This is a genomic window from Pantoea sp., assembly GCF_032114055.1.
GTDB lineage: Bacteria > Pseudomonadota > Gammaproteobacteria > Enterobacterales > Enterobacteriaceae > Pantoea.
Genome location: NZ_DAMCTB010000002.1, coordinates 172,267 through 229,315, shown reverse-complemented (window position 1 = coordinate 229,315; position 57,049 = coordinate 172,267). Strand labels below are relative to the sequence as shown.

Annotated in this window: 56 protein-coding genes, 2 tRNA genes and 1 pseudogene (1 of these 59 cut by a window edge); 19 read left to right on the top strand and 40 right to left on the bottom strand. The window is 55.1% G+C overall.

Annotated elements, in window-relative coordinates:
- The first annotated feature begins 107 nt into the window (after positions 1–107).
- Positions 108–1,262, top strand: a complete 1,155-nt coding sequence (locus RT657_RS05230; RefSeq protein ID WP_313652922.1) for a hypothetical protein — start codon at positions 108–110, stop codon at positions 1,260–1,262.
- A 21-nt stretch (positions 1,263–1,283) separates the two neighbouring features.
- On the opposite strand, the gene RT657_RS05225 is transcribed toward RT657_RS05230, so the two are convergent.
- Positions 1,284–2,882 carry a DNA methyltransferase gene (locus RT657_RS05225; protein WP_313652921.1) on the bottom strand — a complete coding sequence of 533 codons (1,599 nt, stop codon included), beginning with the start codon at positions 2,880–2,882 and terminating at the stop codon, positions 1,284–1,286.
- 89 nt (positions 2,883–2,971) lie between these two features.
- Here RT657_RS05225 and RT657_RS05220 point away from each other — a divergent pair, with 89 nt between their 5' ends.
- On the top strand, positions 2,972–3,322 hold the full coding sequence (locus tag RT657_RS05220) for a helix-turn-helix transcriptional regulator (RefSeq protein ID WP_313652920.1): 351 nt from the start codon (positions 2,972–2,974) through the stop codon (positions 3,320–3,322).
- 103 nt (positions 3,323–3,425) lie between these two features.
- Here the strand turns inward: RT657_RS05220 and miaE are convergent.
- Positions 3,426–3,559 (bottom strand): annotated as a pseudogene (miaE, locus tag RT657_RS05215) (tRNA isopentenyl-2-thiomethyl-A-37 hydroxylase MiaE); the annotation flags it as partial.
- Positions 3,560–3,614: 55 nt separating this feature from the next.
- On the bottom strand, positions 3,615–4,037 hold the full coding sequence (rraB, locus tag RT657_RS05210; protein WP_313652919.1) for a ribonuclease E inhibitor RraB: 423 nt from the start codon (positions 4,035–4,037) through the stop codon (positions 3,615–3,617).
- A 161-nt stretch (positions 4,038–4,198) separates the two neighbouring features.
- On the opposite strand from rraB, the gene argF reads away from it, so the two are divergent.
- The 4 genes from argF (at position 4,199) to ridA (ending at position 7,392) form a co-directional block, all read left to right on the top strand.
- Entirely contained in the window at positions 4,199–5,206 is a 1,008-nt protein-coding gene (gene argF / locus RT657_RS05205) for an ornithine carbamoyltransferase (protein ID WP_313652918.1), read from the top strand.
- Positions 5,207–5,521: 315 nt separating this feature from the next.
- Positions 5,522–6,457 (top strand): aspartate carbamoyltransferase, encoded by a 936-nt coding sequence (gene pyrB, locus RT657_RS05200; protein ID WP_313652917.1) that lies wholly within the window; start codon positions 5,522–5,524, stop codon positions 6,455–6,457.
- An 11-nt stretch (positions 6,458–6,468) separates the two neighbouring features.
- A complete protein-coding gene (pyrI, locus tag RT657_RS05195) occupies positions 6,469–6,933 on the top strand; it encodes an aspartate carbamoyltransferase regulatory subunit (RefSeq protein WP_010251684.1) in 465 nt (154 codons plus the stop codon).
- A 72-nt stretch (positions 6,934–7,005) separates the two neighbouring features.
- Positions 7,006–7,392 carry a 2-iminobutanoate/2-iminopropanoate deaminase gene (ridA, locus tag RT657_RS05190; protein ID WP_313652916.1) on the top strand — a complete coding sequence of 129 codons (387 nt, stop codon included), beginning with the start codon at positions 7,006–7,008 and terminating at the stop codon, positions 7,390–7,392.
- Positions 7,393–7,438: 46 nt separating this feature from the next.
- On the opposite strand, the gene lplT is transcribed toward ridA, so the two are convergent.
- From lplT to RT657_RS05170, 4 genes are all read right to left on the bottom strand, one after another.
- Positions 7,439–8,629 carry a lysophospholipid transporter LplT gene (gene lplT / locus RT657_RS05185; RefSeq protein WP_313652915.1) on the bottom strand — a complete coding sequence of 397 codons (1,191 nt, stop codon included), beginning with the start codon at positions 8,627–8,629 and terminating at the stop codon, positions 7,439–7,441.
- On the bottom strand, positions 8,626–10,776 hold the full coding sequence (gene aas, locus RT657_RS05180) for a bifunctional acyl-ACP--phospholipid O-acyltransferase/long-chain-fatty-acid--ACP ligase (RefSeq protein ID WP_313652914.1): 2,151 nt from the start codon (positions 10,774–10,776) through the stop codon (positions 8,626–8,628). Before aas ends, lplT begins: the two co-directional genes overlap by 4 nt.
- Before the next feature lie 496 nt (positions 10,777–11,272).
- Positions 11,273–13,012, bottom strand: a complete 1,740-nt coding sequence (locus tag RT657_RS05175) for a penicillin-binding transpeptidase domain-containing protein (RefSeq protein WP_313652912.1) — start codon at positions 13,010–13,012, stop codon at positions 11,273–11,275.
- A gap of 278 nt (positions 13,013–13,290) precedes the next feature.
- Positions 13,291–15,564 (bottom strand): molybdopterin guanine dinucleotide-containing S/N-oxide reductase, encoded by a 2,274-nt coding sequence (locus tag RT657_RS05170; RefSeq protein ID WP_313652911.1) that lies wholly within the window; start codon positions 15,562–15,564, stop codon positions 13,291–13,293.
- Positions 15,565–15,754: 190 nt separating this feature from the next.
- Between RT657_RS05170 and galR the strand changes: the two genes are divergently transcribed.
- The 3 genes from galR to nrdG all read left to right on the top strand — a co-directional run bounded on the left by galR (position 15,755) and on the right by nrdG (position 19,613).
- The gene (galR, locus tag RT657_RS05165; RefSeq protein ID WP_111138561.1) at positions 15,755–16,756 is read left to right on the top strand and encodes an HTH-type transcriptional regulator GalR; all 1,002 of its coding nucleotides are present in this window, start codon (positions 15,755–15,757) and stop codon (positions 16,754–16,756) included.
- 254 nt (positions 16,757–17,010) lie between these two features.
- Positions 17,011–19,149 (top strand): anaerobic ribonucleoside-triphosphate reductase, encoded by a 2,139-nt coding sequence (gene nrdD / locus RT657_RS05160; protein ID WP_313652910.1) that lies wholly within the window; start codon positions 17,011–17,013, stop codon positions 19,147–19,149.
- On the top strand, positions 19,149–19,613 hold the full coding sequence (gene nrdG, locus RT657_RS05155; RefSeq protein ID WP_313653202.1) for an anaerobic ribonucleoside-triphosphate reductase-activating protein: 465 nt from the start codon (positions 19,149–19,151) through the stop codon (positions 19,611–19,613). Before nrdD ends, nrdG begins: the two co-directional genes overlap by 1 nt.
- Here the strand turns inward: nrdG and RT657_RS05150 are convergent.
- The gene (locus RT657_RS05150) at positions 19,605–20,240 is read right to left on the bottom strand and encodes an NAD-dependent epimerase/dehydratase family protein (protein ID WP_313652908.1); all 636 of its coding nucleotides are present in this window, start codon (positions 20,238–20,240) and stop codon (positions 19,605–19,607) included. The two genes, nrdG and RT657_RS05150, sit on opposite strands and share 9 nt — an antisense overlap.
- A gap of 144 nt (positions 20,241–20,384) precedes the next feature.
- Here RT657_RS05150 and RT657_RS05145 point away from each other — a divergent pair, with 144 nt between their 5' ends.
- The gene (locus tag RT657_RS05145) at positions 20,385–20,906 is read left to right on the top strand and encodes a type 1 glutamine amidotransferase domain-containing protein (protein ID WP_313652907.1); all 522 of its coding nucleotides are present in this window, start codon (positions 20,385–20,387) and stop codon (positions 20,904–20,906) included.
- Between the two features lie 34 nt (positions 20,907–20,940).
- Here the strand turns inward: RT657_RS05145 and RT657_RS05140 are convergent, their stop codons facing one another.
- The gene (locus tag RT657_RS05140; protein ID WP_313652905.1) at positions 20,941–21,369 is read right to left on the bottom strand and encodes a YhbP family protein; all 429 of its coding nucleotides are present in this window, start codon (positions 21,367–21,369) and stop codon (positions 20,941–20,943) included.
- A 74-nt stretch (positions 21,370–21,443) separates the two neighbouring features.
- Between RT657_RS05140 and RT657_RS05135 the strand changes: the two genes are divergently transcribed.
- Complete coding sequence (locus RT657_RS05135; RefSeq protein WP_313652904.1) at positions 21,444–21,737, top strand: GIY-YIG nuclease family protein; 294 nt, start codon at positions 21,444–21,446, stop codon at positions 21,735–21,737.
- Here the strand turns inward: RT657_RS05135 and RT657_RS05130 are convergent.
- Positions 21,721–22,227, bottom strand: coding sequence for an N-acetyltransferase (locus RT657_RS05130; protein WP_313652903.1), 507 nt, complete (start codon positions 22,225–22,227; stop codon positions 21,721–21,723). The two genes, RT657_RS05135 and RT657_RS05130, sit on opposite strands and share 17 nt — an antisense overlap.
- Positions 22,221–22,745 (bottom strand): SCP2 domain-containing protein, encoded by a 525-nt coding sequence (locus RT657_RS05125; RefSeq protein WP_313653201.1) that lies wholly within the window; start codon positions 22,743–22,745, stop codon positions 22,221–22,223. Before RT657_RS05125 ends, RT657_RS05130 begins: the two co-directional genes overlap by 7 nt.
- A 206-nt stretch (positions 22,746–22,951) precedes the next feature.
- Between RT657_RS05125 and RT657_RS05120 the strand changes: the two genes are divergently transcribed.
- The 3 genes from RT657_RS05120 to RT657_RS05110 all read left to right on the top strand — a co-directional run bounded on the left by RT657_RS05120 (position 22,952) and on the right by RT657_RS05110 (position 25,962).
- Entirely contained in the window at positions 22,952–23,947 is a 996-nt protein-coding gene (locus tag RT657_RS05120) for a peptidase U32 family protein (RefSeq protein ID WP_313652901.1), read from the top strand.
- A gap of 9 nt (positions 23,948–23,956) precedes the next feature.
- Positions 23,957–24,835 (top strand): U32 family peptidase, encoded by an 879-nt coding sequence (locus tag RT657_RS05115; protein ID WP_313653200.1) that lies wholly within the window; start codon positions 23,957–23,959, stop codon positions 24,833–24,835.
- A gap of 116 nt (positions 24,836–24,951) precedes the next feature.
- Entirely contained in the window at positions 24,952–25,962 is a 1,011-nt protein-coding gene (locus tag RT657_RS05110; RefSeq protein ID WP_313652900.1) for a luciferase-like monooxygenase, read from the top strand.
- Here the strand turns inward: RT657_RS05110 and RT657_RS05105 are convergent, their stop codons facing one another.
- Positions 25,963–26,883: an AraC family transcriptional regulator gene (locus RT657_RS05105; protein WP_313652899.1), complete on the bottom strand. Its 921-nt coding sequence runs from the start codon at positions 26,881–26,883 to the stop codon at positions 25,963–25,965.
- 174 nt (positions 26,884–27,057) lie between these two features.
- On the opposite strand from RT657_RS05105, the gene RT657_RS05100 reads away from it, so the two are divergent.
- The gene (locus tag RT657_RS05100; protein ID WP_313652897.1) at positions 27,058–27,804 is read left to right on the top strand and encodes a glucose 1-dehydrogenase; all 747 of its coding nucleotides are present in this window, start codon (positions 27,058–27,060) and stop codon (positions 27,802–27,804) included.
- A gap of 55 nt (positions 27,805–27,859) precedes the next feature.
- Here RT657_RS05100 and RT657_RS05095 read toward each other — a convergent pair whose 3' ends face one another.
- The 17 genes from RT657_RS05095 to rlmE form a co-directional block, all read right to left on the bottom strand.
- Positions 27,860–29,740, bottom strand: a complete 1,881-nt coding sequence (locus tag RT657_RS05095) for a DEAD/DEAH family ATP-dependent RNA helicase (RefSeq protein ID WP_313652896.1) — start codon at positions 29,738–29,740, stop codon at positions 27,860–27,862.
- Between the two features lie 16 nt (positions 29,741–29,756).
- Complete coding sequence (yrbN, locus tag RT657_RS19570; RefSeq protein ID WP_098053093.1) at positions 29,757–29,813, bottom strand: protein YrbN; 57 nt, start codon at positions 29,811–29,813, stop codon at positions 29,757–29,759.
- A gap of 105 nt (positions 29,814–29,918) precedes the next feature.
- Positions 29,919–30,803, bottom strand: coding sequence for a lipoprotein NlpI (gene nlpI, locus RT657_RS05090; protein WP_313652895.1), 885 nt, complete (start codon positions 30,801–30,803; stop codon positions 29,919–29,921).
- 129 nt (positions 30,804–30,932) lie between these two features.
- Entirely contained in the window at positions 30,933–33,068 is a 2,136-nt protein-coding gene (pnp, locus tag RT657_RS05085; protein ID WP_313652894.1) for a polyribonucleotide nucleotidyltransferase, read from the bottom strand.
- Between the two features lie 310 nt (positions 33,069–33,378).
- Complete coding sequence (rpsO, locus tag RT657_RS05080; protein WP_003851063.1) at positions 33,379–33,648, bottom strand: 30S ribosomal protein S15; 270 nt, start codon at positions 33,646–33,648, stop codon at positions 33,379–33,381.
- A gap of 131 nt (positions 33,649–33,779) precedes the next feature.
- Positions 33,780–34,724 (bottom strand): tRNA pseudouridine(55) synthase TruB, encoded by a 945-nt coding sequence (gene truB, locus RT657_RS05075; protein WP_313652892.1) that lies wholly within the window; start codon positions 34,722–34,724, stop codon positions 33,780–33,782.
- The gene (rbfA, locus tag RT657_RS05070) at positions 34,724–35,131 is read right to left on the bottom strand and encodes a 30S ribosome-binding factor RbfA (protein WP_313653199.1); all 408 of its coding nucleotides are present in this window, start codon (positions 35,129–35,131) and stop codon (positions 34,724–34,726) included. The genes truB and rbfA overlap by 1 nt, the downstream gene beginning before the upstream one ends.
- A 65-nt stretch (positions 35,132–35,196) precedes the next feature.
- Positions 35,197–37,890 (bottom strand): translation initiation factor IF-2, encoded by a 2,694-nt coding sequence (gene infB, locus RT657_RS05065; protein WP_313652891.1) that lies wholly within the window; start codon positions 37,888–37,890, stop codon positions 35,197–35,199.
- Between the two features lie 17 nt (positions 37,891–37,907).
- Positions 37,908–39,395: a transcription termination factor NusA gene (gene nusA / locus RT657_RS05060; RefSeq protein WP_313652890.1), complete on the bottom strand. Its 1,488-nt coding sequence runs from the start codon at positions 39,393–39,395 to the stop codon at positions 37,908–37,910.
- Positions 39,396–39,419: 24 nt separating this feature from the next.
- Positions 39,420–39,872 carry a ribosome maturation factor RimP gene (rimP, locus tag RT657_RS05055; RefSeq protein ID WP_146240840.1) on the bottom strand — a complete coding sequence of 151 codons (453 nt, stop codon included), beginning with the start codon at positions 39,870–39,872 and terminating at the stop codon, positions 39,420–39,422.
- A gap of 211 nt (positions 39,873–40,083) precedes the next feature.
- A tRNA-Met gene (locus tag RT657_RS05050) sits at positions 40,084–40,160 on the bottom strand.
- Between the two features lie 59 nt (positions 40,161–40,219).
- Positions 40,220–40,306, bottom strand: a tRNA-Leu gene (locus RT657_RS05045).
- 37 nt (positions 40,307–40,343) lie between these two features.
- The gene (gene secG, locus RT657_RS05040; RefSeq protein ID WP_111139583.1) at positions 40,344–40,682 is read right to left on the bottom strand and encodes a preprotein translocase subunit SecG; all 339 of its coding nucleotides are present in this window, start codon (positions 40,680–40,682) and stop codon (positions 40,344–40,346) included.
- A gap of 217 nt (positions 40,683–40,899) precedes the next feature.
- Complete coding sequence (gene glmM / locus RT657_RS05035) at positions 40,900–42,234, bottom strand: phosphoglucosamine mutase (protein WP_313652887.1); 1,335 nt, start codon at positions 42,232–42,234, stop codon at positions 40,900–40,902.
- Between the two features lie 2 nt (positions 42,235–42,236).
- Entirely contained in the window at positions 42,237–43,070 is an 834-nt protein-coding gene (gene folP, locus RT657_RS05030; RefSeq protein WP_313652886.1) for a dihydropteroate synthase, read from the bottom strand.
- 79 nt (positions 43,071–43,149) lie between these two features.
- The gene (gene ftsH / locus RT657_RS05025) at positions 43,150–45,075 is read right to left on the bottom strand and encodes an ATP-dependent zinc metalloprotease FtsH (protein WP_313652884.1); all 1,926 of its coding nucleotides are present in this window, start codon (positions 45,073–45,075) and stop codon (positions 43,150–43,152) included.
- Between the two features lie 113 nt (positions 45,076–45,188).
- Positions 45,189–45,818, bottom strand: coding sequence for a 23S rRNA (uridine(2552)-2'-O)-methyltransferase RlmE (gene rlmE, locus RT657_RS05020; protein WP_313653197.1), 630 nt, complete (start codon positions 45,816–45,818; stop codon positions 45,189–45,191).
- Between the two features lie 127 nt (positions 45,819–45,945).
- Between rlmE and yhbY the strand changes: the two genes are divergently transcribed.
- Positions 45,946–46,239, top strand: a complete 294-nt coding sequence (gene yhbY, locus RT657_RS05015) for a ribosome assembly RNA-binding protein YhbY (RefSeq protein WP_010251809.1) — start codon at positions 45,946–45,948, stop codon at positions 46,237–46,239.
- Between the two features lie 106 nt (positions 46,240–46,345).
- Here yhbY and greA read toward each other — a convergent pair whose 3' ends face one another.
- Entirely contained in the window at positions 46,346–46,822 is a 477-nt protein-coding gene (gene greA, locus RT657_RS05010) for a transcription elongation factor GreA (protein ID WP_111139587.1), read from the bottom strand.
- A 247-nt stretch (positions 46,823–47,069) separates the two neighbouring features.
- On the opposite strand from greA, the gene dacB reads away from it, so the two are divergent.
- Positions 47,070–48,503, top strand: a complete 1,434-nt coding sequence (gene dacB / locus RT657_RS05005) for a serine-type D-Ala-D-Ala carboxypeptidase (RefSeq protein ID WP_313652883.1) — start codon at positions 47,070–47,072, stop codon at positions 48,501–48,503.
- Positions 48,504–48,666: 163 nt separating this feature from the next.
- Here dacB and cgtA read toward each other — a convergent pair whose 3' ends face one another.
- The 3 genes from cgtA to rplU all read right to left on the bottom strand — a co-directional run bounded on the left by cgtA (position 48,667) and on the right by rplU (position 50,665).
- Positions 48,667–49,839: an Obg family GTPase CgtA gene (gene cgtA, locus RT657_RS05000; protein WP_313652882.1), complete on the bottom strand. Its 1,173-nt coding sequence runs from the start codon at positions 49,837–49,839 to the stop codon at positions 48,667–48,669.
- A 241-nt stretch (positions 49,840–50,080) separates the two neighbouring features.
- Positions 50,081–50,338, bottom strand: a complete 258-nt coding sequence (gene rpmA / locus RT657_RS04995; protein WP_063878150.1) for a 50S ribosomal protein L27 — start codon at positions 50,336–50,338, stop codon at positions 50,081–50,083.
- Between the two features lie 15 nt (positions 50,339–50,353).
- The gene (gene rplU / locus RT657_RS04990) at positions 50,354–50,665 is read right to left on the bottom strand and encodes a 50S ribosomal protein L21 (RefSeq protein ID WP_008925416.1); all 312 of its coding nucleotides are present in this window, start codon (positions 50,663–50,665) and stop codon (positions 50,354–50,356) included.
- Between the two features lie 258 nt (positions 50,666–50,923).
- On the opposite strand from rplU, the gene ispB reads away from it, so the two are divergent.
- Together ispB and RT657_RS04980 are read left to right on the top strand one after the other, a co-directional pair.
- On the top strand, positions 50,924–51,895 hold the full coding sequence (ispB, locus tag RT657_RS04985; protein WP_313652879.1) for an octaprenyl diphosphate synthase: 972 nt from the start codon (positions 50,924–50,926) through the stop codon (positions 51,893–51,895).
- A gap of 233 nt (positions 51,896–52,128) precedes the next feature.
- Entirely contained in the window at positions 52,129–52,413 is a 285-nt protein-coding gene (locus RT657_RS04980) for a helix-turn-helix transcriptional regulator (protein ID WP_313652878.1), read from the top strand.
- Between the two features lie 68 nt (positions 52,414–52,481).
- On the opposite strand, the gene murA is transcribed toward RT657_RS04980, so the two are convergent.
- The 7 genes from murA to mlaF all read right to left on the bottom strand — a co-directional run.
- Complete coding sequence (gene murA, locus RT657_RS04975) at positions 52,482–53,741, bottom strand: UDP-N-acetylglucosamine 1-carboxyvinyltransferase (RefSeq protein WP_313652877.1); 1,260 nt, start codon at positions 53,739–53,741, stop codon at positions 52,482–52,484.
- Between the two features lie 66 nt (positions 53,742–53,807).
- Positions 53,808–54,065 (bottom strand): BolA family iron metabolism protein IbaG, encoded by a 258-nt coding sequence (ibaG, locus tag RT657_RS04970; RefSeq protein ID WP_003851098.1) that lies wholly within the window; start codon positions 54,063–54,065, stop codon positions 53,808–53,810.
- A 113-nt stretch (positions 54,066–54,178) separates the two neighbouring features.
- Positions 54,179–54,484 carry a lipid asymmetry maintenance protein MlaB gene (mlaB, locus tag RT657_RS04965; RefSeq protein ID WP_313652876.1) on the bottom strand — a complete coding sequence of 102 codons (306 nt, stop codon included), beginning with the start codon at positions 54,482–54,484 and terminating at the stop codon, positions 54,179–54,181.
- On the bottom strand, positions 54,484–55,119 hold the full coding sequence (mlaC, locus tag RT657_RS04960) for a phospholipid-binding protein MlaC (RefSeq protein ID WP_313652875.1): 636 nt from the start codon (positions 55,117–55,119) through the stop codon (positions 54,484–54,486). The genes mlaB and mlaC overlap by 1 nt, the downstream gene beginning before the upstream one ends.
- A gap of 15 nt (positions 55,120–55,134) precedes the next feature.
- Complete coding sequence (gene mlaD / locus RT657_RS04955) at positions 55,135–55,680, bottom strand: outer membrane lipid asymmetry maintenance protein MlaD (RefSeq protein WP_313652873.1); 546 nt, start codon at positions 55,678–55,680, stop codon at positions 55,135–55,137.
- A gap of 4 nt (positions 55,681–55,684) precedes the next feature.
- Positions 55,685–56,467, bottom strand: coding sequence for a lipid asymmetry maintenance ABC transporter permease subunit MlaE (gene mlaE / locus RT657_RS04950; RefSeq protein WP_128083989.1), 783 nt, complete (start codon positions 56,465–56,467; stop codon positions 55,685–55,687).
- A gap of 4 nt (positions 56,468–56,471) precedes the next feature.
- Positions 56,472–57,049: the 3' portion of a phospholipid ABC transporter ATP-binding protein MlaF gene (gene mlaF / locus RT657_RS04945; RefSeq protein ID WP_313652871.1), read on the bottom strand. Its footprint extends 238 nt past the window's final position; the window shows 578 of its 816 coding nt (coding positions 239–816); its start codon lies beyond the right edge, outside the window; its stop codon occupies positions 56,472–56,474.

Sequence of the window (57,049 nt, the reverse complement as noted above, 5' to 3'; positions counted from 1 at the left end):
GGCCTCATCAACAGTATATGTTGATCAGCTCAACAAAAAAGCTTTTTTGTATTTTAAAGTATAATGTTAGTGTTTGTTGATTTAAAAATTCAAGGGGATAAGACACTATGCAATTCAATGAACTACATAGACTTTTTGAAAAAAACGATACGGATTTACATACACTTCAAAAGGAAGAAAATTTTAGCAGATATTTGCTGGTACGCTCTTTGGATAGCCATCATTTAATGGAGCTACTGGAAAAAAACGGCATTCAGAAATCAGAAAGTAATAAAACCGTTCTCTTATATGAGAAAATATTCAATTCCGATGTTTCGGAAGACGATTTAATAGATTATATTAAGTGTAAATATCCTGAAGTTCGCGATGAAAGGCTTGAGCAAGAGATTCATCTTCCGGAGATAATCAAGGAGTATGGTGAAGTTAAATGTGGTGTCAGAAATGACAATCTTAATGACACAGCTAAACAGCTTGTTCGCGATAAAAGCATTAGAACTAAGCAAGATCTGGAGATTAAAGTCGATAAATTACTTCAGGGAACGATCAAAGGATATATTCTTTGGCAGTACTATAATCAGGTGACAAATGATCTTGTAGAACATATATTTAATAACCATGCTAATGTAATTCCTACACTCCGGAAGATAAAATACGTAGATTTCATGGTCAAAATTGATGATAAAATCATTCCTTTTGATCTGAAAATCACCCATATATCGGATGAATTTTTTGACTTATTCACAAAAGGAATTTCAGAATCATCTGGTGGTGACGACTCATTCTCAATCGGCGAAAATGCTTCGGAAATAGAGATAATAAAAAACCACTATAAAAAATATAAAAAATCTTATAACCTTCCAAATTTTGGAGGACTTAAAAAAGATGAACTTATTAAAATATTGCTAGAAAAATCGCCTGATGTCAGCAATGATTTTGTTAACGATTTTTTTAAAAACAGACGAGATTTGGTTAATAAACTTTCTAAACATCTAAAAAAAGTTGAGTGGTGGAATTATAAATTTCAGGGTGAGCGTCTTTTCAAAAATAACAATAGATTTTTTGTGTTTTTGGCTTATAAGGATTCACTCGAAGATGCAAGGCCACTAAAAGGTAATTTAGAAGAAATTTCTAAACATGTTACGGAGAAACTCAATGACATATCCAGTGGCAATTTAAATGAAATAAAATACTACTATACTAAAGACAAAGGACTTGAAGGCGCCTATATAGTTAATTCGGTATCGGTGCTGGTAACAGATTAACGCGTAAAAATGACAGTGGCTTTACGCCGCTGTCATTTTTGGTGCCCACAATCCATTTTCAGAAATAACAAAATTATCCAAAAGCACCGACATAAAATTAACATTATGGAAAAGAATGTGATTACTGAAGATATGAACGAGAAGATGCATAAAAATCTCATTGGTTGTTGCAGATCGCTTTTCTAAAAGCTCCTGCGTCTTCCATTTTACCAGTTTTATCGTTTCATCGAGGCCTAACTCAGTAAGAGTCGGCCTTTCTTTGGTTTTTTTAAACGTAATTAAAACATCGCCTTTAATGGTCATTTTCCTGTTCAACTGACGTGGCGAAAACGTTTTTTGCGTCAACAGTTTTAGCTCATGTAAAGTGAAGCCAGCTTCAAGACAACCACGGGTTATAGCATACCATTCACCACCTGATATAGAGTGAAATGTAATGCTGAAATATTTTTCAGGGCCAAGAACCCGATATATTTCTTTTACGCACTTATTTATATCATCGGTAAACTCTTCAATTCTCTTATTTCTTATTTTAGCGTCAGTTACAACAACTTCATTACTGTAATCAATTTCCTTTTGCAACCAGGTGTTCCATATTATGCTTTGTTCAAAATAAGGGACAGAGTCTCCGTATGGTGGATCTGTGAATATGTAATCAATTGAGTTATCCTGAAATGGAAGATTTTTTGTATCACTTTGAGTAATCAAATAACCACGAGTGCTATTAGTGAACTTTTTTGTATCAATTACTTTTCCCAGATCTGTTATGCAGCTTACATTATTATCTTTTTGGTAAAAATCAAGCTTGCCAGCGATCGCCTTTGCGACTCTGTTTTTAAAGTAGTGGAATACATTGTTTTCAAGATAAGTATTGCCAATGTAGAACCCTGTCATCCAGGCTCCCGGAGCCATAGGTCCACGTGAATTTATTGGCGGTACAAGTTTAGAGCAATTAGCTAAATTAGAGGTAAAAACAAGCATCGCAAAGTCACGAACTAATTTGTTTTCGATACTCTTTATTCTATCGAATAATGAAATGTGACAAACCAGCGTTCTTTTCGTAAACAATGAATCAGTTGTCATATTGTCCAACGCGCTAATCCGGCCATTCCGTATTAGTTCTGCACATGGATGAGGTGGCATCACAATATTATCTTCTGACTCTTTTAATTTTAAGGCTTCACTCTTTTCAAAGTTGTATTCAACCCCCGCTTTTGAGCAGGAGCAATTGACTTTGTTCATTAGCGGTGAATCGTCTTTTCCTCTAAGCGTAGCTATAACGGCGGCTTTTTTCCCGCATGATGGGCAAATTGTAGTGAACCATCGCTCATTTAAGTAGTTTAAATCTTTAAGTATTTCATTAATTTCATTTTTAAATTCATCAATATCGATATTTTTTTCGAGCAACTGTTCTTGTATAAATACTGACGCAGGATTTAGATCATTACCTATAGCGTTACGTCCATTGATGTATGCTTCGCACACGAAAACGCCATAACCGGCAAAAGGATCAAGAACTAAATCACCTTTTTTTGAGTATTTTTCAATTAAATGTAGCAAATCGCCTGAAGGTTTTTTCCCCCAATATTTATGCATCTCATAACGTGCAGATTTTTGCTTCATTAAGTACCTCGTAAGGGATTTTATTATCAGGTATACTGCAGATAAACCTGTTAGCTAACATTATCGTATACGTTAAACGAATACAAGACATGACGCAAAATTCTAACCTTAGCTTGTCCCCTGCTGTTGTTTTCGGATCGATTCTTTATACCTTGAGGTTAAAGAAGGGGTTCGATCAGCGAGCAATGGCCAAAAATCTTGAAATAACTCAGGCTACCTGGTCACGAATAGAAAACGGCCATGCCGTACCTAATCTTGATCAAATAATTACAAGCTGTGTATGTCTGGATTTTGAACTCGTCTTTGTTATAAAACTATATTCTGAAGCCAGCCTTCGACTGGCGAAAAATGGCTTTATTATTGATGTAAAAGCTAATGAAGTGGATTGCAATGATACTAAAAATCTGGTCAGAAAGATAATCTCTGACCTTGTAAATTAACGATAACTGAAAGCGTCATCAGCCAGCTTTAGCCCTAGAGCGTTAATTAAAAAATAAATTATTCCAAAATATTATTATCCGCATCAGATATGCCCATCACTGTTTGCAGCTCGCAGACCAGATGGTCGGTTAACAGCAGGGTCAGATTTTCCGGCTTGCGCGCCTCATCAATCCAGGCCTGGGGCGTGCGGCAGTGCAGAAACTGATAGATCGGTCAAGTAAAGGTGCGTAGTTCATGATGTCAAAAAGGCGTGGCTGAGGTGACAGGCGGAGAGAACTCCGCCCCGGCTACTTAGTGACGAACACCATTATCGTCTTCATCTTCAATGGTGTCGTCTTCGTCATCTTCATCTTCGGCATCGGGATCTTCGAAATAGGTCCCCCAGCCGTCGTAATCAACGTTGTACTTACCGATCAGATTCACCAGCTGCTCAACCTGCGCATCGATTAGTTCCGGTTTCAGCGCGGATTCGCTGATAATGTCGACGCACATCACGGTGGTGCCATCTTCCAGTTCCAGCTCTTCCGGCTCGGTCACTTCATAACCCAGCTTGAACGCATCAACAGCCGCTTTTTCCAGTGAGTCGAAGTTATTGCAGGAGAGATGGTGCTCGATGGTATAGAGCGCATCAGGATCGCTGCCATCTTCCAGCAGCTCTTCGATGATCTGCCGTGTCTCTTCCTGCTGCTCTTCCAGTAATGCTTCATATGCCATAACGATGTCCTCTCTGAGTTCGGCAATAAACAATTATTTTCCCACACTGCCTGTCGCGCCACTACACAAAACGAAAAGTTTATTCGCTCTCACACTTGAAAATGAATATTCATACGGTTAGATTGAATTTTAATTCACTTTAATGCTTACCGGAGTGTTGTATGAGTCAGCTGTATCAGCGTCATTTCCTCAGACTTCTGGATTTTACCCCCGCCGAAATTGAACACCTGCTTTCGCTTTCTGCTGAATTAAAACAGGCGAAAAAAAGCGCCAGCGAAGTGCAGTATCTGAAAGGCAAAAACATCGCGCTCATCTTCGAAAAAGACTCGACCCGTACCCGATGCTCTTTCGAAGTTGCCGCTTATGACCAGGGTGCAAACGTCACTTATCTTGGCCCGAGCGGCAGTCAGATCGGCCATAAAGAGTCGATGCGCGACACTGCCCGCGTACTGGGCCGGATGTACGATGGCATTCAGTATCGTGGCTATGGTCAGGCGCTGGTCGAAACGCTGGCGGAACATGCCGGTGTGCCGGTGTGGAACGGCCTGACCACCGAGTTTCATCCGACCCAGCTGCTGGCCGACCTGCTGACGATGCAGGAGCATCTGCCAGGTAAAAAACTCAGCGAGATGACGCTGGTCTATGTCGGTGATGCGCGTAACAACATGGGGAATACCATGCTGGAGGCTGCCGCCCAGGTTGGTCTGGATCTGCGTCTGGTGGCCCCGAAAAGCTGCTGGCCGGAGGATGAACTGGTGGCGCAGTGCCGTGAAGTGGCGCAGCAGACTGGCGGAAAAATTACCCTCACCGACGATATTGCTGATGGCGTGAAAGGCGCAGATTTCATCTACACCGATGTCTGGGTGTCGATGGGCGAAGCTAAGGAAGTCTGGGCCGAGCGGATTGCCCTGTTGCGTGACTATCAGGTCAACCGGGCGATGCTGGATCTGACCGGCAATCCGCAGGTGAAATTCCTGCACTGCCTGCCGGCTTTCCATGACGATCAGACCACGCTGGGCCAGCAGATGGCAGAACAGTACGATCTGCCCAACGGCATGGAAGTCAGCGATGAGGTCTTTGAGTCACCGCACAGCATCGTCTTCGATCAGGCCGAGAACCGCATGCACACCATCAAAGCGGTAATGGTGGCGACGCTGGGCCAGTACTGACAGGACGTCCCAGGGCGCTGTTCTCACCGGACAGCGCCTGCCCCAGCCGCCATGACCCGCGGCATGACCGCTTCCGCGCATGCGCCCGCGACAGGCCCGCAAACGTTTTCCTCTTGCTGCTCTGTGGCGAACGGGTATAATGCGGCCCAATTTGCCGGAGGAAATATGCGACAGCACAGCGGACAATTTGATGCTCAATCACGCCTGACCGCAGGCGGTGCTGCTGTTTCTTTCGGTCATCGACCCGATCTTAAAAAAGCCCCTTAAGCAGGGGCTTTTTTTTGCCCGCAATCCGGCCGCGCAGAGGAGACAGCTATGGCTAACCCGCTATATCGCAAGCACATTATTTCAATCAACGACCTCAGTCGCGAAGAGCTGGAACTGGCGCTGCAGACCGCGGCGCAGCTGAAAGCCAATCCGCAGCCGGAACTGCTGAAGCACAAGGTGGTCGCCAGCTGCTTCTTTGAGGCATCGACGCGTACCCGCCTGTCGTTTGAAACCGCGATCCATCGCCTCGGCGCGTCGGCGGTTGGCTTTGCCGATGGCAGCAATACCTCACTGGGCAAGAAAGGGGAAACCCTGGCCGACACCATTTCAGTCATCAGCACCTATGTTGATGCGATTGTCATGCGTCATCCGCAGGAAGGCGCGGCCCGCCTGGCGACCGAATTCTCCGGCGGCATCCCCATCCTCAACGCGGGTGACGGAGCGAACCAGCATCCGACACAGACGCTGCTGGATCTCTTCACTATCCAGGAGACTCAGGGCCGTCTGAATCAGCTGAATGTGGCGATGGTCGGCGACCTGAAGTATGGCCGCACCGTCCACTCCCTGACGCAGGCGCTGGCGAAGTTTGAAGGCAACCGCTTCTTCTTTATTGCGCCCGATGCGCTGGCGATGCCTGCCTACATTACCGATATGCTGGATGAGAAGCAGATCCCCTGGTCACGCCACGACAGCTTCGAGGCGGTGATGCCGCAGCTCGACATCCTCTACATGACACGGGTACAGAAAGAGCGACTCGACCCGTCCGAGTATGCCAACGTCAAAGCGCAGTTCATTCTGCGCGCGGCCGATCTCGCGACCGCGCGCGACAACATGAAAGTGCTGCACCCGCTGCCGCGTATCGATGAGATCACTACCGATGTCGATAAGACCCCTTACGCCTGGTATTTCCAGCAGGCGGGTAACGGCATCTATGCCCGCCAGGCTCTGCTGGCACTGGTTTTAAACAGCGAACCCGCCCTGTAAGGAGAAACCCCATGACACAGGACAACAAATTGCAGGTCGAAGCGATTAAACGCGGCACGGTTATCGACCATATTCCGGCGCAGATCGGCTTTAAACTGCTCTCTCTGTTCCGGCTGACCGAAACAGACCAGCGCATTACCATTGGCCTGAACCTGCCATCCGGAGAAATGGGCCGCAAGGATCTGATCAAGATTGAGAACACCTTTCTCACTGACGATCAGGTAAATCAGCTGGCGGTCTATGCGCCTCATGCCACGGTCAACCGCATTGATGACTATGAAGTGGTGGCCAAGATCGCCCCGACGCTGCCGGACCACGTTGAGCGGGTGCTGACCTGCCCTAACAGCAACTGCATCAGCCGCAGCGAGCCGGTCTTCTCCAGCTTTGCCGTCAAGCAGCGCGCCGATGATGTGCACCTGAAGTGCAAATATTGCGAGAAAGAGTTCGCCCGTCACGTGGTGCTGGGTCACTGGTAATCGCCCTGCCCGACCTTATAATGGGCTGGAGCGGCGGCATCGCCGCCTGACGACATAATCAAAGGAGCCAGGATGTCTCGTGAAATCAGTACTGAAAAAGCCCCTGCCGCTATCGGTCCCTACGTTCAGGGTGTCGATCTGGGCAACATGATCATCACTTCGGGCCAGATCCCGGTCGATCCGGCGACCGGCCAGGTAGCCGATGACATCGCCGCCCAGGCGCGGCAGTCGCTGGAAAACGTGAAGGCGATTGTAGAAGCGGCGGGTCTGAAGGTGGGCGATATCGTGAAGACCACGGTTTTCGTCAAAGATTTAAATGACTTTGCTACGGTCAATGCGACCTATGAAGCGTTTTTCACCGAACATCAGGCCCACTTCCCGGCGCGTTCCTGCGTTGAAGTGGCGCGTCTGCCAAAAGATGTGAAGATCGAAATCGAAGCGATTGCCGTCCGTCGCTAAGCGTGTACGCCGCCTGCCGTGAACTCAGGCAGGCGGCGGTGACGTTTCACCGCCTGGCCGGTCGCCACAGCCACAGCAGCGCTATTGCCAGTGCAAACAGCACGCCGAAGCCAATGCCCGTCGCCACCGCAGGTGCACCCGCCCTGATCGCCAGCGTATAGAGTCCCAGCATGATCAGCATGGCGCTGTTCTCGCCCAGATTCTGCACCGCAATGGCATTACCTGAGCCAACACTCTCTTTGCCCCGCGCCTGCAGCAGCGCATTCAGCGGCACCACAAAGAAACCGCCCAGCGCCCCAATCAGCATCAGCACCAGATAAGCATTCAGCAAGGCGTGCTGCAGCGAGAAAACCACGACCATGACGCCAATCAGCACGCCGGCCGGCATACAGCGACGCACGGTCTCCAGCGTCACCAGCTTCGCCGCCGCCGCCGCGCCCATCACAATCCCGACCGCCACCATGGCATTCAGGGTCGTTGGCGTCGTGTTGTCAGTGATGCCCAGCGCCACCGGCACCCAGAGCACCAGCAGGAAACGCAGCGTCACGCCTGCGCCCCAGAACAGGCTGGTCCCCAGCAGCGAGAAGCGCGTCTCTGCATCACGCCACAGCAGCATGACGGCACCGAAGAAGCGGCGCACCATCATGCCTGGCTGCCAGTTCTGACCGGGACGAGCCGCCGCAAGCTTCGGGATAAACAGGTTGGCAATGACAGCGATGCCGTAAGTCAGCGCACAGATCCCCAGCGCCGCCAGAATGTGCCAGTCGGCCAGCATCCCGCCCGCCACCGAGCCGAGCAGGATGGCGGCGATGGTTGACGCTTCCATCAGCCCGTTAGCTTTCACCAGCTTGTCGCCGTGTGTGATTTCCCCCAGGATGCCATATTTGGCCGGTGAGTAGGCCGCAGCCCCCGCGCCCACCAGGGTATAGCCGACGAAGGGATTGAAGCCGAAGCAGATCACCAGCGCACCCAGCAGCTTCAGGCTGTTGGCGAGCATCATCACCCGCCCTTTTGCCATGCTGTCCGCCACCTGGCCGACAAACGGCGCCAGCAGAATATAGGCGGCGACAAACAGCATCTGTAATACCGGCTGGCTCCAGTCGGGATAGAACTGGCTTTTCAGCACCGCCAGCGTGGCAAACAGCAGCGCGTTATCGCCAAAGGCCGAAAAAAACTGGGCGATAATCACGGCGACCATGCCGCGCGACATCAGCGGCGCATGACGATCCAGACTCATCCTTTCTCCTCTTCCGCCATTTTCTTCAGCGTGACATAGTCAGGTTTGCCGCTGCCAAGCACTGGCAGCTGTTTCACCGCCCGGATGTCGCGCGGCAACGCCAGCTCCGGTGCGCCCAGTTCACGGGCCGCTTTCTGCAGGCTGTCGCGCGCCAGCTCAGCATCGGTGGTGAACAGCACCAGCGCCTCACCGCGCTGACCATCCGGACGTAGCGAGGCGGCATGCTGCCTGTCCGGCGACGCTTTGAGGGCGATCTGCTCGACGATCTCCAGCGACACCATCTCTCCGGCGATCTTGGCAAAGCGTTTGGCCCGCCCCTGAATCTGGCAGAACCCGCCCTCGTCAAAGCTGACGATATCGCCGGTGTCATACCAGCCCGCTTCCATATTGCCTTCGCCATCGTCGGCGAACGGCGTTTCCAGCACGCCCGGATTCTCAACCCGCAGATAGCCCTTCATCACGTTGGGGCCGCGCAGTTGCAGCCGTCCGCCCTGCTCGATGCCGGGCACCGACATCAGCCGGGAATCCATGCCGGGCAGAATCCGTCCCACGGTGTGCGCCTTTGTGGCCATCGGCACGTTGATCGCCACCACGGGCGCGCATTCGGTCACGCCGTAGCCTTCCAGTATGCGGATGCCATACTTCTCCATGTAAGTCTGGCGGATCTGCTCCTGCAGTTTTTCCGCTCCCGCAACCACGTAGCGCAGACGGGCAAAGTCATAAGGTGCGGCAAAGCGTGCGTAGTTACCCAGGAAGGTGGAGGTGCCAAACAGCACGGTGCAGTTACGGTCATACACCAGCTCCGGCACGATGCGATAATGCAGCGGACTGGGATAGAGAAAGACCTGCGCACCGGTCATCAGCGGCGTAAAGAGCCCCACGGTAAGGCCAAATGCATGGAACAGCGGCAGCGCCGACATAAAGCGGTCACGCGGGGTGAAGTCTGCTACGGTACGGATCTGCTCGACGTTGGCCAGCAGGCTTTTATGCGAGTGCACCACCCCTTTGGGATTGCCTTCCGAGCCGGAGGTAAAGAGCACCATCGCGGCATCTTCCGGCTGCTGGGGCAGCTGCGCACGGCGCGGCATCAGCAGATGAGCGAGGATCCACAGCTTGTCCTTACCGGTAACGGTCTCTTTCAGATCTTCCAGATAGATCCACTGCACCTCGTTCAGGCCCTGCGGCAGGTGCCACAGATTGCCCTTATCCAGAAACTGGCGCGAGGTGAAGACTGTGTTAATCTGCGCGGCGGTGAGCGCCGCCCGCATACCGTTAACGCCCGCAGTGTAATTGAGCATCGCTGGCACGCGCCCGCGCAGCGTGGCACCGAAAATCGCCGCCGCCGTGACGGTGGTATTGGGCAGCAGCAGTCCCACGACTTCACGCGGCTGGCTGTAGCGTTCCAGAATACGCCCCACGCCCAGCGACTTCTTTAGCAGGCCGTTATAGCTGTCGGGTCTGAAATTCACATCTTCGATGCAGGGCTTAAACGCGCCATAACGCGTTCGTGCCGCCAGAAACGCCTCGAACAGGGTTTCACGCGGCCGCACCGCCATGCGCGCTTCCATCATGACATGGTGCAGGTGCTCACCGGCCAGCACACGCCGATCGCGTGCCCGTTTCGCCTCCGGCATCGGAATGCGGGTGGCGGGCAAAATAGTCAGGGTGATACGCGGGAACAGACGACGTTTAAACACGCCTGCCAGACGACCAAACGGCGTGAACTCTGCGCCTTCAATGCGCATCGGCACCACACTGGCACCGGAACGCGCCGCAACAAAGCCTGCGCCGCTGTAGATCTTCATCAGCGAGCCGGTCACCGTAATCCGGCCTTCCGGGAAAATCACCACCGGACGGCCGCTGTCGATCAACCTGACCAGCTGCTTCAGCGCCATCGGACGGGTCGGATCCAGCGGGACAAAGTCGATAAAAGGTTTCACCAGGCGCATAAACCAGCTTTCGCTGATGGTTGTATAGATAGCGAAGACCGGTTTGATCGGCAAAAAAAGCGCCAGCAATATGCCGTCGAGAAACGACACATGGTTCGGCGTGATCAATACCTTCTGTTTATTCAGTTCGGCGACATTGCCCCGCAGTTCGACCCGCCACAACAGGCGAAATATCAGGCGCAAAAGTGTGAAAACCATGCCGGCTCCTTAGCATCTTGAAAATAGCCCCTCACGATGCAGGATTTAACACGGTTCGACAACAGAATTATCGGCGACCAGAGAGCTTCCTCAAGGGGTTCGCCAGCCAGCGCAATCGCTGGCTCTTCTCCGCCGGAGGCGCTCTGCACTACCGGCCATCGCGACAGGCGAGCATTCAGAACCGGAAGAGACGGGATGACGTAACGCCACTGAAAGTGCGGTGGGAATACAATCCCGGCGCAACAGGAAGAATGCGGCCCGACGGTATTACGTTCAGCCTGCTGACAGGCAAAAAAAACCCACGCTTCTGCGTGGGTTGGTGTAATAACAGGGTTCTCACTGCCGAAGCGGTGTTGTTTTCACACCCATCAATACCTCTGGGACCCCTATCCTCGCACTGATTGACTGCGCGGAGACAGCAGGAAAACGCAACCGAATTCGGGGAAGTGCAACGAGGTGTGTATATCTCTCACACCGCGCTTACACTCTGATTTAACTAGGATTTATCCGAAGAGCTGGCTGCCGGTCTGGTATAGATGGCGTCCGGCGCAATGTTCATGTGTTTCAGTACCGGTCCCATGATATTGCCGAACACCGGCGCCGCAACCGAGCCACCAAAGTGATCGCCTGCAGTAGGATGGTTGATCATGACCACCAGCGCCACTTCCGGATGGCTGGCCGGGGCAAGACCTGCCGTATAGTTGACGTAGCCGCCATCATACTTGCCGCTGGCGCCCATCTTTTCCGCCGTACCGGTTTTGGTCGCCAGACGGTAGCCCGGCACGGCGGCTTTCAGCCCGGTTCCGCCCGGCAGGACGTCGCTCTCCAGCATGTGCACCACCTCTTTCACCGTTTCCGGATTAGCCACCTGCTTGCCCAGCACCGGTGGCGTCACGCGGGTGATCGACAACGGACGATAGATACCATAGGAACCGAGCGTGGCATATTCACGGGCGATCTGCAGCGGCGTGACGCGAAGACCATAGCCAAACGAGAAAGTGGCTCGTTCGATATCCGCCCAGCGGGCGCGATGCAGTGGAAAATAGCCGACGCTTTCGCCCGTCAATCCCAGGCCGGTCGGTTTGCCCAGCCCGAAAGCGTGATAGGTATTCACCAGCGCTTCAGCCGGCATCGCCAGCGCCATGTGCGAAACACCGATGTCACTCGATTTCTGCAGAATACCGGTCATGGTCAGGCGCGGCCAGTGGCCGACATCGCGGATCAGGTGGCCATTGACGCTGTAGGGCGTGGTGTCGATCACCGAGTCCGGACGCACCAGATGACGCTCCAGCGCCTCCATCACCACCAGCGGCTTAACGGTCGACCCCGGCTCATAGCTGTCGTTGATGGCGGCATTACGCATCTGCGCCGGGGTAGCCCCTTCATAGTTATTGGGGTTGAACGACGGATAGGAGGCCATCGCCAGAATCTCACCGGTGTCGATCTTCACCAGCACCGCGGCACCGGAGTCCGCCTTGTTAAGCAGCACGCCGTCGCGCAGTTTGCTGTAGAGCGTGTACTGGTCATATTTGTCGATACTGAGCTGAACGGTTGGCGGCTGGGTCGGCGGCTGATAGTTGATCATCGCGATGATGTTGCCTGCCGCATCCTGACGATAAACCTCTTTGCCCGGTTCACCCTGCAGCACCTTATCAAACCCTTTTTCCAGTCCGTTCAGGCCCACGTTATCTGCGCCGACGATGCCGATCAGCGGCGCAGAGGCTTCGCTCATCGGATAGAAACGGCTGTCGTCATAGACTTCGCTGATACCTTTGAGCTTCAGCTCTTTAATATCTTTGGCGATGCCCAGTTCGATTTTGCGTCCCAGATAGAGAAAGCGCCGCTTCGGGTTAGCCGTGATCTGCGCGGCCAGCTCTTCGGGACGGGTATTGAGCGCGGCGGCCAGATAGGCCCATTTGGCATTGGTAAAGTCGGGGTTGCTCTCCAGTACGCGTTGCGGATCGGCGATGACATCACGCGATGGCACACTGAGTGCCAGCGCTTCGCCGTTGCGATCCAGCAGGGTGCCGCGGCTGGTGGGCAGCGTTACGGTTCGCAGCGAACGCTGATCCGCCTCGTGCTCCAGCATCGGCTGGTTCAGAAACTGCAGGTCCGCGACGCGCGCCAGCAGTACGACCAGACAGGTCGTGACGCCAAGGCAGATCAGCCGAAAACGAAAAGGGTTAAAGGGCGCTTTTATCTGGTCTTTTCCCAGTAGTTTTTTAATCCGGGGCATGGCATTCCGCTGCGCAAAATAAAGAGAAAGGGCTGGTGCCAGCAGTTATAAAGAAAGCGCTGGCCGTATAACAGGAAAACTGTGTATCAGTTCGTTATCGGCCGCAGATAGCGGGTAAAAAAAAACCTGCGCATCCGCGCAGGTTGGTGTAATCAAGAAAATCTATTGATGTTCACCCATCAATACCTCTGGGACCCTGAATGTAGCAAGGGGGATCGATCGGCTGCTATCACTCAAACGCAACAGTTACCCGCAAAATGTAACCAGCCATGAGATCCTTACGCTAATGTGCAATCCTGATGTTTTTTAATTTCCACCAGGCAGCTCATGGCATTGGGTCCCTGCGTCAGCGACGAGGTGCCGATGTCGAGCGTCAGTACGTTCGGGTTACCCGCACGGTCCCAGGGTTGCCAGGCTTTGCCAAATCCCGGATCGAACCAGGCCCCGGTGGCGATAATCACCACGCCCTGCGTCACGCCGTCGGTGATCCGTACGCCTGCCAGCATCACGCCACGGGCGTTACTCACCTCGATCTCATCGCCCTCCGCCAGCCCGCGCGCCGCCGCATCCTGCGGATGCATATAGAGCGTTTCGTGGCCGGCAGTTTTATTGCCCTGCACCGTATCGGTGGCATCCAGCTGGCTATGCAGCCGGTCGGCAGGCTGAATCGAGATCATGTGCAGCGGATAGTCGCGGCTGACCGGCGAACCCAGCCACTCCTGCGGCTCACGCCACTCCGGATGCCCGGCGAAGTCATCCAGCTGATAGTCCGCGATGGTCTGGCTGAACAGCTCGATTTTGCCGCTGGCGGTCCGGATCGGATGCGTCAGGGGATCGGCCCGGAACGCTTCCATAAACTGATAAGGCTTGCCGCCTTCCGGGATTTCCACAAAGCCGCGCTGCCAGAACGCCTCAAATTCAGGGAAATCGATGCCTTTGCGCTGATGGGCGGTGGCGCACTGCTGATAGAGATGTTCAATCCACTGCATCTCATTGCGCCCTTCGGTGAACGTGTCGCGATAGCCGAGGCGTTCGGCCAGATCGGCAAAAATATCGAAGTCGTTGCGCGCCTGATGCTGCGGCTTAATCGCCTGATGCATCGCCAGCACAAAGCGATCCCGGGAGGAGCCACCGATATCGTTGCGCTCCAGCGTGGTCGTGGCCGGCAGCACAATGTCGGCCATCTGCGCCGCAGGTGTCCAGACGATATCCTGCACCACCACCGTGTCCGGCCGCTGCCAGCCTTCCACCAGCCGGTTCAGCTGCTGGTGATGGTGGAACGGATTACCACCTGCCCAGTGGACCAGATGAATGTCAGGATAGTGCTGCGTTTCGCCCTGGAAGCGGTAAGGCTGGCCGGGATTGAGCAGCATATCGCTAATCCTCGCAACCGGAATCGACAGCCCACAGGGATTCGGGCCGGTGCTCATCATCGGCGCAGGCCCCTCCTGACGCGGGTTGCCGACGCTGTTCATTGAACCGTGTCCAAAGGAGAATCCCGCGCCTGGCAGGCCAGGCTGACCGAGCATTGACGACAGCGCGATCATCATCCAGTAAGGCTGTTCGCCGCGATGGGCGCGCTGAACCGAATAGGAGCAGGTGATAAAGCTGCGCTTGCCGGTCAGCTGCTGCGCCAGCCGGACAATGCGGTCAGCCGGAATGCCGGTGATGCGGCTGGCCCAGCCCGCGGTTTTTACCACGCCATCGGTTTCGCCCAGCAGATAGGCGCGCAGCTGCGGCCAGCCGGTGCAGTGGCTGGCAAGAAACGCCTCGTCCACTGCGCCGCGCTGGGTGATCTCATGCCCCAGCGCCAGCATCAGCGCCACATCAGTGTTCGGGCGAATCGGGATCCACTCAGCGTTAACAAATTCCGGGCAGTCATCGCGCATCGGGCTGATGTTGATCACTGGCGTGCCTTTAGCGGCCAGCTGCATCAGCGCCGGTTTCAGGCTGTGCTGCCCGGCGCCACCCGATGCGACCTGGGCGTTTTTCAGCGCCAGTCCGCCGAAGGCGACAAAAATCTCGGCATGCTCCACCACCTGCGGCCATTCCGTGACGCGTCCGGTCAGCGGCATATAGGTGCCGATCACATAGGGCAGGAAAAACTGCGCGGCGCCCCAGCTGTAGTTGCCCTGCTGGTCAACGCCGCCGCCGCCCTGGAAGTAGAAGCGACGCACCAGGGTGCGGGCGTGATTAACGCGCCCCGCCGATGACCAGCCGTAAGAGCCGTTGAAGATGCCCGACGCGCCATAGCGCTCACGGACGCGGCGATTCTCGTCCGCCACCAGATCCAGCGCGGTTTCCCAGTCTACGGCGACAAAATCCTCCCGGCCGCGCAGCGTGCGATCACTTTTCTCGCGCGACTTCAGCCACGAGCGTCGCACCATCGGCTGGCGGATACGGCGGTCGGAATAGACCAGCTCAGGAATGGTGTGGATCATCGGTGACGGATCGGCATCGGCGAAGAAGGGTTCGCAGCCCGTCAGGCGATCGTTTTCAGTGACGGCGGTAAACGCCCCCCAGTGCGCCAGGTGTGGCACTTTGGTTTTCATTATGGTTTTTCACGGTTGCCAGGTGAGAGATTGAGCATAACATGGCGCGGCGCCTCAACAGAAGATGCGCAGGGACAGCCATTTTTCCCCCTTTTTGCGACGACGCTGACATTCTGTCGGGTTGATGTGTCCGCCCTTTTCCGTAACACTGATGCGATGTGTAAACGTTTTCCCCCAGGCAGGTCAACGCATGGCTACCATAAAGGATGTTGCGCGACTGGCTGGCGTTTCTGTCGCCACAGTCTCCCGTGTAATCAATAATTCTCCCAAAGCCAGCGACAGCTCCCGACAGGCCGTAGGTGAGGCAATGGAGCAGCTTCAGTACCACCCGAATGCCAACGCACGCGCGCTGGCGCAGCAATCGACCGAGACGCTCGGCCTGATTGTCGGTGACGTTTCCGATCCCTTTTTTGGCGCGATGGTGAAAGCGGTCGATGAGGTTGCCGGCGACACCGGTAATTTCTTACTGATTGGTAACGGTTACCATAATGAGCAAAAAGAGCGGCAGGCGATTGAACAGCTGATGCGGCATCGCTGCGCGGCGCTGGTGGTTCACGCCAAGAAAATTCCCGATGCGGAACTGGAAGTGCTGATGAAGCAGGTGCCGGGTATGGTGCTGCTGAACCGGCTGATTAAAGGCTTCGAAAAGCGCTGCATTGCCCTCGACGACCGCTATGGCGCCTGGCTGGCGACCCGCCATCTGATCCAGCTCGGCCATCAGAATATCGCTTTTATCTGCTCGACCCACACTATCTCCGACGCCGAAGATCGCCTGCAGGGCTATTATGACGCGCTGAAAGAGCACGGTCTGCCGTGCAGCGACCGGCTGGTTACCTGGGGTGAACCGGATGAAGTGGGCGGTGAGCAGGCGATGACCGAGCTGCTGGGGCGTGGCAGGAATTTTACCGCCGTGGCCTGTTACAACGACTCAATGGCGGCGGGTGCGCTGGCGGTACTGAGCGACAACGGCGTCCGTGTACCGGAAGAGATGTCGCTGATCGGCTTCGATGATGTGCTGGTCTCCCGCTATGTGCGACCACGCCTGACTACCGTCCGCTACCCGATTGTCACGATGGCGCAGCAGGCAGCGCAGCTGGCACTGGCGCTGGCCAACGATCTGCCGCTGCCGGAAGTGACCCACATGTTCAGCCCGACGCTGGTGCGCCGCCACTCCGTCAGCGGACCCGCCTGACACCATCGTGGCCGGTTCTGCCGGCCGCCGTGTAAGCCTCTCCTCCCCTTTCTTTGCGGCAGCCTCACCTGCCGCTGGCATCCCTCCCCCGCCCGTCACCTGAAACGGACGCCGGTTCTGCCCTCGTCCACCCTTTTTCTGCCGGGTTGCGGCTTCCTTGTTTCAGGTCAAATCAGCGCGTATTAATGTGCAGAAATCACTACATATAGATAATAGAATCCATCCGACACCTACATATAGTTTACGGAGCGAAAATGGCAACGGTGGTAATCAAGCGGGATGGATGCCGGACGACCTTTGATGCGCAGCGTATTGAGCAGGCCGTGGCGGCCGCGGCGCGGGCAGCAGATGTCAGAGACAGCACCTGGTGCGCGCAGGTCGCGGAGCAGGTAGCCGGGCAGCTGGCCGACCGTCCGGAAGTGGCCATTCATGAGATTCAGTGCGCGGTCGAAGAGACACTGATGGCAGGGCCGTATCCGCAGCTGGCCCGTGTATGGATTGAATACCGCCACGATCGCGATGTCGCCCGCGATCGTCAGAGCCGGTTGCATCACGCTATTCGCGGCCTGGTCGATCAGACTAACGCGGCGCTGCTGAATGAGAATGCCAATAAAGACAGCAAAGTGATCCCGACCCAGCGCGATCTGCTGGCCGGGATCGTCGCGAAGCACTACGCGCAGCAGCAGATGCTACCCCGCGATGTGGTGCTGGCGCACGAGCGCGGCGAGATCCACTATCACGATCTCGACTACGCCCCATTTTTCCCGATGTTCAACTGCATGCTGATCGATCTGAAAGGGATGCTGACCCGCGGGTTTAAAATGGGCAATGCCGGGATCGAGCCACCGAAATCGATCGCCACCGCCACTGCCGTGACCGCACAGATCATCGCCCAGGTCGCCAGCCACATTTATGGCGGCACCACCATCAACCGCATCGATGAAGTGCTGGCGCCGTTTGTTGAGCTGAGCTATGCCCGCCATCTGGCGATTGCCGGAGAGTGGCAGATCCCGCAGGCTGAACAGTATGCGCGCCAGCGGACGGAGAAAGAGTGCTACGACGCATTTCAGTCGCTGGAGTATGAGGTGAATACGCTGCACACCGCCAACGGGCAGACGCCGTTTGTCACCTTTGGCTTCGGCCTGGGCACCTGCTGGGCTGCCCGGCTGATACAGCAGTCCATTCTGCGTAACCGGCTGGCCGGCCTGGGCAAAAATCATAAAACCGCCGTGTTCCCCAAACTGGTGTTCACGATTCGTGAAGGCGTGAACCGCCGGGCCGGTGACGTGAATTACGACATCAAGCAGCTGGCGCTGGAGTGCGCCAGCAGGCGGATGTATCCCGATATTCTCAATTACGATCAGGTTGTGAAAGTCACCGGCTCCTTTAAAACCCCGATGGGCTGCCGCAGCTTCCTGGGCGTATATGAAGAAAATGGGGAACAGATTCACGAGGGCCGCAACAACATTGGCGTGATCAGCGTAAACCTGCCGCGCATCGCTCTGGAAGCGGGGGGCGATGAGGCGCGCTTCTGGACACTGCTCGATGCGCGACTGCTGCTGGCTAAGCGGGCGCTGATGACGCGGGTGGCGCGGCTGGAGAAAACCAAAGCGCGCGTCGCACCAATCCTCTATATGGAGGGCGCCTGTGGCGTCCGGCTCAATGCAGATGATGAGGTGGGTCCGATTTTCCGCAACGGCCGCGCGTCGCTGTCGCTGGGCTTTATCGGCCTGCATGAAACCCTGAATGCGCTCAGCGGCGGTGAGCGGCATCCCTACGATGACGCGGCTTTGCGTGCCAAAGGGGTGGAGATCATTGCCCGTATGCGCGAGGCGGCCGACCGCTGGAAAGCGGAAACCGGCTACGGCTTCAGCCTCTACAGTACGCCGAGCGAGAACCTGTGCGACCGTTTCTGTCGCCTTGATGCCGCGCAGTTCGGCGTGGTGCCGGGCGTCACCGACAAGGGCTACTATACCAACAGCTTCCATCTCGACGTTGAAAAGAAGGTCAATCCGTACGACAAAATTGACTTTGAAGCGCCCTATCCGCCGCTGGCGAACGGCGGGTTCATCTGTTACGGCGAATACCCGAACGTACAGCATAACCTCCGGGCGCTGGAGGATGTCTGGGATTACAGTTACGACCGGGTGCCCTACTACGGCACGAATACGCCCATTGATGAGTGCTACGACTGCGGCTTCAACGGCGAATTCGCCTGCACCAGTCGCGGCTTTACCTGTCGCCACTGCGGCAACCACGACCCGGCGCGCGTCTCGGTGACCCGGCGGGTCTGCGGCTATCTGGGCAGCCCGGATGCGCGGCCCTTCAATGCCGGAAAGCAGCAGGAGGTTCAGCGTCGGGTGAAACATCTTGGAGCGGGGCCACTGGGATGATGCATATTCATCGCTACTATGATGTGGATATCGTCAATGGCCCGGGCACCCGCTGCACGCTGTTTGTCGCGGGCTGTGAACATCAGTGCCGCGGCTGTTACAACCAGAGCACCTGGCGCATCGATTCCGGTGTTCCCTTTACGCTGGCGATGGAGGCGCAGCTGCTGGCCGATCTGCAGGACACACGCATTCCGCGCCAGGGGCTGTCGCTGAGCGGCGGCGATCCGCTGCATCCGCATAACGTGCCGCACATTCGTCGTCTGGTTAAACGGGTGCGGCAGGCCTGTCCGGATAAAGATATCTGGCTCTGGACCGGTTACCGGATGCAGGAGCTGGACGCGGCGCAGCGTGCGGTGCTGGACTATCTGGACGTACTGATCGATGGCCGTTTTGTCGAGGCGGAGAAGGATGCCACGCTGCAATGGCGCGGCAGCCGTAATCAGATTCTCTGGCAGCTACGCTGAAAGGCGTGGAATCGCACCCGACTCCACGATCGTGACGCGCTCGCCGCCTGGCGTAAATGCTTGCTGGTGAAGACAGCGTGCTACGTCACGCGCCTCCACCGCCCGCCAGTTGCCCGGCAGCAGTGAAAAGAAGGGGGCCATCAGGCTCTCTCCTTCGCGCTTCTGCGCGCGCTCGCCCAGCAGCAGAGAGGGCCGTACCAGCGTCAGGCGCGGCCAGCCCTGATGACGCAGCGCATTCTCCATCTCGCCTTTAACGCGATTATACAAAAATGGTGAGTGACGGTTAGCGCCGTGTGCGCTGACCACCAGCATCTGCTTCGCCCCCAGACGTATTCCACTTAAACCGGTGTCCACCACCAGCGTGTAATCGACGTGAATAAAGGCCTGTTTGCTGCCCGCCGCTTTGCGGGTAGTGCCGAGGCAGCAGAATACCGTATCCAGCGCCCCCTGCAGCGGCCCCAGGACATCGGTCAGATCGGCCTCAACCAGATTTACCACTTTGCGCATCGCGGGCAGTGGCCGGCGCGTGGGCGCGATGATCTCATCGACACGCGGGTCCTCAATCAGTAAGCGCAGCAGATGCGACCCGACCAGACCGGTCGCTCCGGTCAGTAATACGCGGTTCATCTCAGATTCATCCTTATTTCGCGGCTGACAGGTTAAAAGATAGCTGATCTTAACGGGCTGGCTTGCGTTCTCACGCTGAGCGACCAGGCTTAGAGCGTTAACGGAAAGCGCGCCCTGCGCTCTGCATGTCTTAGGAGGAAAAAAATGAGCAAGAAAGTTGCGGTTTTGATTACCGATGAATTTGAAGACTCAGAGTTTACCTCACCCGCTGAGGTCTACAAACGCGCGGGTTTCGACGTGGTCACCATCGAGAAACAAGCCGGTAATGTGGTTAAGGGCAAAAAAGGCGAAGCGGAAGTGACCATCGATCGCAGTATTGATGATGTCAGCCCGGCTGAATTTGACGCCCTGTTACTGCCAGGCGGTCACTCACCCGATACCCTGCGCGGTGACGATCGTTTTGTCGCCTTTACCAAAGAGTTTGTCGCCAGCGGCAAGCCTATCTTTGCTATCTGCCACGGCCCTCAGCTGCTGATCAGCGCCAACGGTGTGCGCGGTCGCAAGATGACGACAGTTAAAGCCGTTGCTATTGATCTGATCAACGCGGGCGCTGACTTCCACGACAAAGAAGTGGTCGTCGACGGCGATAAGCTGGTCACCAGCCGTACCCCGGCCGATCTGCCAGCCTTTAACCGCGAATCCCTGCGGATCCTCGAAGCGCTGTAAGCCTGTAACGCCCTTTTCCACTGAAAAGGGCGTGTCATTCTTCTCTCTGCCAGCTGATCTTCCTGCCAAAACCCAGCGCATTATCGGTCATCTTCACCTCATCCAGCGAAATCTCCCACAGCGGTGCCGACACTTTTCGTGAAACCGGAAAACGTTTCTGGTATGCGGCTCGGGCGACGTGCTCTGTCTCCTCTTCCAGCCGTCTGATATGACCACGATACTGCACACCTTTGATAAGCAGCACGCTTCGGGGCTGGCCGTTGACAGTGCCTGCAACCTGCGGATTCTGCGCTATTAACGCACCGTGGCGGGTATCAGGTTCGGTCATGATCCAGAAGGCCATGCGTTTTTCATCAAAGACGTAGTAGCAGTTCGCGCACCATAGCTGATTGTCAGCGGTGCAGCAGAGTGACAGCACATGCTGCTTTTTGAGGTAGCGAACCAGATGGGCGTGATCGGACAAGATAAACTCCTGGCTGGGCACGGCAGCGTGAAGCGCGTTACACTGGCGGCCTCTTTTCTGGGAACGTAATTGCGATGAATCAGCAGTGGCAACTCTACATCGTCCGGACGGCGAAAGGGAGTCTCTATACCGGCATCACCACCGATGTGGCGCGTCGGGTTGCTCAGCATCAGAGCGGGCGCGGCGCCCGTGCGCTGCGCGGTAAAGGTCCGCTGGAGCTGATGTTTCACTGCGAAGCGGGCGATCGCGCCAGCGCCTCCAGACTGGAATATCAGGTTAAGCAGCTGACCCGGCAGCAGAAGTTACTGCTGGTCGCGGGTCAGCCTGCCCATCTGGCGCGCTGGCTGGGGATTACCTCAGACGATTAAACGGTTCGGCGTAGTCGATCTGTCCTTCAGCCCCGTCAAAGGCGTTATCCGCCAGACGGTAAACCTGGAATGTTGTCTCCGAGCCTGGCCAGCGGCTTTGCAGACCGTGATGGCCCGCCGGTTCAAAGCCAAAACGGCCGAACAGTGCCGGATCGCCCAGCACCACAACGGCGCTGTAGCCAAACTCATTAAGCGTATCCAGCCCCTCATAAATCAGCTTGCTGGCGATACCCTGGCCGCGCAGTGTCTCATCGACGGCCAGCGGGGCCAGCCCGACCCAGCCGCGATCTTCGCCCTGCACGCTGACCGGGCTGAACGCGGCGTAGCCCAGCACCTGCCCCTCATCGTCTGTGGCCACCACGCCCAGCGTCAGCAGGCCATCTTCACGCAGCGCCTGCGTCAGTTCCGCCTCAGCGGAGGTGGGGAAGCAGCGCTTCAGCAGCGCGTCGATACCTGCCGCATCAACACCAATTTCGCTACGGATCAACATGCGGCACCTGCGCGCGCCTGTGTGGCCTTCGCGTCCTGTTTCATCCCGGCTTCAACAAACGCGGCCATCTGCTGGATGGCCGTGCGTAATGCGGTGGGCATAGCCTCGGGTTCAATAGCATCCATTACGTTTTTCACCTCAAGTCCCAGTTCAGTGTCCCCTTCAATCACCAGCCGGCGTTGAAAGAACAGCATATCAGGATCTGCTTTACGTGCTGCCACAAGCAACAGATCATTGGCATTGCCCCGAAACCAGACATCCGCTTCGGTCTGATGCAATACCGCCAGTCGGCCATCCTCCAGCGTGGTTACCCATTGCAGATTAAGATCGGCAATCCGGATACCCAGCAGGCGACCGTTAAGAAAGTCTAACTCACCTTCAGCCAAAGCATGATGAAATTGCCAGTTCAGGATTTGTTGCAGAAACCGCTTCCTGAGCGGGAATGGGGTGATCGCTGCGGGTAACCCTAAGATTTCAGGAGCTTTTTTCACAAGATGGGCATGTAACCGCTTTAACACTTTCATCACTCCCTTCAGAAAATTTTACGTATATTGCCATATCCTTTTTGACGCGCCTCATCCGGGATCAATAAAAACCGCCGTCGCAGGCGGAAAAAAAAGCGCCACCCGTGCGGGTGAACCGGCATTTCACTGCCTTAAATCAACATGCTAATCGGGCCAGATGCCTAAACTCGACGCCCGTCTGCATGTTGAGAGGAACACCTATGGAACTGCTCTGTCCGGCAGGAAACTTACCCGCAGTGCGCACCGCCGTAGAGAATGGCGCGGATGCGGTCTATGTTGGGCTGAAAGATGACACCAACGCCCGCCATTTCGCAGGCCTGAATTTCACCGATAAAAAGCTGGCGGAAGCGGCGCGCTATCTGCATCAGCATCGCCGCAAACTGCACGTTGCGATTAACACCTTTGCCCATCCGGATGGGATGGAACGCTGGCAGCGGGCGATAGATGTGGCGGCGCAGAACGGGGCCGACGCGCTGATCCTGGCGGATATCGCCACGCTGGAATATGCCGCGACACGCTATCCAAAGGTTGAACGCCATCTGTCAGTGCAGGCGTCCGCCACCAATCCGGAGGCAATCCGCTTCTACCATCGCCACTTTAATCTGCAGCGCGTGGTGCTGCCGCGCGTGCTGTCGATTCATCAGGTGAAACAGCTGGCGCGCACTACGCCGGTACCGCTGGAGGTGTTCGCCTTTGGCAGCCTGTGCATCATGGCGGAAGGCCGCTGCTATCTCTCCTCCTGGCTCACCGGCGAATCCCCTAATAGCGCTGGCGCCTGTTCACCGGCGAAGTTTGTACGCTGGCAGCAGACCCCGCACGGTATGGAGTCGCGGCTGAATGAGGTCTTAATTGACCGCTACGCCCCGGATGAAAGCGCCGGGTATCCGACGCTGTGCAAAGGACGGTATGAGGTTAACGACCAGCGCTTTCACGTGCTGGAGGAGCCCACCAGCCTGAACACCCTGGCGCTGCTGCCGGAACTGCTGCGGGCGGGCATCGCCTCGGTGAAGATCGAAGGCCGCCAGCGCAGTCCCGCCTACGTCGCCGATGTGGCGCGCGTCTGGCGTCAGGCGATCGATCGCTGCAAGGCACAGCCGGAACAGTTTGCGATCGCGCCGCACTGGATGCAGACGCTGGGCGATCTCTCTGAAGGCACACAAACCACGCTGGGTGCTTATCACCGTGAATGGCAATGAGGAATAATGATGCAATATGCCCTTGGGCCGGTGCTCTGGTACTGGCCAACCGAAAAGCTGGACGATTTTTATCAGCAAGCCGTCCGCAGCAGCGCGGATATTATCTATCTCGGCGAAACGGTATGCAGTAAACGCCGCGCCACGCCCTATGCACGCTGGATGGAACTGGCCCGCGCGGTCGCGGCCAGCGGCAAGCAGGTGGTGCTGAGTACGCTGGCGCTGCTGCAGTCGCCTTCCGAGCTGAAAGAGCTGCAACGTTACGTCGACAACGGTGAGTTTCTGATCGAGGCCAATGATATCGGCACGGTGAACATGGCCGCTGAGCGCCATCTGCCGTTTGTCGCGGGGCCAACGCTGAATGTTTATAACGCCGATGCGCTGCAACTGCTGCTCAAAGAGGGGATGACGCGCTGGTGCATGCCGGTTGAGATGTCGCGTGACTGGCTGCTGCAACTGCTGGCGCAGTGCGAGGCGCGGGGGATTCGCCAGCAGTTCGACGTTGAGGTGCTGGGCTACGGTCATCTGCCCCTGGCGCTCTCCGCGCGTTGCTTTACCGCCCGCTCGGAAAACCGCGCTAAAGATGATTGCGAAACCTGCTGCATCCGCTATCCCACCGGCCGTCGCGTCAACTCTCAGGAGGGACAGCAGGTGTTTGTCCTCAACGGTATCCAGACCATGAGTGGCTACTGCTATAACCTGGGCAACGACCTGACCGGTATGCGGAACCATGTCGATTGCGTACGGCTTTCTCCGCAGGATTCGTCGACGCTGGCCGAAATTGATCGTTTCCGCGCCAATGAAGATGGTGAGGCGCCGATAATGGTCGCGAAAGGCAGCGATTGTAACGGTTACTGGCGTAAACTGGCAGGCATGACGCTGGTATCCTGAATAAAAGCACATACCGGCTATATTCCTGCTGAGGTTAGCAGTTTTAATATAAGACATGATGCGTAATACTAAATGGTGCAGGTTTTTTATGCCTGTGCCATACAACGGGAGTAGCCATGTCTGATAAAAAACCTCTTCGCCTGTCTGTGCTGGATCTTGCGCCGATTCCTCAGGGCGCGACCGCACGCGATGCGTTCCACAACTCGCTGGCGCTGGCACGTCAGGCCGAAAAACTGGGCTACCAACGCTACTGGCTGGCTGAACATCACAACATGACGGGGATCGCCAGCGCCGCTACGGCGGTGCTGATTGGCTATCTTGCGGCCAACACCGAGACGCTGAAGCTAGGGTCGGGCGGCATCATGCTGCCTAACCACGCGCCGCTGGTGATCGCCGAGCAGTTTGGCACGCTGGCCTCTCTCTATCCCGGCCGTATCGATCTCGGTCTGGGCAGAGCGCCGGGTTCTGACCAGCGCACGATGATGGCGCTGCGTCGTCACCAGGCTAATCTGCACGCCGATACCTTTCCCGACGATGTAGCCGAACTGATCAGCTGGTTTGATGCCGAGGCGGGTGCGCAGCTCCCCGTTCAGCCGGTGCCCGGTCTGGGCCTGAAGATCCCGGTCTGGCTGCTCGGCTCCAGCCTCTACAGCGCGCAACTGTCGGCAAAAATGGGCCTGCCGTTTGCGTTTGCCTCCCACTTTGCGCCCGACCAGCTGTTCCAGGCGCTGCACGTTTACCGTGAGAATTTCCAGCCTTCGGCGCGCCTCGACAAGCCTTATGCCACCGTCTGCATTAATGTGATCGCGGCTGACAGTGAACGTGATGCGCGCTTCCTGTTTACCTCGCAGCAGCAGCAGTTTATTAACCTGCGCCGTGGCAAACCGGGTCCGCTACCGGCGCCTGTGGAAAACATGGATAACCTCTGGTCGCCGTCAGAACAGTATGGCGTTCAGCAGGCGCTGAGCATGTCGCTGGTCGGCGATAGTGACAAGGTGCGTCACGGTCTGGCCTCACTGATGCGTGAAACCCAGGCGGATGAAATTATGGTCAATGGCCAGATTTTTGACTCTGAGGCCCGCCTGCGCTCCTTTGCGATTGCGATGGAAGCAGCGAACAGCCTGTAACTAATTTTGTGGTGGGTGCAGGTTATCCTGACTCACCACCAACTGACGGCTGTCCCGGGCCGGGGATTGCCCATACAGGCGGCGATACTCCCGGCTGAACTGTGACGCGCTCTGATACCCCACCCGATAGCCTGCCGTACCGGCATCCAGCTTTTCCACCAGCATCAGACGCCGCGCCTCGTTCAGCCGTAGCTGTTTCTGATATTGCATCGGCGTCATCGCCGTGACGGCTTTGAAGTGATGATGCAGCGAAGAGATACTCATGCCGACGCTGCTGGCGAGCCGGTCGATCTTCAGCGGCTGATGGAAATTTTCCCGCAGCCAGCGCGCCGCCTGCGCCACCCGGTTGCCGGGCCGTTCGGCCAGCGCCATATTCAATATCCGCGATCCTTCCGGTCCGGTCAGCAGCCGGTAAAAGATCTCCTGCTCGATAAGCGGGGCCAGCGCCCTGATATCGCTGGGGTGATCCAGCAGGCGGACCAGCCGGATCACCGCATCCACCAATAACGGTGACACTTTATGCACGGTGATACCCCGCTCGTTGTCTGTGGTCGCCAGCGGCAGCGTCGGCGGAAACTGTTCGAGGTAGCGCCTCAGTCGCGACTCATTGCTCGCGATGCCAATCCCCAGATTCGGCTTTTCCGGCGTGGCGTGGGTGACGCAGGCGCGCACCGGCATATCCAGCGTCACCAGCAGCAGATCGCCCGGGCCGTAATGCAGCACCTCATCCCCGATATGCAGCGCCTTGCCGCCCTGTGCAACCAGTGCAAAACTGGCCCATTGGGCAAAGTGCATCGGCTCAGTCGGTGCAGAAACCCGGCCAAAGAACAGGCAGTCTATTGCACTACCGTGTCGGCCATCTTCGGGTGCATGACGGGCGATCAGCTCTGCCAGCACCTGCCACTTGTCACTCTCGCTCATTCTGCTCTCCCCTGTCGTACCCTTCGCTGATAGTACCTGACGTAAAGCGAAATGCCTGTTCCGCCACCTCAGATTTGCAGGATCGTGCAAAAAGCTTGCAGGATTGCGCTACCTGCTTTTCTGCCCCAGCGCGCATAGTCTGTCGACGCAATCATTACGGCGGAGAACAACATAATGAAGGCACTGCAGAATAAAGTCGCACTGGTGACCGGTGCATCGAAAGGCATTGGTGCAGCGATCACCATCGCCTTTGCCACGGCGGGGGCCCGGGTCGTGGTGAACTATCGTCAGGATGAGGTGGGTGCTGCGGATGTGGTCAGCGATATCACAGAACTGGGCAGTGAAGCTGTGGCGATACAGGCGGATATCGCTTCGTATCGGGAGGTGGAACGGCTCTTCGACACGACGCTCGCCTGTTTCGGTGCACCCGACATCGTGGTGAACAATGCGGGTAGCTTTCACCATGGCGAGTTTGAGACGCTGACGCCGGAGGAGATGCAGCAACAGATTAACGTTAACCTGTCAGGCACGCTGCTGGTCTGCCAGCAGGCGATCCGTCACTTTCCTGCCCACGGCGGCAGCATTATTAACCTCAGTGCCCTGAACAGCCAGAACAGTACGCCCGGCTCCGTCCTCTGGGCGGCGACCAAAGGTGCGATAGATAGTCTGACTCAGGGTCTGGCGCGCGAACTGGGCCCAAAACATATCCGGGTTAATGCGCTGGCACCGGGCATGATTCTGACAGAGGGGCTACTGGCTGCGAAGAAAATGAGTCCGCAGCTCAGGGCACAGCTGCTGGCGGCAACGCCGCTGGGACGCTTTGGACTGCCGGAGGATGTGGCGCAGGTTGCACTATTTCTGGCGTCGGAAGAGTCCGCCTGGATCAGCGGCGAGCGCGTCATCATCAGCGGTGGGGCCTGAAAGGCATAAAAAAAGGGAAGCCCGTGGCTTCCCTTTTTATTACGACATGATGTCGTTATGCATCGCGACGACGTGGAGCCGCTGCGCCATCTTCACGACGTGGACCGCGACCACCTTCACGGTTGAAGCTGCGTCCGCCTTCACGACCACCTTCACGGCGATCGGAGAAGCGACGACCGCCTTCACGGTTGCCCGCGCCAGGACCATTGCGACGATCACCGCCCGCAGGACGACGATCACCACGGCCTTCGTGAGGCTGTGCATCACCCAGCAACTGCATATTCATCGGCTTGTTCAGAATACGTGTACGGGTGAAGTGCTGCAGCACATCGCCTGGCATGCCTTTTGGCAGCTCGATAGTCGAGTGGTTGCCGAACAGCTTGATGTTACCGATGTAACGGCTGCTGATGTCGCCTTCGTTAGCGATAGCGCCAACGATATGACGCACTTCAACACCATCATCGCGACCCACTTCGATACGGTAGAGCTGCATCTCACCCACGTCACGACGTTCACGACGTGGACGATCGCCATCACGGCTTTCACGCGGGCCACGAGCGTCACGGCTGTCACGACGATCATCACGATCGCGGTATTCGCGACGTGGCGGACGTGGTGCTTCTGGTGGCAGAATCAGAGGACGTTCGCCCTGGGCCATTTTCAGCAGCGCAGCGGCCAGCGTTTCAAGATCCAGCTCGTCTTCCGGCTGCATCTTAGTCAGCAGAGCGCGGTACTGATCCAGATCGCTGCTCTCCAGCTGCTGCTGGACTTTAGCGGCGAACTTGGCCAGACGACGCTGACCCAGCAGTTCTGCGTTAGGCAGTTCTACTTCAGGGATCGTCAGTTTCATCGTACGTTCGATGTTACGCAGCAGACGACGCTCGCGGTTCTCAACGAACAGCAGCGCGCGACCGGCACGACCGGCACGGCCGGTACGGCCGATACGGTGAACGTAAGATTCCGCATCCATTGGGATGTCGTAGTTCACAACCAGGCTGATGCGCTCAACGTCCAGGCCACGGGCCGCAACGTCAGTGGCAATCAGGATGTCCAGACGACCATCTTTGAGGCGCTCCAGCGTCTGCTCACGCAGTGCCTGGTTCATATCACCGTTCAGTGCCGCGCTGTTGTAACCGCTACGCTCCAGGGCTTCAGCCACTTCCAGCGTGGCGTTTTTAGTACGCACGAAGATGATGGCAGCATCGAAGTCTTCCGCTTCCAGGAAACGAACCAGTGCATCAGTTTTACGACCGTAAGCAGTCCAGTAGCTCTGGCTGATATCAGGACGCGTGGTCAGGCTTGACTGAATACGCACTTCCTGTGGATCTTTCATGAAGCGTTTGGTGATGCGACGAATCGCTTCCGGCATGGTTGCAGAGAACAGTGCGGTCTGATGACCTTCCGGAATCTGCGCCATAATGGTTTCAACGTCTTCGATGAAGCCCATACGCAGCATTTCATCCGCTTCATCCAGCACCAGGCCGCGCAGGTTAGAGAGATCTAACGTGCCGCGTTTCAGGTGGTCAAGCAGACGGCCAGGGGTACCCACAACAACCTGTGGTCCCTGACGCAGTGCGCGCAGCTGCACGTCATAACGCTGGCCGCCATACAGGGCCACCACGTTCAGGCCACGCATGTGTTTTGAGAATTCAGTTACTGCTTCAGCAACCTGTACCGCCAGTTCGCGGGTCGGTGCCAGCACCAGGATCTGAGGTGCTTTAACAGCAGGATCGATGTTGTTTAACAGCGGCAGAGAGAACGCCGCAGTTTTACCACTCCCGGTCTGCGCCATACCTAACACGTCACGGCCCGCCAGCAGGTGAGGAATACACTCAGCCTGGATCGGAGAAGGCTTTACATAGCCCATACCATTCAGTGATTCAAGGATGTCGGCGTTCAGGCCAAGGTCAGCAAAAGTGGTTTGAATATCAGTCATGTAGTACACGTGCCTCTTAGATTGCGGCGGCCAGTCTACATAACTCGTCGTGAAAACTTTCAGTCATTTTCATCAAAAAGTGTGAACCGGCTCAAATTAGAAGTTTTGACGAACAGAAAAGCCCTCATCCTTATAGATGATGACTTTACAGGTGTTACAGGCAAATTAAGTTCGTCAGCTATTGCTGGTCAGATTCTGATAAATCGTCTTGTGCCTGGCCGAGTTGCGCCAGTTCCAACAATGCGTATCGGTGTTCAACAAAGTTGTTAACATTGTTAGACACCGCCAGTTTGAACAACGCTTTCGCGTCGTCCTTCTCCCCCAGACTTAGGTAGTACTTACCTAAATAGAAGTTGGTTTCACTGAGATGTTCAGCGAGCGAGGTGTTATCCGTTGCGTCCGCCTTGAGACTTTCCATCAGCGTTTTCTCGCTGATATCTCCAAGGTAGAACCCGACAATATTCCATCCCCATTGATCTCTGACCGCTTTGTCGTGGCGCTGTTGAAGCGCAACTTTTGCCTTATCGGCATCCATCTCACGTTCAACGAGATAGAGCCACAGACTGCGGAAAGGATCGTTAGGATCGTCTTGATAAAACGCCAGCAGATCATCTTGCGCTAACTTGTACCGACCACCGTAATAGAGGGCGATACCACGATTTAAATGCGCATAGTTGTAAGTTGGTTCAAGCTCAAGTACAGAATCGAACGCTTCATAGGCGGCATCAAAATTGCCCGCCTGCGTTAAGTATATGCCCAAGTAGTTAAACACTTCAGGCATATCTGGTCTTATAGACAGCGCTTGCGAAAAATCGTTCCGCGCTAATGCCCGCAGACCTAAACTATCATACAACACTCCGCGCTCATATAACAGCTGTGCGCGTTCATCATCGGTGAGGGCGCGACTGGCAAGTATTTGTTCCATGCGCGCCAGTATCACTTCCTGCTGCAGTGTGGGCTGTAAAGGCACTGCAAGAACTTCGTTCTTACGCCAATTGGAGTTGCTGCATCCTGCCAGCGTCAGAGCTGTCGCAACAAAACACCAGCGCAGAAAAGGCTTCATTTCCCACTCCCGAATACAAACATTGGGACAACCATCCTGTCATCCGCATGCCCTGCACAAGGATTCCCGCCCTCGCGATGATACAAATGCCCTGCTCTGCCAGGCAGAGAAGGGCAAATCAGCAACGATTTATTCTGCGTCAGGCGTGGTCACCGCTGCAGCTTCTTCAGTCTGCGGCTTAGATTCTGTCGCTTCTTTGATGCTCAGACGTACGCGGCCCTGGCGATCAACTTCCATCACCTTAACCGGTACTTCCTGACCCATCTGCAGATAGTCAGTCACTTTCTCAACGCGCTTATCTGCGATTTGTGAGATGTGAACCAGACCTTCTTTACCGCCGCCGATGGCCACGAAGGCGCCAAAGTCAACGATACGCGTCACTTTACCGCTGTAAATGCGGCCAACTTCAATCTCTGCCGTGATCTCTTCGATACGACGAATCGCTTCTTTCGCTTTCAGACCGTCGGTCGCAGCAATTTTCACGGTGCCGTCATCTTCGATTTCGATGGTTGTGCCGGTCTCTTCGGTCAGCGCACGAATCACTGAGCCGCCTTTACCGATCACATCTTTAATCTTGTCAGAGCTGATTTTGATGGTGTAGATGCGTGGTGCAAATTCAGAAATCTCAGTACGTGGCGTGCTGATAGCCTGCTCCATGACGCCCAGAATGTGCAGACGCGCACCCTTAGCCTGGTTCAGTGCTTCCTGCATGATCTCACGCGTGATGCCTTCGATTTTGATGTCCATCTGCAGCGCGGTGATACCTTCACGGCTACCGGCTACTTTAAAGTCCATATCTCCCAGGTGATCTTCGTCGCCCAGAATGTCAGACAGAACAACAAACTTCTCATCTTCTTTCACCAGACCCATCGCAATACCTGCAACGGCGGCTTTGATTGGTACACCGGCATCCATCAGTGCCAGAGAGGCACCACAGACTGAGGCCATTGAAGAAGAGCCGTTAGATTCGGTGATTTCAGAGACGACACGCACGGTGTAAGGGAAATCTTCCACTTTAGGCATAACGGCTAACACGCCGCGCTTCGCCAGACGACCGTGACCAATTTCACGACGCTTCGGCGAGCCTACCATGCCGGTTTCGCCGACAGAGTAAGGAGGGAAGTTGTAATGGAACAGGAAGCTGTCGGTACGTTCGCCCATCAGCTCATCCAGGTTCTGCGCATCGCGGGTCGTACCCAGCGTTGCCGTAACCAGTGCCTGCGTTTCACCACGGGTAAACAGTGATGAGCCGTGAGTACGTGGCAGAACGCCAGTGCGCACGTCCAGACCGCGGATCATATCTTTTTCACGGCCATCGATACGTGGCTCGCCATTCAGGATACGGGTACGAACGACGTTTTTCTCAAGGCTGTGCACGATATCGCTAATCTCAGCGCTATCCAGCGTTTCGTCTTCAGCCAGCAGCGCCGCAATGGTTTCGTCTTTGATGACGCCAACCTGGGTGTAACGCTCCTGCTTATCCGTGATGCGGTAAGCGTCGCTGATACGCGCTTCGGCCAGTGCGGCAACACGCGAGATCAGTGGCGTGTTGGCAGCTTCTGGCTGCCAGTCCCAGCGCGGTTTACCCGCTTCTGCAACCAGAGCATTGATGTTTTCGATTACAACCTGCTGCTGCTCGTGACCAAAGACCACGGCGCCCAGCATCTGCTCTTCTGACAGGATCTCAGCTTCAGATTCCACCATCAGAACGGCATTCTGCGTACCGGCAACAACCAGATCCAGACGGGACTGTTTCAGCTCATCGGCAGTCGGGTTCAGGACGTACTGGTCGTTGATGTAACCTACACGTGCAGAACCGATTGGGCCGTTGAATGGCAGGCCAGACAGAGACAGCGCAGCGGAAGCACCGATCATTGCAACGATGTCCGGATGAACCTGTGGGTTCACAGACACAACGGTCGCAATAACCTGGACTTCGTTGATGAAACCTTCCGGGAACAGTGGGCGAATCGGGCGGTCAATCAGACGCGCAATCAGCGTTTCGCCTTCGCTTGGGCGACCTTCACGACGGAAGAAGCTACCCGGAATACGACCAGCCGCGTAGGTACGCTCCTGATAGTTGACGGTCAGTGGAAAGAAATCCTGACCTGGTTTGGTTTTTTTCTGGCCAACTACGGTGACGAATACAGCAGTATCGTCCATGCTCACCATGACCGCGGCGGTCGCCTGACGAGCCATCATGCCGGTTTCCAGCGTGACAGTATGTTGACCATATTGGAATTTGCGTACGATCGGATTCAGCAAAATCAAAGTCCTTAACTTCGGGGCAAGGCTATCTGTAGCCCGCCATTGATTACCAATCTTCAGTTGCATCCTCGCGACTAATGACAACCCTCGACCGCCCCTGCGGTAAAGCCTCTCATTAGCCGCGCGAAATTCTGCAAACTCAAGATCACACAAAGCAACAATACATCAGTTTGGCCCGGATTGCTGCCGCTTGCTCGAAAAAAGGGGCCTTAAAGGCCCCCTCTTCACGAAACTCGCACAAATCTGATCGTAAGCTGCACACCGTGCAAATGCCCGCGTGACGCCCCGACGACCAGATTTTTCAGACTTAGCGACGCAGACCGAGGCTCTCGATCAGGCTGCTGTAGCGTGCAACGTCTTTACGCTTCAGGTAGTCCAGCAGCTTACGACGCTGAGATACCATGCGCAGCAGGCCGCGGCGGCTGTGGTGGTCTTTTTTGTGCTCAGAGAAGTGACCCTGCAGATGGGTGATCTGCGCGGTCAGCAGGGCAACCTGTACTTCGGTTGAACCGCTGTCGTTAGCACCACGACCATATTTAGCAACGATCTCTGCTTTAGCTTCTACGCTTAGAGACATAATAAACTCCGGTAATAAATGAATGTATGGGTGCCGATCTCTAATTCAGCATCCCGCTTTAAAGCGGCGCTATTCTACTCCGCGCCTGATAGCAACGCAAATGCCCTATCAGCGAAAAGTGAAGGCACCCCTTAATCCTGATATTCAACCACTAAACGGCGTGGTGCCAGCCGGCCATCGGCTGCAATTTCAGCCATGCCGATAAATTTGCGTGCTTCGCCTTCAGATACCCTTACCAGCCCTTGCGCAGGCGCGTGACTGGCCTGCACCGGCTGTCCCATACGGAAGAAGTCTGCCACCGCCGAAGGAATATTCACTTCCGGGAAATCGGATGCAGGACTGTCCATCGGCAGCAGCAACGGATCAAGCTGCGTCTCCAGTGGGATACCGGCTTCGGTGGCTTCTGTCAGCAGCGTATTGAGCTGATCCAGTGTCACCATCCGTTCAAAGGGATAACGCGCAACCTGTACGCGACGCAGCATAATCACATGCGCGCCACATCCCAGCTTTTCACCCAGGTCATCAATGATGGTACGAATATAGGTGCCTTTGGAGCAGTGAATCTCCAGCTCCAGCTCGTTACCCTGCCAGCGAATAAACTGCAACTCGTAGACCGTAATCGGACGGGGCTCGCGCGTAATCTCAATGCCCTGACGCGCATATTCATACAACGGACGCCCCTGATGCTTCAGCGCCGAAAACATGGAAGGCACCTGCAGCGTGTCGCCGCGGAAACTCTCCAGTGCGCTATCCAGATCGGCCTGAGTAAAGCTGACCGGACGCGTCTGCACAATGTTGCCATCGGCATCAGAGGTGTCGGTCCGCTCACCCAGCCGGGCGATCACACGGTAGCGTTTGTCAGAGTCCAGCAGGTACTGCGAAAACTTGGTCGCTTCGCCCAGGCAAATCGGCAGCATACCGGTCGCCAGCGGATCCAGCGCGCCGGTGTGTCCTGCGCGATTCGCATTAAAGATGCGCTTTACTTTCTGCAGAACATCATTCGACGAGACGCCTTGTGGCTTATCCAGCAACAACACGCCATGAACGTCGCGGCCGCGACGACGCGGACGACTCATTACGCCTCCTCGTCATCGCCAGTGGCGTCCGGGCCACGACGCTCTGCATCGTTTTTCACGACGCTGGTCACGAGATTGGACATGCGCATCCCTTCAACCAGTGAGTTGTCGTAGAAGAAGGTCAGCTCAGGCACGATACGCAGACGCATCGCTTTGCCCAGCAGAATGCGGATATAGCCGGACGCCTCTTTCAGAGCTTTCAGACCCTGCTTAACCGCGTCTTCATCCTGATCGTTGAGGAAAGTGACAAAAACTTTTGCATAGGCGAGATCGCGTGACACTTCTACGCCTGACACAGTGACCATCATGCCCAGACGAGGATCTTTGATCTCACGCTGCAGGATTATCGCAATCTCTTTCTGCAGCTCTTGTGACACGCGCTGCGGGCGACCAAATTCTTTCGCCATCATTATTTCTCCCAAATAATTCGGGAGGCCAGAGGCCTCCCAAATTGCAACACATCAGCAGTCTATTACTCGATGGTGCGTTTAATTTCGATGATTTCAAACACTTCGATCATATCGCCAACGCGAACGTCGTTATAGTTCTTCACGCCGATACCGCACTCCATGCCGTTACGCACTTCGTTGACGTCATCTTTGAAGCGACGCAGAGATTCCAGTTCGCCTTCGTAAATCACCACGTTGTCACGCAGAACGCGGATTGGATTGTTACGCTTGATGTTACCTTCCGTCACCATACAACCCGCAATGGCGCCAAACTTCGGAGATTTGAACACGTCGCGCACCGCAGCCAGACCAATAATCTGCTGTTTGTATTCAGGTGCCAGCATACCGCTCATTGCCGCTTTCACTTCATCAATCAGGTTATAGATGATGGAGTAGTAGCGCAGATCCAGGCTTTCTGAGTCAATGACACGACGCGCAGAGGCATCGGCACGAACGTTGAAGCCAATCAGAATGGCATTGGATGCCGCCGCCAGCGTCGCGTCGGTTTCGGTGATCCCGCCCACGCCTGAACCCACAATCTTCACCTTCACTTCGTCGGTAGAGAGTTTCAGCAGGGAGTCGGAGATCGCTTCCACAGAACCCTGAACGTCCGCCTTCAGGACGATGTTCAGTTCAGACACTTCGCCTTCGGTCATGTTGGCAAACATGTTCTCGAGCTTCGATTTCTGCTGGCGAGCCAGTTTCACTTCGCGGAATTTGCCCTGACGATAGAGTGCCACTTCACGCGCTTTCTTCTCATCACGGACAACCGTTGCTTCATCACCCGCAGCCGGCACGCCGGACAGACCCAGAATCTCAACCGGAATAGACGGACCCGCTTCCATAACTTCGCGACCCAGTTCGTCACGCATTGCACGAACGCGGCCATATTCGAAGCCACAAAGAACGATGTCGCCCTTGTTCAGCGTACCTTCGCGCACCAGTACGGTAGCCACCGGACCACGACCTTTGTCGAGGAACGATTCGATGACCACACCACTCGCCATACCTGCACGAATAGCAGTCAGTTCCAGAACTTCCGCCTGCAGCAGGATAGCATTTAACAGATCATCAATGCCGGTACCTGCTTTCGCAGAGACGTTGACGAACATGTTTTCGCCGCCCCACTCTTCCGGGATGATGCCGTACTGAGTCAGTTCGTTTTTAACACGATCCGGATCCGCTTCGGGTTTGTCGCACTTGTTCACTGCAACCACAACCGGCACTTTAGCCGCTTTCGCGTGCTGAATGGCTTCGATGGTCTGTGGCATCACGCCATCATCCGCAGCAACAACCAGGATAACGATGTCCGTTGCCTGTGCACCACGTGCACGCATCGCGGTAAACGCGGCGTGGCCCGGGGTATCCAGGAAGGTGACCATGCCATTATCGGTTTCAACGTGGTAAGCACCGATGTGCTGTGTAATGCCGCCCGCTTCGCCAGAGGCGATTTTGGTGGAGCGGATATAGTCCAGCAGAGACGTTTTACCGTGGTCGACGTGGCCCATAATGGTCACCACTGGCGCGCGTGATTCCTGCGCTGCATCAGTGTCACGATCGTCCATTACCGCCTCTTCCAGCTCGTTTTCACGACGCAGGGTCACTTTGTGGCCCATCTCTTCGGCGACAAGCTGTGCGGTTTCCTGATCGATGACCTGGTTGATAGTCGCCATTGCGCCCATCTTCATCATCGCTTTAATGACCAGAGAACCTTTAACGGCCATTTTGTTTGCCAGTTCAGCAACGGTGATGGTTTCGCCAATCACCACATCGCGGTTAACGGCCTGCGCTGGCTTGTTAAAGCCCTGCTGCAGTGCGCTTGGTTTGCGATGCTTGCCGCCTTTACCGCCACGAACCTGCGCACGCGCTTCTTCACGGTCAGTTTTGGCTTCAGAATGCTTGTTGCCTTTTTTCGCCGGACGCGTGGCTTTAGCGGTCGTGCGCGCACGTGCGCGGCCCGCTTCTACCTGACGATCGTTTTCATCTTCTGCCTGACGGGCGTGAGTTGAGGTAGTGACGTGATAGTCGCCTTTATCCTCTTCTTCCGGTTTTTCCCACTCTGCTGATTTCTCTTCAGCCAGACGGCGGGCTTCTTCTGCTACAAGGCGGGCAGCCTCTTCGAGCTTACGGCGGGCTTCTTCTTCAGCTTTACGCTTCAGTTCAGCGGCTTCAGCTTCGCGACGGGCTTTATCTGACTGCGCAGCCTTGGTCACTTCGTCGGTAGGTTGATTTGTCACTTTGTCATTTTCCGCTGCTGCACGTTTGGCCTTATCAGCGGCTTCGCGCCTGGCTTTGTCTTCGGCTTCACGTTGCGCTTTTTGTTCAGCTTCGCGACGGGCTTTTTCTTCAGCCTCGCGTTGCGCCTGCTCTTCCGCTTCACGCTGCGCCTCGGCTTCAGCTTCTGCCTGAGCTTGCTCAGCCTCTGCATCACCCTTCACATAGGTACGCTTTTTGCGGACTTCGATTTGCACCGACTTACTTTTACCCCCGGTGCCTGGAATATTCAAGGTGCTGCGCGTTTTACGCTGCAGCGTCAGCTTAGCTGAACCGACCTGACCGTGTTCACGGTTCAGGTGAGATAGTAAGGTTTCTTTCTCTTGCTGGGTCACGGCGTCATTTTCAGACTTAGGGATCCCCGCATCAGCAAATTGCTGTACCAGGCGATCGACCGGAGTCTGAATTTCTGCGGCCAGCGATTTTACGGTTACATCTGTCATGCTGTTCCTTCCTGTTATTACGCGTCATCGCCGAACCAGCAGATATTACGCGCGGCCATAATCAGCGCGCCGGCTTGTTCATCAGACAGGCCTTCAATATCCGTCAGATCGTCAACACCTTGCTCAGCGAGATCTTCCAGCGTGCAGACGCCTTTTGACGCCAGGCGGAACGCCAGCGCACGATCGAGGCCTTCAAGATTCAGAAGATCCGGAGCGGGCTCCTGATTTCCAAAACTCTCTTCTTTCGCCAGTGCCAGGGTGGTTAACGCATTTTTTGCTCGTTCACGCAGGGCTTCAATGGTCTCTTCGTCGAGGCCGTCGACTTCCAGCAGCTCGTTGATTGGCACGTATGCCAGCTCTTCAAGCGAGGAGAAGCCCTCTTCCACCAGAACGGTGGCGAACTCTTCATCGATGTCGAGATGTTTAGTAAACATATCGATCGCTGCATGCGCTTCAGCCTGATGCTTCGCCTGCAGATCATCGACGGTCATCACGTTCAGCTCCCAGCCGCTGAGCTGCGAAGCGAGACGCACGTTTTGGCCGTTACGGCCGATCGCCTGAGCCAGATTGCCAGCTTCGACGGCGATATCCATCGTGTGATTATCTTCATCCACCACGATTGACGCCACATCAGCCGGCGCCATGGCATTAATAACAAACTGCGCCGGGTTATCGTCCCACAGCACGATATCGATACGCTCGCCGCCCAGTTCGCTGGAAACAGCCTGAACGCGTGCGCCGCGCATGCCCACACAGGCACCCACCGGGTCGATACGTTTGTCATTCGTTTTGACTGCAATTTTAGCGCGTGAACCCGGATCACGGGCGGCGGCTTTAATTTCAATCAGTTCTTCACCGATTTCCGGCACCTCAATGCGGAACAGTTCAACCAGCATTTCGGGTTTAGAGCGCGTCACAAACAGCTGGGCGCCACGGGCTTCCGGGCGGACAGAGTAAAGAACGCCGCGAATGCGGTCACCCGGGCGGAAATTTTCGCGCGGCAGCATATCTTCGCGCAGAATGACCGCTTCAGCGTTGTTACCTAAGTCGAGGGAAATGTTGTCGCGGTTAACTTTCTTCACCACGCCCGTGATAATTTCGCCTTCCTGTTCACGGAACTGATCAACCACCATCGCGCGCTCGGCTTCGCGCACTTTCTGCACGATAACCTGCTTAGCGGTCTGAGTCGTGATACGGTCAAAGGTGACCGATTCAATCTGATCTTCAACAAAGTCGCCCAGATTGAATGCTTCATCTTCGAAGCGGGCCGCATCCAGCGTGATCTCGCGCGTCGGCTGAGTTACCTCTTCAACGATTTCCCAGCGGCGGAAAGTATCGAAGTCGCCACTGCGGCGATCAATGCTGACGCGTACTTCAATTTCCTGCTCATATTTTTTCTTGGTCGCAGTCGCCAGCGCGCTCTCCAGCGCTTCGAAGATTTTCTCACGCGGCAGGGCTTTTTCGTTAGAAACGGCTTCTACAACAGCTAAGATCTCTTTGTTCATCCTGGTTAGCCTCAATCCGGACTTTTAAAAGTGGGGGACCAGGTTCGCTTTCTGAATATTACTCAGCGCGAACACTTCATCGTTACCCTCTACGTGCACCGTGATCATTTCGCCATCAACTGACTTAATGATCCCCTGCCATTTACGGCGGTTCTGAACGGCCATACGCAACACCAGACTCACTTCCTCACCCATAAAGCGGGTGTAGTGTTCTGCGGTGAACAGAGGACGATCGAGTCCCGGTGAAGAGACTTCAAGGTTGTAAGGCACAGTAATAGGATCTTCTACATCCATTACGGCGCTTACCTGGTGGCTGACATCGGCGCAATCATCGACATTGATGCCATCTTCACTATCAATATAGATGCGCAGGATAGATGTGCGACTACGAACGAATTCAATTCCAACCAGTTCGTAACCCAGCGCTTCTACGGGAGCCGATACCAACTCTGTCAATTTTTGCTCTAATGTGGACAAGCCCACCCCCAAGACATAAAAAAAGGGCCTATAGCCCAGTATTACGATTCGCTAATAACAAAAAACCCCGAATAGTCGGGGCTTTTAATCACTGGACCCTGTATGCCGCTAAGCGGCCCGGACTCCATCCAAAGAATTTTCTTTCAAAAAATAGCCGTGAATGCGTCCGTCGATGCATACAGTATATTTGAAAAAGAACTCAAAGGGAAAGTGGTTGCGGGGGCCGGATTTGAACCGACGACCTTCGGGTTATGAGCCCGACGAGCTACCAGGCTGCTCCACCCCGCGTCCGAAAACGTGGCGAATAATACGCCAGACCTGCATAAAATGCAAGGGATACTACGATTTGGTACCGAGGACGGGACTTGAACCCGTAAGCCCAATCGGGCACTACCACCTCAAGGTAGCGTGTCTACCAATTCCACCACCACGGCACTGCACTGACCACAACGATGCGTTGTGCTGACGACCTTACTTAGGAATATCGCTGCCCGGTGTTGCCGGTTGAGCTGGCTTTTCAGTCTGTTGAGAAGACTGCGCCGGCGCAGAAAGATTTTCCCACTCGCTTCCTTTCGAAGACTTATTGCTGTTCAGGTTACCGAGAACCAGGCTGATGATGAAGAACAGTGCCGCTAAAATGCCGGTCGTACGTGTCAGGAAATTACCTGAACCCGAAGAACCAAACACTGTACCGGATGCGCCTGCACCAAATGAGGCTCCCATATCAGCGCCTTTGCCTTGCTGCAGCATGATCATAGCCACGAGGGCGATCGCTACAATAAGGAAAACAACTAAAAGAGCTTCGTACATATTCAACCTGTTCCTTGCACGATAATCGTACAGTTAAAGCTTCAACCAGTATTGATGGGGAGTCTCGTCATCACCCATCAGAAGCGGGTGTGAATACTAACCAAAGGCGCATATCTCTGCAAGTGCAATTTTCACCGCCTGCACTGATTGCAGAAAAAAGCGCCATCCCGGTGATTTTACAGGCAGTTCTGCGCACGCGTAACTGCCCGTTACTGCATTAAACCGCTTTGACCTGATCGGCGATACGGTTAGCCAGTTCGGTCACCTGCGCCTCATTTTCGCCCTCAACCATCACGCGAATCAACGGTTCCGTACCCGATTTGCGTAGCAACACGCGTCCGCGTCCCGCCAGCACTTTTTCGACGTCGGCAGTGACACTTTTCACCGCATCACTCTGCAGGGGATCATGTTCACCCGCAAAGCGGACATTGACCAATACCTGAGGTAGCATTTTCATACCGCTGCAGAGGTCGTGCAGACTCATGTGGTTACGGACCATGGCGGTCAGCACCTGCAGACTGGCAACGATGCCGTCACCCGTGGTGGTTTTATCCAGCAGAATGACATGGCCGGAGTTCTCGGCACCGAGACGCCAGCCCTTCTCCTGCATCTTCTCCAGCACATAGCGATCGCCCACTTTGGCACGGGTGAACGGAATGCCGAGCTGTTTCAGCGCAAGCTCCAGCCCCATGTTACTCATCAGCGTCCCGACTACCCCGCCGCGCAGCTGCCCCTGACGCAGAGCTTCGCGGGCAATGATGTAGAGGATCTGGTCGCCATCCACTTTTTCGCCCAGGTGGTCAATCATCATGATACGGTCGCCATCGCCATCATAGGCCAGCCCGATATCGGCCTTCTCCGCCAGAACACGCTGCTGAAGCAGTTCCAGATCGGTGGCACCGCACGCCTTATTAATGTTCATGCCGTCCGGCTGAACGCCGATAGCAATTACGGTGGCACCCAGTTCACGCAGGACATTCGGGGCGATGTGATAAGTGGCGCCATTGGCGCAGTCGACCACAATCTTCAGGCCATTCAGGTTCAGTTCGCTGGGGAAAGTACCTTTGCAGAATTCAATATAGCGTCCCGCGGCATCCACGATGCGGCTGGCACGACCAAGCTGCGCAGATTCAACGCAGGTAATCGGCTTCTCCATCTCCAGCTCAATTGCTTCTTCGACGTCATCGGGCAGTTTGGTGCCCTCGGATGAGAAGAACTTAATCCCGTTGTCATCAAATGGGTTATGCGAGGCTGAGATGACAATTCCCGCCTCTGCACGGAAAGTACGGGTCAGATAGGCGATGGCGGGCGTCGGCATCGGCCCGGTAAACGCGGCCGTCAGGCCAGCGGCGGCGAGGCCCGCTTCCAGCGCAGACTCCAGCATATAGCCAGAAATACGCGTATCTTTACCGATGATGATCTTTTTTGAACCGTGACGCGCCAGCACTTTACCTGCGGCCCAGCCCAGCTTCAGGACAAAATCGGGCGTAATGGGGGCTTCACCGACTTTGCCGCGAATGCCGTCTGTACCAAAATATTTACGATTACTCATGTTTATCCTTTTGCTCTTCGGGTCGCTTCGACCACGCGCATCGCTTCGGCCGTCTCTTTGACATCATGCGCGCGAATAATCTGCGCACCCTGCATGGCAGCAATCACCGCGCAGCTCAGGCTGCCGGTTAAACGCTGCGACGGACCGACATTTAACAGCTGGCCAATCATCGATTTACGCGACATTCCCACCAGAAGTGGCAGGCCGAAGTGATGAAAATCGCCGAGATGCGCCAGCAGTTCATAATTGTGGCTGAGATTTTTACCGAAACCGAAGCCCGGGTCGAGTATCAGTCGCGCTTTTTTAATCCCTGCCGCCTCGCAGCGCGCGATCTGCTGAGCGAAGTAAGCGTCCACTTCGCTCAGAATATTTTCATACCGGGGAGCCTCCTGCATGGTGCGCGGTTCACCCTGCATGTGCATCAGACAGACAGGCAGGTCAGTCGCGGCCGCAGCTTCCAGCGCACCCGGTTCAGAGAGCGACCGGACGTCATTGATGATGTGAGCACCCACTCGCGCTGCTTCACGGATCACCGCCGCCTTGGAGGTATCGACTGAGATCCAGACCTCAAAACGCTGGGCGATCGCTTCAATGACCGGAATCACCCGCTCCAGCTCCTCTTCTTCACTCACCTCATCTGCGCCAGGACGGGTTGATTCCCCCCCTACGTCGATAATCGTCGCGCCAGCATTGACCATCTCGTTGGTGTGCGTCAGCGCATCGACCAGCGCGTTGTGCCTGCCGCCATCTGAGAAGGAGTCCGGCGTGACATTCAGAATGCCCATCACATGCGGAAACGATAAATCGAGATGGGAATCACGGGCGAACAACTTCATGGCACAAACTCCTTACTGGTCACTATCCGGATGTAAAAAACCCCGGACCAGCCGGGGTTTTGTCTGACAATGTTATCTCTTATTTATTGTACTGCTCAGACATGGTGTTGCCTGGATTCGGCGTACGCGGTTCATCAACCGGACGTGGCGCCTTTGGCGTACCGTTATTGTCTGAGTTGCTGCCTGGATCTTCCCAGCCTGCTGGCGGACGCACTTCGCGACGGGCCATCAGGTCATCGATCTGCGGAGCATCAATGGTTTCATACTTCATCAGCGCGTCTTTCATCGCATGAAGAATGTCCATGTTCTCTCCCAGAATGCGACGTGCGCGCTGGTAGTTACTGTCGATCAGGTGTTTCACTTCCTGGTCGATGATGCGAGCCGTTTCATCAGACATGTGCTTCGCTTTCGCCACGGAGCGTCCAAGGAAGACTTCGCCATCTTCTTCTGCGTACAGTAACGGACCCAGCTTTTCAGAGAAGCCCCACTGCGTCACCATGTTACGCGCCAGATTAGTCGCAACTTTAATGTCGTTCGACGCACCGGTTGAGACGTGTTCGGCACCGTAGATGATCTCTTCAGCCAGACGACCGCCGTAAAGCGTAGAGATCTGGCTTTCCAGCTTCTGACGGCTGGCGCTGATCGCGTCGCCTTCAGGCAGGAAGAAGGTCACACCCAGCGCACGGCCGCGCGGAATAATGGTCACTTTATGCACCGGATCGTGCTCAGGTACCAGACGACCAATGATAGCGTGCCCCGCTTCATGATAGGCGGTTGACTCTTTCTGCGACTCCGTCATCACCATGGAGCGACGTTCCGCACCCATCATGATTTTGTCTTTCGCTTTCTCAAACTCCACCATAGAAACCACACGCTTGTTGGAGCGGGCGGCAAACAGTGCAGCTTCGTTAACCAGGTTAGCCAGGTCAGCACCCGAGAAGCCTGGCGTACCGCGTGCAATGATAGCAGCATCGATATCAGTGGCCAGCGGTACACGGCGCATGTGGACTTTCAGAATCTGCTCACGACCGCGAACATCTGGCAGACCAACCACGACCTGACGGTCAAAGCGGCCCGGACGCAGCAGCGCAGGGTCCAGAACGTCAGGACGGTTTGTTGCGGCGATAACGATGATACCTTCGTTACCTTCGAAACCATCCATCTCAACCAGCATCTGGTTCAGCGTCTGCTCACGCTCATCGTGGCCACCGCCTAAACCGGCACCACGCTGACGACCGACGGCGTCGATCTCATCGATAAAGATGATGCAGGGCGCAGCTTTTTTGGCCTGTTCGAACATGTCGCGCACACGGGATGCACCGACACCGACAAACATTTCCACGAAGTCAGAACCGGAGATGGTAAAGAACGGCACCTTCGCTTCACCAGCAATCGCTTTTGCCAGCAGGGTTTTACCGGTACCCGGCGGCCCCACCATCAGCACGCCTTTTGGAATTTTGCCACCCAGCTTCTGGAAACGGCTTGGCTCACGCAGATATTCGACCAGCTCACCGACTTCTTCTTTCGCTTCATCACAGCCGGCTACGTCAGCAAACGTGGTTTTGATTTGATCTTCCGTCAGCATGCGGGCTTTGCTCTTGCCGAAGGACATCGCGCCCTTTCCGCCGCCGCCCTGCATCTGACGCATAAAGAAGATCCATACGCCGATCAGCAGCAGCATCGGGAACCACGAAATGAAGATAGAGGCCAGCAGGCTTGGCTCTTCAGGCGGTTCACCCACCACTTTGACGTTTTTGGTCAAGAGGTTATCGAGCAACTTAGGATCGTTGACAGGAATATAGGTCGTGTATTTATTGCTGTCTTTTTTAATAACGTTAATTTCACGCCCGTTAATACGTGCCTCGCGGACCTGATCCTGGTTCACTTCCGACAGGAAGGTTGAATAATCAACCCGACGGCCATTCGACTCGCTGGGCCCAAAGCTCTGGAATACTGACATCAGCACGACCGCGATGACTAACCAGAGAATCAGGTTTTTCGCCATGTCACTCAAGGGATTAACCTCATATTACAACGGTGTTAACAGATAGCGTAGGGTACTATAGATCCTGCATACATGGAATCGCAGCAACGCTGCGGACTTCTCCAGCAATTTGGTTATAGTTTGCGCCCAGTCGCCACAATGTACACTTCACGTGAACGTGAACGTGAAGCGTCCGGCTTACGAATTTTCACTTTCGTAAACAGGGAGCGAATTTCCCGCAGGTATTCATCGAAGCCATCTCCCTGAAACACTTTCACTACAAAACTACCGCCAGGTGCCAGAATATCCCGACACATGTCCAGCGCCAGTTCAACTAAATACATCGACCGGGGAATATCTACGGCAGGTGTACCACTCATATTCGGTGCCATATCAGACATGACGACCTGAACCTGTTGATCACCAACACGCTCAAGCAGCGCATTGATCACCGATTCTTCACGAAAATCGCCCTGAAGGAAATCGACACCGACAATCGGATCCATTGGCAGGATATCGCAGGCAATAACGCGCCCTTTACTCCCGATTTGCTGTACAACATATTGCGACCAGCCACCCGGTGCAGCCCCCAGATCTACCACGGTCATACCGGGTTTGAAAAGCTTGTCACCCTGTTGTATTTCATCAAGTTTAAACCAGGCGCGCGAACGCAACCCTTTTTTCTGCGCCTGAAGCACATATTTATCGCTAAAGTGTTCCTGAAGCCAGCGGCTGGAGCTGGCCGAACGCTTTTTACCCGTCATAATATTTCCAACTAAATCGTCATCGTAGCGATAAACCTGCACGCAATGGGTTGCGTCGATTTGGTGATATACCCGAGATGGCGGTAGAATGAACCGTTTTCAATCCCTGAGTAAGTAAAAAACTACGATGAATCTAAGTACCAAACAAAAACAGCACCTCAAGGGCCTCGCCCATCCGCTCAAACCTGTCGTTATGCTGGGCGGTAATGGCCTGACTGAAGGCGTGCTGGCCGAAATCGAGCAGGCTCTGTCACATCACGAACTGATCAAGGTAAAAATCGCCTCAGAAGATCGTGAAACGAAGCAGCTGATCGTTGAGGCTATCGTGCGTGAGACCGGTGCCAGCAACGTACAGGTGATCGGCAAAACGCTGGTGCTGTATCGCCCGTCTAAAGAGAGCAAGATTTCTCTGCCACGCTAGGTGGGCAAAGAAAGTGACATGCTCTTACCTCAGATAAAAGGCCGCAACGCGGCCTTTTTCCTTTCTTTACATTGTGTATTAACGCTTTTCAAAGCGTAGCAACATCTTAAATGTATTCCACCTTCAGGATCTCATACTCTACGTCGCCGCCGGGGGTTTTCACGACGGTCACATCATCGACCTCTTTGCCCACCAGGCCTCGCGCCATTGGCGAATTGACCGAAATCAGATTTTGCTTAAAGTCCGCTTCGTCATCGCCCACGATGCGATAGGTCGCCTCTTCATCGGTTTCAACGTTCAGGACGGTAACGGTGGCACCAAAGATTACCCGACCGGTTTTCGGCATCTGCGTCACGTCAATGACCTGCGCGTTGGAGAGTTTGGCTTCAATCTCCTGAATACGGCCTTCACAGAAGCCCTGTTCTTCGCGCGCTGCGTGATACTCCGCATTCTCTTTTAAATCGCCATGTTCGCGTGCTTCAGCGATAGAGGCGATAATGCGCGGACGCTTCACGGTTTTCAGCTCGTTCAGCTCTTCGCGCAATCTTTCAGCGCCTCTTAACGTCATCGGAATCTGATTCATTTAAGCTCCTCGCCATCTTTCCTGTTTTACGATGTCATCCTGACCGGTGACTGCAGAAAAACGCTTCTGCAGCGCATTAGCCCGTTTTGCAAATAAAAGAAACCTGACCCGGAGTTGCTTCCAGGCCAGAAAAGGGTTTTGCAATTTGATACGTATTTTACCCCAGAGTTCCCTGCGGGTCATCGTTTACTTTGACCCGTCCAGCGACGTAGTATTGACGCCCTCACCTGCCAGTTACCGCGAGATTATGCGATTTTCACGACTTGTTACCGGATTAAGCTGCGCATTTATGCTGCAGGCGCACGCAGCGCCAGTTGATGAATACATGCAGTACCTGCCAGACGGCGCCAATCTGGCGTTGATGGTGCAGAAAGTGGGGGCTTCCACCCCAATCATTGATTACCACGGCAAACAGATGGCCCTGCCCGCCAGTACCATGAAGGTGGTGACGGCGCTGGCGGCGTTACTGGAACTGGGTGGCGACTACCGTTTTCAGACGACGTTTGAAACCCGCGGCGCCATTATTGATGGCACCCTGAACGGCGATTTAGTGGCGCGTTTCGGCGGCGATCCGACCTTAAGCCGTCAGGATCTGCGCAATATGGTGGCGGCACTTAAAAAGCAGGGCATCAACCATATTAAAGGCAATCTGGTTGTCGATACCTCGGTCTTTGCCAGTCACGATATGGCGCCGGGCTGGCCGTGGAACGATCTGACCCAGTGCTTCAGCGCCCCGCCGGGCGCAGCTATCGTGGATAAAAACTGCTTCTCAGTGTCGCTTTACAGTGCAAATACCCCGGGCGAGAACGCTTTCGTGCGCATCGCCTCCTATTATCCGGCCCACATGTACAGCCAGGTGCGCACCATCGGGCGCAACAGCGGCGAAGGACAGTATTGTGAGCTGGATGTGGTACCAGGTGAACTGAACCGCTACACCCTGACCGGCTGTATGCGCCAGCGTGCTGAACCGCTGCCGCTGGCCTTTGCCGTGCAGGATGGCGCCGCCTGGGCGGGCGAGATACTTAAAGCAGAACTGCGCTCATCCGAGATCGATTACAGCGGCCATCTGGTGCGCCAGACTCAGGTGACTGAACCGGGCACCGTACTGGCCTCGACGCAGTCCGCACCGCTGCATACGCTGCTGCACACCATGCTGAAGAAATCAGACAACATGATTGCTGACACCGTGTTTCGCACCATCGGCCATCACTACTTTAATGTGCCTGGCACATTTCGCACCGGACAGGATGCCGTTCGGCGCATCCTGAAAGCGAAAGCCGGTATCGACATGGGTAACAGCATTCAGGTCGATGGATCCGGGCTGTCGCGTCACGATCTGATTTCGCCGCAGACCATGATGCAGGTTTTGCAGTTCATTGCGAAGAATGACAACACGCTGGATTATATTTCGATGCTGCCGCTGGCGGGCTATGATGGCACGCTGCAGTATCGTGGCGGGCTGCATGAGGCAGGGCTCGATGGCAAAGTCTCGGCAAAAACCGGTTCTCTGCAGGGCGTTTATAACCTGGCGGGCTTTATCACGACCTCCAGCGGTACCCGGGTCGCCTTTGTCCAGTTTCTCTCCGGCTATGCGGTTCCGCCGGAAGATCAACGGACCCGTCGCATTCCGCTGGTGCGCTTTGAAAGCCGGCTCTATCGCGATATCAATCAGAACAACTGACTGGCAACGCTGACGCACGCAGTGGGCCACTGCCCTGCTGCGTTTTTTCGCGCACTCTGGCCGCTGATGAACATGTACGTAGCGGTGACAGGCGCCGAAAACAGCGATGCCCCCTTTCAGGCTGAAAGGGGGCATCGGATTTCACGTTAACGCAGCGTACGGATTAACGCTGATAGATAATTTCAACACCTTCGTCGTCTTCATCATCCCAGTCGTCATCCCACTCTTCATCTTCGGCTTCCGCCGCGTTTTCGAGGGTTTCCTTGTGGTAATCATCCCACATGAATTCCACTTTCTCCGGCTGCTTCTCTTCAAGCTCCGCTTCTTTCGGGTTAGCGTTGATGAAGCTCATCACGTCCCAGCAGAGTTCGTTGACGCCGGTGCGGCTTGCGGCAGAGATCAGGTAATACTTATCTTCCCAGCCCAGTGCTTCAGCCACCGCTTTCGCCCGCGCCTGCGCCTCTTCTTCACCGATCAGGTCAACCTTGTTGAAGACCAGCCAGCGTGGTTTGTTGAACAGCTTCTCGCTGTACTTTTCCAGCTCACTCAGAATGATGCGGGCATTCTCAACCGGATCGCTTTCATCGACAGGATCAATGTCGATCAGGTGCAGTAATACACGACAACGCTCAAGGTGCTTCAGGAAGCGAATGCCCAGGCCAGCGCCCTCGGCCGCGCCTTCGATCAGACCAGGAATATCCGCAACAACAAAGCTCTGCTCGCTGTCCATACGCACCACACCTAGGCTCGGCACCAGTGTCGTAAACGGATAGTCCGCCACTTTAGGTTTGGCCGCTGAGACGGCACGGATAAAGGTCGATTTACCGGCATTTGGCAGGCCCAGCATACCGACGTCTGCCAGCAGCATCAGCTCCAGCTGCAGATCGCGCTTCTCGCCTGGCGTACCCATGGTTTTCTGACGCGGGCTGCGGTTCACCGACGATTTGAAACGGGTGTTACCCAGGCCATGCCAGCCGCCTTTGCCGACCATCAGTCTCTGGCCGTGGCGCGTCATGTCGCCCAGTGTCTCACCGGTTCCCTGGTCGATAACACGGGTACCGACCGGCACTTTAACTTCGATATCTTTACCGCGTTTGCCGGTACAGTCGCGGCTCTGGCCGTTCTGCCCACGCTCGGCGCGGAAAGATTTTTCGAAACGATAATCGATAAGGGTATTGAGGTTTTCGTCGGCAATCAGATAAACGTCACCGCCGTCACCCCCATCCCCTCCGTCAGGGCCGCCTTTCGGGATATATTTTTCGCGGCGGAAGCTGACGCAACCATTACCGCCATCACCGGCGACGACCAGAATTGTCGCTTCATCAACAAACTTCATTTTAACTCTCCGTCACACAATCGCCTGCAGCACTCTGCAGGCGGGTCCGCCAGGGTCTTCTGCGCTGACCAGCGGCGGATAAATCAGAATTGGCTTTCGCCAGTGCGTACATAAAGTGTACAGCAATCTTTTGTGATGCGTTACGTAGCCGCAACAGAGCGCAGAATGTAAAAAGCCCCGCAGGAGCTGCGGGGCCTTTAATTCGTGCGTTCAGACGTTAAACGTCTGCGTCACGACAACCTTACTCAGCAACGATGCTGATGTATTTACGGTTGTTCGGACCTTTAACTTCGAATTTAACTTTGCCGTCTGTGGTAGCAAACAGGGTGTGGTCGCGACCACAACCTACGTTGTTACCTGCGTGGAATTTGGTGCCACGCTGACGAACGATGATGCTACCTGCCAGAACAGATTCGCCACCGAAACGCTTAACACCCAGACGTTTTGCATTGGAGTCACGACCATTTCGAGTCGAACCACCAGCCTTTTTATGTGCCATTTGTCAGATCTCCTCTTACGCCGTGATACCAGTGATTTTCACATCAGTGAACCACTGGCGATGGCCAGCTTGCTTACGGTAGTGCTTACGACGACGAAACTTAACGATCTTAATTTTCTCGCCACGACCGTGAGCAACAACTTCTGCCTTGATCATACCGCCTGAAACCAGTGGCGCGCCGATTTTCACGTCTTCGCCATTAGCAATCATCAGAACCTGGTCAAACTCGATGGTTTCACCGGTTGCGATGTCCAGCTTTTCCAGGCGAACGGTCTGACCTTCGCTTACTCGGTGTTGTTTACCACCACTTTGGAAAACCGCGTACATATAAAACTCCGCTTCTGCGCTTGCCTTTTTTAGTTCATCAGGCGGCGCGCTAAATATTCACAATAGGGCGCGAATTCTACGCAAAACTCCAGAAGAAGACAAGAGCACTTTGCACACTCTTGCAGAAAAAAAACACAGGGCAAATGCAACCGTTTCTCAGCCTCAAAATTCAAGTACAATCAGTAACAGATTACCTGAACGCTGGCTGGGTAAACCACTTACCATGGCAGAGATAACGAGTCATAGCTGAAAAGACGAATGAACTTAGAACAGATTAATGAATTAACCGCACAGGATATGGCTGCCGTTAACCAGACCATCCTCGACCAGCTGAATTCAGATGTCTCGCTCATCAACCAGTTGGGCTACTACATCATCAGCGGTGGAGGTAAGCGTATCCGTCCCATGATTGCCGTGCTCTCCGCACGCGCCATGGGCTACAAGGGCGATCTGCACGTAACCAATGCGGCGCTGATCGAATTTATCCACACCGCCACGCTGCTGCATGACGATGTCGTGGATGAATCCGATATGCGTCGTGGCAAAGCGACCGCGAACGCGGCGTTTGGCAATGCGGCAAGCGTGCTGGTCGGTGACTTTATTTACACCCGCGCCTTCCAGATGATGACCAGCATGGGCTCGCTGCGTATCCTGGCGCTGATGTCAGAAGCGGTAAACGTGATCGCTGAGGGCGAAGTCCTTCAGCTGATGAACGTGAACGATCCCGATATTACCGAAGAGAGCTATATGCGCGTCATCTACAGCAAGACGGCGCGCCTGTTTGAAGCCGCCTCCCAGGCCTCTGCGATACTGGCTGACGCGACCCCGGCAGAGGAAAAAGCACTGCAGGATTATGGGCGCTATCTGGGAACGGCTTTCCAGTTAATCGACGATTTACTGGATTACAGTGCTGACGGTGAGACGCTGGGTAAAAATACCGGCGATGACCTGAGCGAAGGCAAACCGACGCTGCCTCTGCTGCACGCGATGCAGCACGGTACGCCAGAGCAGGCGAAGATGATTCGGGAAGCCATTGAACAGGGCAACGGTCGTCATCTGCTGGAGCCGGTGCTGGAAGCAATGCATCAGTGCGGTTCGCTGGAATGGACGCGCAGTCGCGCAGAACAGGAAGCGGATAAAGCCATTGAGGCGTTACGCATCCTGCCTGAATCCCCCTGGCGCAGCGCACTGGAGTCGCTGGCGCACATGTCTGTTCAGCGCGATTTCTAATCCCTCACGGAGCCAGCCAGCTCCGTTTTTACATCCGTTCTCTCACTTCTTTTTGTTACCGCGATGCGGTTGCATCGCTTTTGCGCCCTGTCACACGGACCGGACACCAGAGGCAAATTTTACTGGAAATTACCGGAAACTATTTGCTATAAAAAGTCACCTTTTCAGGTAATAAAAAAGGGAACCCGGCGTTTCGCTGGATGGCGCAATAACAAGGAAAAGGAGAACAGGTTATGCATGAAAAGAGGGAAGACTGGCACACCGCTGATATTATCGCTGCCTTGCATAAGCGCGGTATGACGCTGGCGGCGCTTTCGCGTGCGGCCGGTCTGAGTTCGTCTACGCTGGCCAACGCACTGACCCGCCCATGGCCTAAAGGAGAATGGTTGATCGCGGATGCACTCAAGGTTCATCCCTGTGAAATCTGGCCCAGTCGCTATTATGATCCTGAAACCCACTGCCTGCTGGAGCGCAAAAAACGTATCCGTGCACCGGCCGATCATTCCGGTAAAGCCTGAGGTCGCACACGCTCTCCAGACGAAAAAAAACCAGCCCCGGGGGGCTGGCTATTGGCGTTTCGGCGGGATTACTCTTCGCTGACGCGCTCAATGTTCGCGCCCATCGCTTTCAGTTTATCTTCGATGTGCTCATAGCCACGATCGATATGATAAATGCGGTCAACGAACGTCGTGCCTTCTGCAATACAGCCTGCCAGAACCAGGCTGGCTGACGCACGCAGATCGGTCGCCATCACCTGCGCGCCCGAAAGGGTTTCAACGCCATGACAGATCGCCGTGTTGCTTTCGATCTCTGCATGGCCGCCCATACGAATCAGTTCCGGAATATGCATGAAGCGGTTTTCGAAGATGGTCTCGGTGATCACGCCTGTGCCTTCCGCCACCATGTTCAGCAGTGTGAACTGCGCCTGCATATCGGTCGGGAAGCCCGGATGCGGAGCAGTACGCACGTTGACCGCTTTTGGCCGCTTACCGTGCATATCCAGACTGATCCAGTCTTCACCGGTTTCGATGTCGGCACCTGCATCACGCAGCTTAGCCAGTACCGCATCCAGCGTATCAGGCTGGGTGTTGCGACACATTACTTTGCCGCCTGAGATGGCCGCCGCGATGAGGAAAGTTCCGGTTTCGATACGGTCAGGCAGTACGCGATAGACACCACCACCCAGACGCTCTACGCCTTCGATGGTGATTTTGTCGCTGCCTGCACCACTGATTTTAGCGCCCAGGGTATTCAGGAAGTTCGCAGTATCAACAATTTCTGGCTCGCGCGCCGCATTCTCAATAACCGTAGTGCCGGTTGCCAGTGTTGCCGCACTCATGATGGTGACAGTTGCGCCAACGCTGATTTTATCCATGACAATCAGCGCGCCTTTCAGACGGCCATTGACGGAGGCTTTAACGTAGCCCTCTTCCAGTTTGATCTCTGCACCCAGCTGTTCCAGACCGGTAATGTGCAGGTCAACCGGACGCGCGCCGATAGCGCAGCCACCGGGCAGGGAAACCTGACCCTGACCAAAACGTGCCACCAGCGGCCCCAGCGCCCAGATAGAGGCACGCATGGTTTTAACCAGATCGTAAGGCGCACAGAAAACATCGACCGCGCTGGCATCAACGTGCACCGAACCGTTGCGTTCCACCTTCGCACCCAGCTGGCTCAGCAGCTTCATAGTGGTGTCGATATCACGCAGTTTTGGCACATTCTGAATCTCTACCGGCTCTTCGGCCAGCAGGGCCGCAAACAGAATAGGCAGCGCGGCGTTTTTCGCCCCGGAAATGGTCACTTCACCACTTAAGCGGGTGGGGCCTTGCACACGAAATTTGTCCATTAACACGGCTCTCAATTAACTAGCTAAAAATTGGACTCGCTCACGACGAGTTCACCACGCCGGGGATCAGAAACCGTTGAGTTTACGGTCACGCGCCCATTCAGCGGGAGTGTAGGTTTTGATAGAGACAGCATGCATGCGGTTATCTGCAATGAACTCCATCAGCGGCGCATAGACAGCCTGCTGTTTTTTCACGCGGCTCAGTTCACCAAACAGTTCGCCAACGGCGATGACCTGAAAGTGACTGCCGTCATTGCTCATTACATGCACTTCGTCTAAAGGCAGTGCTGCCATCAGCACAGCCTGAATTTCACTGTTTTCCATTGGTCTTAACTTCGCTTAATAATAATAAGGCTGACATAGTAGAGGAAAGCGGCTGACTCTTAAATACGCAAAAGCCCCTGTCAAAAACAGGGGCTTAGCATAACAGGCGGAAATCAGGCGCTTTTATCCGCAGAAACAATAATCTGTTGCAGATTGTAAAGCGTAATCAGCGACTGCAGTTTGTCGCTGATGCCTGTAAAACGTGGGGTATTACCCTGTGCACGCGCAATTTCCCGCAGGTGCACCAGCAGAGCAAGCCCGGAAGAGTCCACACGCTCCAGCGCCGAGACGTCGATAGTGTCGACATCCCTGATTACCGTCTCACGTTGCTGCCAGAGACGCATCAGCGTATCGCGATCCAGTTCGCCTTTCAGCAGTAGCGTGCTGGCTTGCCGCTCCCAGCGTAACGATTCATGCATTATTGTTGTTTATCCAGCGTGATAGGCTGAGCGGCGGAGGATTTCAGCTGCGCCGTCAGACCATCGATCCCTTTGGTACGTAGCAGATCGCTCCACTCATTCTGCTTGGTCGTGATCATGCTGACGCCTTCAGCGATCATGTCATAAGCCTGCCAGTTACCGCTCTGGCTGTTTTTACGCCACTGGAAGTCGAGACGAACCGGCGGACGGCCATTCGGGTCGATAATAGAGACGCGAATGGCAACAATGTTGGCATCGCCCAGCGGCTGTTCAGGCTGCACCTGATAGCTCTGCCCGTTGTAAAGTGCCAGAGCCTGACCATAAGCCTGCGCCAGATAGTCAGCAAAGGCGCTGAAGTAGGCTTCACGCTGAGCCGGTGTTGAATCGCGATAGTAGCGACCCAGCACTAACGCGCCGGCATATTTGATCTGGACATAGGGCAGCAGTTCCTGACGCACGATCTCACGCAGATAGTTAGGGTTCTGCTTAATTTTTGGCTGCTCATTTTTCAGACGGGTAAAGGTTTTCTCTGCCGCCTGATTCATCAGTTTGTAAGGATTGCTCTGATCGGCGGCCGTTGCCGTCAGCGGCACGGTCACCGCCAGCATGGCGATCATCAGTAAACGTTTAAACATGGTATACCCTCTTCTTTAAGGTTGAGCAGGTGCCGCAGGCGCAGCACTGCTGCCCTCCTGCGCATCCTTGTTGTCACTGTTTTGCTTGCTATCGCCGCTCTTATAAAGGAACTGGCCGATCAGATCTTCAAGCACCATGGCTGATTTCGTATCGCGCAGCGTATCGCCATCTTTCAGCATCGCCGAACCCAGTTCAGGATCGTCAAATCCTAAGTTAAGCGACAGGAACTGCTCACCCAGCAGGCCCTGTGTGCGGATCGCCAGCGAGCTGGTATCAGAAATCTTATCAGCATACCGATCGCTGATATCCATCGTGACCCGTGGCAGCAGCGTTTTCGGCTCCAGTTCAATGTCCGTCACCCGGCCAATGACGACGCCACCAATTTTCACCGGCGAACTGATTTTCAGACCGCCAATGTTGTCGAAGGTGGCGTAGAGTTTCCACGTCGGTTCGGTGCCCATCGACTTGAGATCGGCGACGCGCAGGCAGAGAAAGAGTGCGGCGATCAACGCCATAATCATAAAAATGCCAACCCAGATTTCGCTTTTTTTGCTTTGCATTGCATCAATTCCCAAACATCAGTGCTGTCAGCACAAAATCCAATCCGAGTACCGCCAGTGAAGCATGTACTACGGTACGCGTCGTCGCGCGACTGATCCCTTCAGAGGTGGGAATCGCGTCATAGCCATTAAAGAGGGCAATCCAGGTCACCGTGACGGCAAATACGGCGCTTTTGATAATGCAGTTAACGACGTCAGTCCGGAAATCGACCGCGTTCTGCATGGCTGACCAGAAGAAGCCCGGATCAATCCCCTTCCAGCTCACGCCAACCAGCGCGCCACCTGCGATGCCCACGGCGGTAAAAATCAGTGCCAGCAGCGGCATGCTGATAAATCCAGCCCAGAAGCGTGGCGAAACAACGCGGCGCAGCGGATCCACCGCCATCATCTCCATACTGGAGAGCTGTTCAGTGGCTTTCATCAGGCCGATTTCAGCAGTGAGTGCGGAGCCCGCCCGTCCGGCAAACAGCAGCGCCGTCACCACCGGACCCAGTTCACGCAGCAGCGACAGGGCCACCAGCATACCCAGGCTGGTTTCAGCGCCGTAAGTGGTCAGTACCAGATACCCCTGCAGGCCGAGGACCATGCCAATAAACAGGCCCGAGACAACAATAATCAGTAACGACAACACGCCCACGCTATAAAGCTGCTTAACCAGCAGCGGCGCATGTTTGCGGAACGCCGGTTTTCCGACCAGCGCGTGAAACAGCATTAAGCCTGCGCGTCCAAAACTGGCACACGTTTCAATTCCCTGACGACCAAACGACGCCAGTGCCTTCAAGACCATCTGTTTAATTACTCCCTGAGCCAGTTAACTCTGCGAGATAGTCGCCGGCAGGAAAACGGAAGGGAACCGGACCATCGGCTTCGCCATCGATAAACTGGCGAACACGCGGGTCGTTATTCTCCCGCAGTGCGGGCGTGGTGCCCTGTGCGATAATTTTTTGTCCGGCCACGATATAGGCGTAGTCCGCGATACTCAGTACTTCCGGTACGTCGTGCGAAACCACAATGCAGGTCAGGCCCAGCGCATGGTTAAGCTCGTCGATGAGCTTCACCAGCACCCCCATAGTGATGGGATCCTGACCGACAAAAGGCTCGTCGAACATGATCAGTTCCGGTTCAAGTGCGATAGCACGCGCCAGAGCCACACGACGAGCCATGCCACCCGACAGCTCAGCCGGTTTCAGCTGCGCGGCGCCACGCAGGCCCACCGCCTCCAGCTTCATCAGCACGGTGCTGTGCAGCAACGGCGCAGGCAGCTGTGTATGCTCGCGCAGTGGCCAGGCCACATTTTCATAGACCGTCAAGTCAGTGAAGAGTGCGCCGGACTGGAACAGCATGCTCATTTTTTTACGCGCTTCGTACA

Bases quoted from the DNA above. Each gene is read 5' to 3' on its own strand.
- RT657_RS05145 (WP_313652907.1), top strand. From the start codon at position 20,385: ATGAGCAAGAAAGTTGCGGTTTTGATTACCGATGAATTTGAAGACTCA.
- murA (WP_313652877.1), bottom strand. From the start codon at position 53,741: ATGGACAAATTTCGTGTGCAAGGCCCCACCCGCTTAAGTGGTGAAGTG.
- RT657_RS05150 (WP_313652908.1), bottom strand. From the start codon at position 20,240: ATGAACCGCGTATTACTGACCGGAGCGACCGGTCTGGTCGGGTCGCAT.
- infB (WP_313652891.1), bottom strand. From the start codon at position 37,890: ATGACAGATGTAACCGTAAAATCGCTGGCCGCAGAAATTCAGACTCCG.
- glmM (WP_313652887.1), bottom strand. From the start codon at position 42,234: ATGAGTAATCGTAAATATTTTGGTACAGACGGCATTCGCGGCAAAGTC.
- secG (WP_111139583.1), bottom strand. From the start codon at position 40,682: ATGTACGAAGCTCTTTTAGTTGTTTTCCTTATTGTAGCGATCGCCCTC.
- mlaC (WP_313652875.1), bottom strand. From the start codon at position 55,119: ATGTTTAAACGTTTACTGATGATCGCCATGCTGGCGGTGACCGTGCCG.
- nusA (WP_313652890.1), bottom strand. From the start codon at position 39,395: ATGAACAAAGAGATCTTAGCTGTTGTAGAAGCCGTTTCTAACGAAAAA.
- nrdD (WP_313652910.1), top strand. From the start codon at position 17,011: ATGGCAACGGTGGTAATCAAGCGGGATGGATGCCGGACGACCTTTGAT.
- RT657_RS05225 (WP_313652921.1), bottom strand. From the start codon at position 2,882: ATGAAGCAAAAATCTGCACGTTATGAGATGCATAAATATTGGGGGAAA.
- mlaE (WP_128083989.1), bottom strand. From the start codon at position 56,467: ATGGTCTTGAAGGCACTGGCGTCGTTTGGTCGTCAGGGAATTGAAACG.
- nrdG (WP_313653202.1), top strand. From the start codon at position 19,149: ATGCATATTCATCGCTACTATGATGTGGATATCGTCAATGGCCCGGGC.
- RT657_RS05120 (WP_313652901.1), top strand. From the start codon at position 22,952: ATGGAACTGCTCTGTCCGGCAGGAAACTTACCCGCAGTGCGCACCGCC.
- RT657_RS05130 (WP_313652903.1), bottom strand. From the start codon at position 22,227: ATGTTGATCCGTAGCGAAATTGGTGTTGATGCGGCAGGTATCGACGCG.
- ridA (WP_313652916.1), top strand. From the start codon at position 7,006: ATGTCTCGTGAAATCAGTACTGAAAAAGCCCCTGCCGCTATCGGTCCC.
- RT657_RS05220 (WP_313652920.1), top strand. From the start codon at position 2,972: ATGACGCAAAATTCTAACCTTAGCTTGTCCCCTGCTGTTGTTTTCGGA.
- yhbY (WP_010251809.1), top strand. From the start codon at position 45,946: ATGAATCTAAGTACCAAACAAAAACAGCACCTCAAGGGCCTCGCCCAT.
- nlpI (WP_313652895.1), bottom strand. From the start codon at position 30,803: ATGAAGCCTTTTCTGCGCTGGTGTTTTGTTGCGACAGCTCTGACGCTG.
- cgtA (WP_313652882.1), bottom strand. From the start codon at position 49,839: ATGAAGTTTGTTGATGAAGCGACAATTCTGGTCGTCGCCGGTGATGGC.
- mlaB (WP_313652876.1), bottom strand. From the start codon at position 54,484: ATGCATGAATCGTTACGCTGGGAGCGGCAAGCCAGCACGCTACTGCTG.
- rraB (WP_313652919.1), bottom strand. From the start codon at position 4,037: ATGGCATATGAAGCATTACTGGAAGAGCAGCAGGAAGAGACACGGCAG.
- dacB (WP_313652883.1), top strand. From the start codon at position 47,070: ATGCGATTTTCACGACTTGTTACCGGATTAAGCTGCGCATTTATGCTG.
- RT657_RS05105 (WP_313652899.1), bottom strand. From the start codon at position 26,883: ATGAGCGAGAGTGACAAGTGGCAGGTGCTGGCAGAGCTGATCGCCCGT.
- RT657_RS05175 (WP_313652912.1), bottom strand. From the start codon at position 13,012: ATGCCCCGGATTAAAAAACTACTGGGAAAAGACCAGATAAAAGCGCCC.
- RT657_RS05110 (WP_313652900.1), top strand. From the start codon at position 24,952: ATGTCTGATAAAAAACCTCTTCGCCTGTCTGTGCTGGATCTTGCGCCG.
- galR (WP_111138561.1), top strand. From the start codon at position 15,755: ATGGCTACCATAAAGGATGTTGCGCGACTGGCTGGCGTTTCTGTCGCC.
- folP (WP_313652886.1), bottom strand. From the start codon at position 43,070: ATGAAGTTGTTCGCCCGTGATTCCCATCTCGATTTATCGTTTCCGCAT.
- RT657_RS05135 (WP_313652904.1), top strand. From the start codon at position 21,444: ATGAATCAGCAGTGGCAACTCTACATCGTCCGGACGGCGAAAGGGAGT.
- ibaG (WP_003851098.1), bottom strand. From the start codon at position 54,065: ATGGAAAACAGTGAAATTCAGGCTGTGCTGATGGCAGCACTGCCTTTA.
- RT657_RS05095 (WP_313652896.1), bottom strand. From the start codon at position 29,740: ATGACTGATATTCAAACCACTTTTGCTGACCTTGGCCTGAACGCCGAC.
- argF (WP_313652918.1), top strand. From the start codon at position 4,199: ATGAGTCAGCTGTATCAGCGTCATTTCCTCAGACTTCTGGATTTTACC.
- rlmE (WP_313653197.1), bottom strand. From the start codon at position 45,818: ATGACGGGTAAAAAGCGTTCGGCCAGCTCCAGCCGCTGGCTTCAGGAA.
- rplU (WP_008925416.1), bottom strand. From the start codon at position 50,665: ATGTACGCGGTTTTCCAAAGTGGTGGTAAACAACACCGAGTAAGCGAA.
- pyrI (WP_010251684.1), top strand. From the start codon at position 6,469: ATGACACAGGACAACAAATTGCAGGTCGAAGCGATTAAACGCGGCACG.
- greA (WP_111139587.1), bottom strand. From the start codon at position 46,822: ATGAATCAGATTCCGATGACGTTAAGAGGCGCTGAAAGATTGCGCGAA.
- ftsH (WP_313652884.1), bottom strand. From the start codon at position 45,075: ATGGCGAAAAACCTGATTCTCTGGTTAGTCATCGCGGTCGTGCTGATG.
- pyrB (WP_313652917.1), top strand. From the start codon at position 5,522: ATGGCTAACCCGCTATATCGCAAGCACATTATTTCAATCAACGACCTC.
- rpmA (WP_063878150.1), bottom strand. From the start codon at position 50,338: ATGGCACATAAAAAGGCTGGTGGTTCGACTCGAAATGGTCGTGACTCC.
- RT657_RS05115 (WP_313653200.1), top strand. From the start codon at position 23,957: ATGCAATATGCCCTTGGGCCGGTGCTCTGGTACTGGCCAACCGAAAAG.
- RT657_RS04980 (WP_313652878.1), top strand. From the start codon at position 52,129: ATGCATGAAAAGAGGGAAGACTGGCACACCGCTGATATTATCGCTGCC.
- aas (WP_313652914.1), bottom strand. From the start codon at position 10,776: ATGGTTTTCACACTTTTGCGCCTGATATTTCGCCTGTTGTGGCGGGTC.
- lplT (WP_313652915.1), bottom strand. From the start codon at position 8,629: ATGAGTCTGGATCGTCATGCGCCGCTGATGTCGCGCGGCATGGTCGCC.
- RT657_RS05170 (WP_313652911.1), bottom strand. From the start codon at position 15,564: ATGAAAACCAAAGTGCCACACCTGGCGCACTGGGGGGCGTTTACCGCC.
- ispB (WP_313652879.1), top strand. From the start codon at position 50,924: ATGAACTTAGAACAGATTAATGAATTAACCGCACAGGATATGGCTGCC.
- mlaD (WP_313652873.1), bottom strand. From the start codon at position 55,680: ATGCAAAGCAAAAAAAGCGAAATCTGGGTTGGCATTTTTATGATTATG.
- RT657_RS05230 (WP_313652922.1), top strand. From the start codon at position 108: ATGCAATTCAATGAACTACATAGACTTTTTGAAAAAAACGATACGGAT.
- rpsO (WP_003851063.1), bottom strand. From the start codon at position 33,648: ATGTCTCTAAGCGTAGAAGCTAAAGCAGAGATCGTTGCTAAATATGGT.
- RT657_RS05100 (WP_313652897.1), top strand. From the start codon at position 27,058: ATGAAGGCACTGCAGAATAAAGTCGCACTGGTGACCGGTGCATCGAAA.
- truB (WP_313652892.1), bottom strand. From the start codon at position 34,724: ATGAGTCGTCCGCGTCGTCGCGGCCGCGACGTTCATGGCGTGTTGTTG.
- rbfA (WP_313653199.1), bottom strand. From the start codon at position 35,131: ATGGCGAAAGAATTTGGTCGCCCGCAGCGCGTGTCACAAGAGCTGCAG.